Raw genomic sequence first — 56,125 nt, forward strand, 5'->3', positions numbered from 1 at the left:
GGCATCATCACCGACGCCGTGGACCTCGAGGCCGGCGCCGAGGGCCCGGTCGCGACGCAGTCCGCGTTCGCCGCCTCCTTCACCACCAAGTCCCGTGTCTCCAAGGGCACCCCGGTCATCACGGTCAAGCCGAACTCGGCCCCCGTGGAGGCCGCCCCGGCCGCCGGCACGGTCGAGGCCCTCGCCGTCTCCTTCTCGGAGAAGGCGCACGGCACCAAGGTCACCTCCCGCACCCCGCGCGAGTCGACCGGCCGCCCGGAGCTGACCGAGGCCGCGATCGTGGTCTCCGGCGGCCGTGGCGTCAACGGCGCCGAGAACTTCGGCATCATCGAGGCGCTCGCCGACTCGCTCGGTGCCGCCGTCGGCGCCTCCCGCGCCGCCGTCGACGCCGGCTGGTACCCGCACTCCAACCAGGTCGGCCAGACCGGCAAGTCGGTCTCGCCGCAGCTGTACATCGCCTCCGGCATCTCCGGTGCGATCCAGCACCGCGCGGGTATGCAGACCTCGAAGACCATCGTCGCGATCAACAAGGACGCCGAGGCGCCGATCTTCGACCTGGTCGACTACGGCGTGGTCGGCGACCTGTTCGACGTCGTGCCGCAGCTGACCCAGGAGATCCAGTCCCGCAAGGGCTGACCTGCGCACTCGTACCGGTCCGGGGGCCGCGTGGTGATCTTCACCGCGCGGCCCCCGGCCGTTTCGGACACCCATTGACGCGGCTCCGGACCGGCGGCTAACTTCGCCATACGGATTGTTGATTCCGTGCAGCGGAAAACAGGAGGATGTGGGATGGGTCAGCAGGAGAAGGTGTCGACGAGCCTCGCGGGCGCGGTCAGCGAGGGCATCAGCGCCTCCCTCGCCACCGTGGACGCCGAGCTGGACCGTCGCTACCCGGGAGACCCCGGCACCCGCCAGCCCGTCCACACCGTCTACGTCCCCGGCGACGTCTTCGACGCCGGCACCATCCGCTCCTGGGGCGACCAGGCCCTCGCGGCCCTCGACGAGCACGCCCCGGACGCCGCCACCTTCGCCCGCGTCCTCGGCCTCGCCGACGAGCTCGCCGAGGACGTCTACGGCCGGGTCCGCGCGAAGCTGGAGCGCGAGCCCATCGAGGACCTCCGCGTCGACTTCGAGGACGGCTACGGGGGCATGGAGGAGGACCACGACGCCGCCCGCGCCGCCCGGATCGTCACCGAGGCCTACGCGGACCTCAGCGCCGCCCCGTACATGGGCATCCGGATGAAGTGCATGGAGTCCGCCGTACGCGACCGCGGCATCCGCACCACCGACGTCTTCCTCACCGGCCTCATGGAGCACGGCGGCCTGCCCGACGGCCTCGTCCTCACCCTCCCCAAGGTCACCTACCCCGAGCAGGTCACCGCCTTCGTCCGCCTCCTGGAGGCCTTCGAGAAGGCCCACGGCCTCGACGAGGGCCGACTGGGCTTCGAGATCCAGATCGAGACCAGCCAGGCCATCCTCGCCGCCGACGGCACCGCCACCGTCGCCCGCATGATCGACGCCGCCGAGGGCCGCGCCACCGGCCTGCACTACGGCACCTTCGACTACAGCGCCTGCCTCGGCGTCTCCGCCGCCTACCAGGCCAGCGACCACCCGGCCGCCGACCACGCCAAGGCGATCATGCAGGTCGCGGCGGCCGGCACCGGCGTCCGCGTCTCCGACGGCTCCACCAACGTCCTCCCGGTCGGCTCCACCGCCCACGTCCACGAGGCCTGGAAGCTCCACTACGGCCTCACCCGCCGAGCCCTGGCCCGCGCCTACTACCAGGGCTGGGACATGCACCCGGGGCACATCCCCACGCGCTACGCCGCCGTCTTCGCCTTCTACCGCGAGGGCTACGAGACCGCCGCCAAGCGCCTCTCCGCCTACGCCAACCACGCCGGCGGCGACGTCATGGACGAGCCCGCCACGGCCAAGGCGCTCTCCTCCTACCTGCTCCGCGGCCTGCAGTGCGGCGCCCTCGACACCGCCGAGGTCGACGCCCTCACCGGCCTGACCCGCGCCGACCTGGAGCGCTTCGCGGCCCCGCGCCGCGGCGACCTGACGGCGACCGCCCAGTAACCCTCGGCCCGCGCGGGGCCACGGTCCGTGCCCCGTGCCCCGTACTCTGTACGCGTTCATCGCAGCCGACAGAGGAACGGGGCACGGGTGTCTTCGGGGGAGTACGAGCGGCTGGCCGGCCGCTACCGTCTGGTGAGCCGACTGGGGCGCGGCGGCATGGGGGTCGTCTGGCGCGCGGTCGACGAGGTCCTCGGCCGCGAGGTGGCCGTCAAGGAACTGCGCACCTACCACGACGCGTCGGGGCCGGAGCTGGAAGACCTGCGGCTGCGCATGCAGCGCGAGGCACGGGCGGCGGCCCGGGTCCGCCACCCCGGAGTGGTCGCCGTCCACGACGTGACCGAGCATCAGGGCCGGCCCGTCATCGTCATGGAGCTCGTCGAAGGACCCTCCCTCGACGGCGTGCTCGGCGAACGCGGTGTCCTCGACCCGCGGGAGGCGGCCGGCATCGGCGCCGCCGTCCTGGAGGCGCTCGCCGCCGCGCACGAGGCGGGCGTGCTGCACCGCGACGTCAAGCCGGGCAACGTGCTCCTCGACCGCGGCGGGCGGGTCGTCCTGACGGACTTCGGCATCGCCGCGATGGACGACCCCGGCGACGGCTCCGCCACCCACCTCACCCGCAGCGGCGAGATCGTCGGCTCCCTCGACTACCTGGCCCCCGAACGCGCCCAGGGCCACCAGCCGGGCCCGCCCTCCGACGTCTGGGCCCTCGGCGCCACCCTCTACGCGGCGGTGGAGGGCGCCTCCCCCTTCCGCCGCACCTCCACCTGGTCCACCCTCAACGCCATCGTCGTCGACCCCCTCCCCACCCCCCACCACGCCGGCCCCCTGACCCCGGTCCTGCTACGCCTCCTGGACAAGGACCCGACCCGCCGCCCGGACGCGAGGACGGCGGCGGCGCTGCTGCGGGCGGTGGCGGAGGCGACCGAGGGGCCGGCCTCGACGGTCCCGGGTGCGGCGCCGCCTCCGGCGGCGGGGGCTCCCGCTCTGGCGGGCCCGGCAGGCTCGGTCCCGGGCGCGCCCGGCGCCGTACCGGCAGAGGCGACGCAGCCGTGGGTGCCGGCGGGGCAGGAGCCGGTGCCGCCTCGGCCGGAGGCCGGGCGTCCGGTGGCATCGCCTGCCGCGCCCGCGCAGGCGTGGCCGCAGGCCGGGCAGGGAGCTGTACCGCTCCGGCCGGAGGCCGGCGGCCCGGTGGGGCCGCTCGGGGAGGAACTCGGATCGCCTTGGGCAGCGGGCGGCGGCTCGGCGGTGCCGCCCACCGCGGCCGCACGGGAGTGGACGCCGACCGGCCCGGGCGTCGTGTCGCCTCGGCCCGCGGGCGGCAGCCCTGCGTCCCCGTTCGTGCAGGAGCCTGCACCGACCGGGCCGGAGGCCGGGCGTCCGGTGGCGGGGGCTCGCGTTCCGGCGGGCCCGGCAGGGTCGGTCCCGGTCGCGCCCGGCGTCGTACCGCGCCCGCCCCAGGGCTTCGGCCCGGCGGTCGCGCCGGCGACGAGCCCCGTGGCGTACGGAGGGCAGGGCGGCCCCGCCGGGCCGCCCGCGCGGAAGCGGTCCGGGGCGGCGCTGGTCGCCGCAGCCGTCGCCGGTGTGCTGCTTGTCGGCGGCGGGGTGACGTACGCGTTGCTCGACCGCGACGGCGGTCAGGGGAGCGGGCGTGAGCCGGTCGCCGGCGGGGCGGAGTCGGCGCGGCCCACCGGCGATGCCGGACGGGTTCTCGACCCGGGGGCGCCCGGCGGGCGGCCGTCCGTGTCCGTGACGCCCTCGCGGGAGGGGGAGAAGCCGTCGGCCTCCCCGTCCGCGCCCTCGTCGGCCCGGCCCGGCACCCGGCCGACCACCGCACCCACGCCCGCGCGCACCGGCGGCACGCAGACCGCGCCCGCACCCACGCCCGCACCCACGCCGTCGAGCGGCGGCGGCTGCACCGCGAAGGGCGGCGGGAAGTACGACTGCCAGGTGTGGCGCACGGAGAAGACGTACCGTCACGACGGCGGCGAGATGGGCGTCCTGAACGCCGGTACGAACTACTTCTACTGCCAGGTCGACCTCGGCCGACGCGAGACCTACGGCCGGTGGACCAACATCTGGTGGGCCAGGACCGACGACGACAGCGGCAACACCAACGTGTACTTCAGCGTCGTCTACATCAAGGGCGGCAACAACGACCAGCCGGTGCCGGGCCTCCCGATCTGCTGAACCCGGCCTGCACGCGCGTCAGGCCGGCGGCGCGATCTCGCCCGAGCCCCGGGCGATCAGCCGCGTCGCGAGGACCGTCGTCTCCGGCGCCCCGGCCACCCCGTCGAGGCGCCGGAACAGCCGCTGCGCCGCCGTGCGGCCGAGCGCCGCCGCGTCCTGCGCGATCACCGTGATGCCCAGCAGATCGGCCAGCTCGATGTCGTCGAACCCGACGAGCGCGACCGGCCGTTCCCGCCCGGCGAGCACCCGGACCGCCGTCACCGTCACCCGGTTGTTGCCCGCGAACAGCGCCGTCACCGGCTCCGGCCCGGACAGCATCGTCCCGACCGCCGCCGCGACCCGCTCCGGATCCGTCGGCCCGAGCGACACCCACCCCTCGGCGACGTCCAGCCCCGCGTCCTCCATCGCCGCCCGGTAGCCGCGCAGCCGCTCCGTCGCGGTGTGGATGCGCGGGCTGTCGCCGATGAAGCCGATCCGTCGGTGCCCGTGCGCGATCAGGTGCGCCACGCCCGCGCGGGCACCGCCGAAGCTGTCCGAGAGCACCGTGTCCGCCTCGATCCGGCCCGCCGGCCGGTCCACGAAGACCGTGGCCACGCCCGCCCGCATCTCCGGCTCCAGATAGCGGTGGTCGCCGCCCGCCGGGATGACGATGAGCCCGTCCACCCGGCGCGCGCACAGCGCGAGCGCCAACTCCTGCTCGCGCTCCGGGTCCTCGGCGCTGGAGCCGTTGATGAGCAGTGCCCCGTGCGCCCGCGCCACCTCCTCGACGGCGCGGCTCAGCGGCCCGTAGAACGGGTCGGCGAGGTCCTCCAGGACCAGTCCGACCGACGCCGTGCGCCCCTTGCGCAGCACCCGCGCGCTGTCGTTGCGGCGGAAGCCGAGCGACTCGATGGCCTCCTGCACCCGCCGCTCGGTGTCGGGCGTGACGCCCGGCTCGCCGTTGACGACCCGCGAGACGGTCTTCAGGCCCACGCCCGCCCGGGCGGCGACGTCCTTCATGGTGGGCCGATTGCCGTAACGGTGCTCGGGGCGGCGGGCGATGTCGGCCACGGTGGGGGGTTCCTCCGTCGGGTGTGCGATCGGGCGCTCAGATGCGTATCGATCTCGTTGCTGTCGAGCATAGGCCCTGGACAACGTTGTCAGAGGCGGGAAGACTGTAGGTCACACCCACCGTCCCCACGGAAACCCGGAGCCCATGAGCACAGACCTCGTCGTCGCCCTCGACATCGGCGGCACCAAGATCGCCGGAGCGCTGGTCGACGCCGGGGGCCGCATCCACGTGCGCGCCCAGCGGCCGACGCCCGCGCGCGAGGACGGCGAGACGGTGATGAAGGCCGTGACGGCGGTGCTCGACGAACTCGCCGGCTCCCCGCTGTGGGCCTCCGCCGGAGCCGTCGGCATCGGCAGCGCGGGCCCGGTGGACGCCTCCGCCGGCACCGTCAGCCCGGTCAACGTGCCCGGCTGGCGCGACTTCCCGATCGTCGAACGGGTGCACCGGGCCACCGACGGACGGCCCGTCACGCTGGTCGGCGACGGCGTCGCGATGACCGCCGCCGAGCACTGGCAGGGCGCGGCGCGCGGCCACGACAACGCGCTCTGTCTCGTCGTCTCTACCGGCGTCGGCGGCGGCCTCGTCCTGGGCGGGCGGCTCCACCCCGGCCCCACCGGCAACGCCGGTCACATCGGCCACATCAGCGTCGACCTGGACGGCGACCCCTGCGCCTGCGGCGGACGCGGCTGCGTCGAACGCATCGCCAGCGGCCCGCACATCGCCCGCCGCGCCCTGGAGGCCGGCTGGCGGCCGGGCCCGGACGGCGACGCCTCGGCCGCCGCGGTGGCCGCCGCCGCCCGGGCCGGCGACCCGGTGGCCGCCGCCTCCTTCGAGCGCGCCGCCCAGGCCCTGGCCGCCGGGATCGCCGCCACCGCCTCCCTGGTCGAGATCGACATCGCGGTCGTCGGCGGGGGAGTGGCCGGCGCGGGCGAGGTGCTCTTCGCGCCGCTGCGCCGCAGCCTCCGCTCGTACGCCACGCTCTCCTTCGTCCGCGGCCTCACGGTCGTGCCCGCCCTCACCGGCACCGACGCCGGCCTGCTCGGCGCCGCCGCGGCCGCCGCCCCGGGTCCGGACGCGGGTTCGGGTCCGACTCCGGTACGGGGCTGAGCGCACCCGGCGGCGCAGGACTGGCCGAAGGGCGTACGCGGGGCGCACGCAGGGCGCGCGGAGGCGCCGTACGGCCGGCGGGGCCGCGCCCTCCGCGCCGTACCGCCACCGTGCCCGACGTGTCCGGCGGCTTCCGGTCGGGTCCGGTACGGTCCGGCGCGCACCGCTCCGCACCGCCCCGGCACGTACCGGGCGGGCGCCGGACCCCCGCCGCAGACCGGCGGACGGCCGCGCGCGGGGGCGTGCGCCGGACCGCCGCCGCCCGGTGGTTTCCGTGGCAGGGTGGTGCGGGCAAGCCACCTGGGGCCGACGATGAGGGGGAATCGTGATCATCTGGATCAACGGGGCGTTCGGCGCGGGGAAGTCCAGCACCGCGCGCGAACTGGTCGAGCTGATCCCGGACAGCACGCTGTACGACCCCGAGGCCACCGGTGGCGCGCTGAGCCGGCTGCTCCCGCGGAAACGTCTCGCGGAGGTCACCGACTTCCAGGACCTGCCGATCTGGCGCCGCCTCGTCGTGGACACCGCCGCCGCGCTGCTCGCCGAGCTCGGCGGGGTGCTCGTGGTCCCGATGACCCTGCTGCGGCAGGAGTACCGGGACGAGATCTTCGGCGGCCTCGCCGCCCGCCGGATCGAGGTCCGGCATGTGGTGCTCGCACCCGACGAAACGATCCTGCGGGAGCGGATAGAGGGCCGTGCCGCGCTCGTGGGCGCCGTCGACGCCGCCGAGGCGGCCGTCACCGCCCGGGCCACCGGCGAGGCCCCGGCCGCGGCCGCGGCCCGCGCGGGCCGCTGGTGCCTCGGCCAGCTCGACCGCTACCGCAGCGCCCTCGACGGCTGGCTCGCCGCCGACGCGTACGCCGTCGACAACTCCATGCTGACCGCGGCCGAGACGGCCCGGGCCGTCGCCGACGCCGTCACCACCGGCCGCGCCGCCCCCTGCGGCATCGTCCAGACCCCGGAACCGACCGGCGAGACCCTGGCCGCCGGGGTGCTCCTCTTCGACGAGAACGACCGGTTCCTCCTCGTCGACCCCACCTACAAGCCCGGCTGGGAGTTCCCCGGCGGCGTCGTCGAACCCGGCGAGGCACCCGCCCGGGCCGGCATGCGCGAGGTCGCCGAGGAGATCGGGCTCCGGCTCGACACCGTGCCCCGGCTGCTCCTCGTCGACTGGGAACGCCCCCAGCCCCCCGGCTACGGCGGCCTCCGCCTCCTCTTCGACGGCGGCCGCCTCTGCTCCGCCGACGCCGAACGCCTCCTCCTGCCCGGCGCCGAACTCCGCGCCTGGCGCTTCGTCACCGAAGCCGAAGCCGCCGACCTCCTCCCCCCGGTCCGCTACACCCGCCTCCACTGGGCCCTGCGCGCCCGCGAACGCGGCACGGTCCTGAACCTGGAGGCGGGCGTCCCGGTGGGCTGAGGACGTCGGCCCACCGGGACGCGCCTTCCGGATCTTGCCGGCGCCCCGACGCCCCCGAGCTTCGCTCGGGTGGGGGACCCCCGGCGGAGCCAGGGGCGTGCCCCCCCCGCGTCGACTCCGCGCCCTCGGCCCTCGGTCTGATCCGGCCTGAGCGGAAAGACTGCCTGGCGCAGCCGCCCGTCAGCGCCGCCCGTAGCCGCGGGCGGCGATCCGGGAGGCGACGAGCCGGACCGTCTCCGGCATCTCGGGATGGCCCGAGGTCTCCAGGAGGGTGATCGCCACGCCCCCGTGCAGGACGCGCAACCGCGACCCGTCCGCTTCCAGGGCCACGCCGTGATACGGGTGCTCCCACAGCAGGGTCGAGCCTTCCCAGAGCTGCATCCGGCGGGTGGTCGTGCGCAGCTGGTACGGGGCGTGTTCGGGCTGAGTGGTGCGGCTCCGCGGCGGGGCGGGGGCGTGCCAGACCCCGAACTCGTTGAGGACGGTCTCGCCCGGATCCAGCGAATCCTTCCGCACACGGAACTCACGGCCGAGCCGCACACCGCCCCACGCGGCGGCGGCAGTGGCCGCGACCGCGAACGGGTCCACGACCCACCAGGGGAAACCCCCGGCCACGGCGTTGAGCGACTCGACGCCCATGACCACGCCGCCGACCGCGGCACCGATCACCCCGCCCAGGATCCCGGCCCGGCGGATCCGCCGGGACCGCTCCTCGTCCATCGGCTCCTCTGACATGCTTCCCCCTGTTCGACAAGGAGGAGACGATCAGTCAGACCTCGCCGGTTCCCGGGGCGAAGTCAGCGACGGGCGGGGCCGGTTCCGCCGCCTTCGTGAACGCCTGCGCGAAGCGCTCCGCCGTGTCCTCGGTCACCGGCTCGCCGTGCCCGCAGCACAGCACCGACGGGCGCAGCTCCGCGAGGCGGCCCATCGAGGCGAGTGCCTCCGCCCGGTCCACATGGAGGACGCCGAACATCACGTCCGGCACCGAGGCCACCGTGTCACCGGTGAACAGCACGCCGTGGTACGGGAGATGAACGGCGATCGAGCCGGGCGTGTGGCCCGGGCCGTGCACGACGACCGCGCCGTCGCCGAAGTCGAGCAGCTCGCCGCCCGAGAGCTCGCGGTCCACCCGGGTCGGCGGCGCCTCCGGGCTGGTCAGCCCGTGTTCGTGGATCGGGCGCTCCCAGTCGAGCAGATCGGGCTCGGGGACGGGGAGTTCACCCCGGACGTACGGGGCGTCGAGAGCGTGTGCCAGGATCTCGGCGCCGAAGCGGTCCGCCAACTCCCCGGCCGCGCCCACGTGGTCGCGGTGGCCGTGGGTGAGCACGATCCGGCGGATGCCGGACGGGTCCAGGCCGGCGCCGCGCAGCGCCGCCCCGATCTGGTCCGCCGTACCGGCCCAGCCGGCGTCGATCAGGGTCAACTCCGCGCCGTCGCACCAGAGATAGGCCTGGCCGATGGGGAAGCGGAGCATGTGCAGCCGGGGAGTGATCTCCACGAGTGCCACGTCTGTGAGGTCCATGCCGCGAACGTACGCGCGGCACCCACCCGGCGGGCCGGTCTACGCTCTGGGCGAGTTCCGCCCAGAGCGTGAGCCCGGCGGACCGCTTACGCCTTCGAGCGGGCGTAGTTGACCAGGAAGTGCGCCTCCGCCACCGACAGGCGCTCCAGCTCCTCCGGCGACACCGACTCGTTCACCGCGTGGATCTGCGCGTCCGGCTCGCTCAGGCCGATCAGCAGGATCTCCGACTCCGGGTAGAGCGTGGCCAGCGTGTTGCACAGCGGGATCGAGCCGCCCATGCCGGCCGTCTGCATCTCCAGACCCGGGTACGCGACCTTCATCGCCTCCGCCATCGACGCGTACGCCGGGCTGGAGGTGTCCGCCTGGAACGCCTGGCCCTGGCCGACCTGCTCGACGGCGACCCGCGCGTTCCACGGCGTGTGCTTCTCGATGTGCGCGATCAGCAGCTCCGTCGCCTTCGCCGCGTCCTGGCCGGGCGGCACCCGCAGGCTGATCTGCGCACGGGCGCTCGCCGGGATGGACGGGGTGGCGCCGGCCACCGGGTGGGCGTCGATGCCGATGACGGTCACGGCCGGACGGGCCCAAATGCGGTCGGCCACCGTGCCGTTGCCCGGCAGGTCCACCCCGTCGAGCACCTTCGCGTCCTGGCGGAAGTCCGCCTCCGGGTACTGCAGGCCCTCCCACGCCGCGTCCGCCGGCAGCCCGTCGATCACGGTCGAACCGTCCTCGGCGCGCAGCGAGTCCAGGATGCGGATGAGCGCCGCGAGCGCGTCCGGCGCGGCACCGCCGAACTGGCCCGAGTGCAGATTGCCCTGCAGCGTGTCGACGCTGACCCGGACCATCGTCATACCGCGCAGCGTCGCCGTCACCGTCGGCAGCCCCACCCGGAAGTTGCCCGCGTCGCCGATCACGATCGCGTCCGCCGTCAGCAGCTCGGGGTGCGCCTCCGCGTACCGCTCCAGACCGCCGGTGCCCTGCTCCTCCGAGCCCTCCACGATCACCTTGACCGTGACCGGTACGCCGCCGTTGGCCTTCAGCGCGCGCAGCGCGAGCAGGTGCATGACGAAGCCGCCCTTGCAGTCGGCCGCGCCGCGCCCGTACCAGCGCCCGTCCGCGCGCTCGGTCAGCTCGAACGGCGGGGTCAGCCACGCCGCCTCCACCAGCATCGGCTGCACGTCGTAGTGCGCGTACAGCAGCACGGTCGGCGCGCCCGCCGGGCCGGGCAGCACGCCGTACACCGACTGCGAACCGTCCGGCGTGTCGAGCAGCGCCACGTCCTGGAAGTCCTCGGCGCGCAGCGCGTCGGCCACCCAGTTCGCGGCGGCCTCGCACTCGCTGCGCGGGGCGACGGCCTCGTCCGCGACCGACTGGAAGGCCACCAGCTCCGTCAGCTCCGCCTTGGCGCGGGGCATCAGGGATGCGACGGTCTCGGCGATCGGATTCGCGGTCATGGGCACGCTCCTGGTGGGTGCGACGTTGTGAGGACGACGCCGTGTTCGGTTGTACGGCGAACGCACCGTCGATCCTACGCGCGGGGCGGCCCGGCCCGGCCGGGCCCCGCTACCGGGCCGTAGGATGCGGCACAGCAGGAACCACCGGTCGGATCAGGAGCAGAAGCACATCGTGAGCAGCGAGAACGCAGACGCCGGAGCGGACGAGGGCGCGGCGGAAGGCGTGGCGGAGACCGGCTCCGGGCCGGTTGATCCGGACGCCGGGCAGCACGACGGACAGCAGGTCTGGGACGTGGTCGTCGTCGGCGCCGGCCCCGCCGGGGCCTCGGCGGCCTACGCGGCGGCGGTGTCCGGCCGCCGGGTGCTGCTCCTGGAGAAGGCCGAGCTGCCCCGCTACAAGACCTGCGGCGGCGGCATCATCGGCCCGTCGCGCGACGCGCTGCCGCCCGGTTTCGAACTGCCCCTGCAGGACCGCGTCCACGCCGTCACCTTCCAGCTCGGCGGGCGCTTCGCCCGTACCCGCCGCTCCCGGAAGATGCTCTTCGGCCTGATCAACCGGCCCGAGTTCGACGCCCAGCTGGTGGAGCACGCCCAGAAGGCGGGCGCCGAGCTGCGCACCGGAGTGACCGTCAGCCGGGTGGAGCAGCACGGCCCGTCCGTGCCGGACCGCCGCACGGTCGCCGTGGTCCTCGCCGACGGCGAGACCGTGCTCGCCCGCGCGGTCGTCGGCGCCGACGGCAGCGCCAGCCGCATAGGGGCGCACGTCGGGGTCAAGCTCGGCCAGGTCGATCTCGGCCTGGAGGCCGAGATCCCGGTGCCCGCGTCGGTCGCGGAGGACTGGAAGGGCCGGGTCCTCATCGACTGGGGCCCGCTGCCGGGCAGTTACGGCTGGGTGTTCCCCAAGGGCGACACGCTCACTGTCGGCGTCATCTCGGCCCGCGGCGAGGGCGCGGCCACCAAGCGCTATCTGGAGGACTTCGTCGCGGGCCTCGGGCTCGCGGGCTTCGAACCGGCCGTCTCCTCCGGCCATCTGACCCGCTGCCGCACCGACGACTCGCCGCTCTCCCGCGGCCGGGTCCTGGTGTGCGGCGACGCGGCGGGCCTGCTTGAGCCGTGGACCCGCGAGGGGATCTCCTTCGCGCTGCGCTCGGGGCGGCTCGCGGGGGAGTGGGCGGTCCGGATCGCGGAGGCGGGCGACGCCGTGGACGCGCGCCGGCAGGCGCTCAACTACGCGTTCGCCATCAAGGCCGGTCTGGGCGTCGAGATGGCCGTGGGACGGCGGATGCTCGCGGTCTTCGAACGCCGTCCGGGTCTGCTGCACGCTGCGATCACCGGTGTGCGGCCGGCCTGGAAGGCCTTCGCGGACATCACCCGCGGCGTGACGACCCTGGCGGGCATGGTGCGGGGCAACGGCCTGGCGCGCCGTGCGCTCGACCTGCTCGACCGGTCGATGGACACCTCGGTGGGCGTGGGCCCGGCGGGGCGCGGTGTGACGCCGGCGAAGGACGAGCCCGCCACCGACGCGCCGTAGGGCTTACGGGAACGTGAGGGCGGGGCCCGGCCACTGGCCGGACCCCGCCCCCTTTTTTCGTCCTCCCGCCGGGCCGCTCAGGCACTGGCGATGTCGGCGATCCGGAAGACCGGGTGCCTGGGCGCGATGGCGCGCAGCTCCTCGTCCGTCGAGTCCGGGCCGACGCCCTCGAAGAACACACCGACCTCGGCCTTCCAGCGCTTGAGGTAGGCGCGGAGCAGCACCGGCTTGTCGTCGTCGCCGACCTCGACCGCGGTGAACGCCTGCACGTGCTTGCCGAGGTGCAGCTCGCCGCCGCCCGCCGCGCGCATGTTGTGGGTCCACTGGACGTGTCCGCGCGGGGCGACCAGGTACTGGGCGCCGTCCACCGTCAGCAGGTTGACCGGAGTGCGCCGCCACTCGCCGCTCTTGCGGCCGCGCACCGCGAGCACCCGGGAGCCCCAGACGCTGATGCCGCGCCGGGTGATCCAGGCGACGAAGCGGTTCATCACGTGGACGGTGAACCAGCCGGGCTTGATGACGTGGGCGGGGGTGTGGGCGGACATCGGAGCCTCCAGGCGGCGGGCACGAGCTATGGGGTGAGCGCCGCTCCAAAGTGTGAGCAGTGCTCTCCCTTAAGACCAGTATGCACGGACCGGCGCTCTCAAGCAAGAGCACTGCTCTCGTTTCAGTGCGGTGCTCCGAAACATGGCAGACTGCTCTCCATGACCACCGTTCAAGGAGCCCGCGCCCGCGCCCGGATCGAGATCACCGCCGCCATCAAGGACGAGGCCCGCCGGCAGCTCGCCGCCGAGGGAGCGGCCAAGCTCTCGCTGCGCGCCGTCGCACGCGAGCTCGGCATGGTCTCCTCCGCGCTCTACCGCTACTTCCCGAGCCGCGACGACCTGCTGACCGCGCTGATCATCGACGCGTACGACTCCGTCGGCGCATCCGCCGAACAGGCCCGCGCCGCCGCCGCGACCGCCGCCCCCGGCGACCACCTCGCCCACTGGACCGCCGCCTGCCGCGCCGTCCGCGCCTGGGCGGTGGCGCACCCCCACGAGTACGCCCTGATCTACGGCTCCCCGGTCCCCGGCTACTCCGCCCCCCAGGACACCATCGCGCCCGCCTCCCGCGTCGGCCTGCTGCTCGTGTCCACCGCCCGGGCCGCGTACGACGACAAGGCCGTCGCCCCGCCGCCGCTCCCGGCCACCCTCCACCCCGAGGCCGAGCGGCTGGCCGCCGACCTCGCCCCCGACCTGCCACCGCCGCTCGCGGTCGCCCTCGTCTTCGCCTGGGCCCAGCTCTTCGGCCTGATCTCCTTCGAGGTGTTCGGCCAGTTCAACAACGTCGTGGAGGACCGCGACGCCTTCTTCGCGGCGGCGGCGGAACGGCTCGGCCGCGACGTGGGGCTCCTGCCGAAGCCGTGACCGGGGCGGCCGGCCGGGCGGGCCGAGACCGCGCCCCCACCCACGACCCGCGCCCCCCACCCACGCCCCGACCCGTACTCCCCCGGGAGTACGGGTGACCACCCCGCCCGGCGGACGCCCCCGCAGGCCAGGCGCGTCTAGCGTGGGGCGCATGGACGAAGAGCCGAGCAGCAGGCGGGGTCCCCGGCCCGGCGGGCCCTGGGGCGGCGGGGAGCGCCACGGGCTGCCCTGGCGGTCGACGCTGGCCGTCGGGGTGTTCGTGCTGGTCGGGTCGGGCTTCGCCGCCCGCAACCAGCCCGAGCGCGTCGCGCTCGACGGACTCGCCCGCACCCTCCTCGTCCTCGCCGTCGTGCCGCTGCTCCTCCGCCACCGCCGCCCCGTGCCCGTCGTGTCCGCCGTGGCGGCGGTGACCCTCGCGTACCTGGCCGCGGGATTCGCGTACGGTCCGGTCTTCCTCCCCGTCGCGCTCGCTTGCTTCGCCGCCGTCGTGCACGGCCACCGCCGCGCCGCGTGGTGGGCGCTCGGTTCGCTCTGGGCCGGACACCTGCTGATCGCGCACTGGCTGTACCGGTATCTGCCGCCCGCCGGCGACGGCCCGGCGCCCTGGGGGCAGGAACTCCCGACCGCCGCCTTCGTCGTGGCGATCCTCGCCGCCTCCGAACTCGTCCGGGTGCGCCGCGAGCAGTGGGCCAAGGAGCGCGCCGAACGGGCCGCCGCCGAGCGGCGCCGGGCCGACGAGGAGCGCCTGCGGATCGCCCGCGAGCTGCACGACGTCCTCGCCCACTCCCTCTCCGTGATCAACGTCCAGGCCGGCGTCGGCCTCGCGCTGCTCGACTCGGACCCGACCCAGGCCCGCACCGCGCTCACCACCATCAAGGCCGCCAGCAAGGAGGCCCTCGGCGAGGTACGGCAGGTCCTCGACACCCTGCGGGCTCCCGGCGACGCACCCCGCGCGCCCGCCCCCGGCCTTGACCGGCTCCCGGAGCTGGTCGAGCAGGCCGCCGCGGCCGGCCTCACCGTACGCACCGAGACCGAGGGGCGGCCCAGACGGCTGCCGCCGGGGACGGAACTCGCCGCGTTCCGGATCGTGCAGGAGGCGCTCACCAACGTGGTCCGCCACTCCGGCTCCCGCACCGCCACGGTCGTCCTCGGCTACCACCCCGGCGCCCTGGAGGTCAGCGTCGACGACGCGGGACCGGCCACCGGTGGTGACGCGGGCGGCAGCGGCAACGGACTCGCCGGAATGCGGGAGCGGGCCGCCGCGCTGGGTGGCACCATCGAGGCGGGCACCCGGCCGGACGGCGGCTTCCGGGTGCGCGCCAGCCTCCCCGTCCGCCCCGAGGAGCCGACCCGGTGAGCCCCGAGACGCCCGACACGCCCGAGACCCCCAACACACCACCGAAGCCGCCCGAGCCGCCCAACACCCCCAACACGCCCGGCACACCGGCACCACCCATCCGCGTCCTGCTCGCCGACGACCAGTCCCTGGTCCGGGCCGGCTTCCACGCCCTCCTGTCGGCGCAGCCGGACATCGAGGTCGCCGGCGAGGCCGCGGACGGCGCGGAGGCCGTCGAGCGGGTCCGCGCCCTGCGCCCCGACGTGGTCCTGATGGACATCCGGATGCCCCGGCTCGACGGCCTCGCCGCCACCCGCGAGATCACCGCCGACCCGGAACTCGCCGCGGTGAAGGTGGTCATGCTGACCACCTTCGAGCTCGACGAGTACGTCTTCGAGGCCATCCGCTCCGGCGCCTCGGGCTTCCTGGTCAAGGACACCGAGCCCGAAGAACTGCTACGGGCCGTGCGCGCGGTCATGGACGGCGACGCGCTGCTCTCGCCCGGCGTGACCCGCCGCCTCATCGAGGAGTTCGCGGCCCGCTCCAAGGCGCCCGCCCGGACCGTCGGCCTCGGTGAACTCACCGAGCGGGAGCGGGAGGTGATGGCCCTGGTCGGCCTCGGCCTGTCCAACGAGGAGATCGCCCGCCGCCTCGTCGTCAGCCCGCTGACCGCCAAGACCCACGTCAGCCGCACGATGGTGAAGCTCGGCGCCCGCGACCGGGCCCAACTCGTCGTCCTCGCCTACGAGTCGGGCCTGGTGCGCCCCGGCTGGCTCGGCTGAACCGCCGCCCTGCGGCTACGACCAGGTGATGGCGGAGTTCTCCCGCCACAGCCGGGCGAGCCCCGCGTCCCCGGACATCCGCACCGCATCGAGCGGCAGCCGGTTCCACAGCGTCAGATACAACCGGTCGGCGGGCCCGCTCAGTTCGCAGTCGGCGGGGCGGGTGCCGTCCGTGTCGCGCTCGGTCCGGGGAGCCTCCGGGGACAGGTGTACGTCCCAGAGGTCGCCGGTGTCCGTGGCCCGGACCCGCAGCAGGGCGGGCCGCTCCGTACGCACCCGGCTCTTGTCCCGACCGTGCATCGCGCGCAGCAGCTCGTCCACGCCGTCGGCGGCGAGCGCCGGGTCCACCGGGCCGGGGCCGGCCGGGAGCGCCGACTCGGCGTCCGCCCGGTGAACCGTGGTCTCGTGGGCCTGGCGGCGCGCCCAGAAGGCGAGCGGCGACGGCGCCGGCAGGAAGGTCCAGCACTCCAGGTCGGCGGGGGCGGTGCGCAGCGCGACCACGAGCCGCTCGTGCCCTTCGCGTACGTACGCGAGGAGCGCGTCGCCGTCCAGATCGGGTTCGCCGCCGTCCGGGTGGTAGGAGGTGTGGCCCTCGGCGACGAAGGCGGTGGCCCAGCGGTGCACCATCGTGGTGTGCCGCAGCAGGTCGCGCACCCGCCAGCCGGGGCAGGTGACGACCTCGGCGTCGGTCCCGGCCGCCGCCGCGGCGGTCAGGAGGGCCTTGCCCGCGGTGTCGAGCGCGTCGATGTGCGTGTCGATGCTCAGGGTGTCCATGACACGGATTATGACGAGGCGACGGAGGCCGACGGGGCGGGGGAGACGAGAGGACCGCAGGGGACGGCCCCCAAGGCGCACCCGCCCCGCCGGGCCCGCCCCGCCCCCACCGCTCAACCCCTCCCGCTCACCCGCCTCTCCCGCGCCGCCCACCCCATCGCCGCCGCCCCCGCCGCGAGCACCGCGACCGTCGTCAGGGCGACCGGCAGCGAGAACCAGTCGGCGAGGAAGCCGATGGACGGCGGGCCGAGGAGCATGCCGCCGTAGCCGAGGGTGGACGCGGTGGCGACGCCGCTCGGTCCGGCGAGGGCGCCGGCGCGGGCCACGGCGACCGGGAAGATGTTGGCCAGGCCGAGGCCGGTCACGGCGAAGCCGAGCAGGGCGGCCCACACGGTCGGCGCGAGCGCGCCGAGCAGCATGCCCGCGGCGGCGGTGAGCCCGCCCGCGACCAGGGTGCGGGTCTGGCCGAGGCGTTCGAGCAGGGCGGTGCCGGAGAGCCGGCCGGCGGTCATGGTGAGGGCGAACAGCGAGTAGCCGGCCGCCGCCACACCGGGGTGCGCGGCCAGGTCCTGCGCGAGGTGCAGGGCGCCCCAGTCGGCGAGCGCGCCCTCTCCGTACGCCGTGCAGAGCGCGATCACGCCGAAGACGACCACGGCCCGGCGGGCCCCGGGGGTACGGGCCGGCCCGCCGTCGGCCTTCGGGCGTGCGGGCAGCGCCTCGTGCGGGGCGGGGGAGGGGTGCTGCAGGAGTACGGGACCGGCGGCGGCCGTCAGGAGCAGGCCGGCCACCGTGAGGCCGAGCAGATGGGCGGTGGGGGAGAGGGCGCCCGCCACGAGTCCGCCGAGTCCGGCGCCGAGCATGCCGCCGAGGCTGAAGGCGGCGTGGAAGCTCGGCATCACCGGGCGGCGCAGCGCGGCGACCAGGTCGACGGCGGCGCTGTTCATGGCGACGTTGATCCCGCCGTACGCGGCGCCGAAGACCAGCAGCACCAGGCCGAGCGCGAGCGGGGAGCGGGTCAGCGGCGGCAGGGCGAGGGAGAGCGAGAGGAGCACGGCCGTGACGACGGTGACGGGGTGGCTGCCGTAACGGCGGCACAGGCGCCCGGTGAGCGTCATGGTGACGACCGCGCCCGCGGACACGCCGAGCAGGGCGAGGCCGAGGTCGCCGGCCGAGGCGCCGGTCTGCTGCTTGATGGCCGGGATGCGGACCACCCAGCCGGCGAAGAGGAATCCGTCGAGGGCGAAGAACAGGGTGAGGGCGGTGCGGAGGCGGGTCAGGGAGAGGGTGGCGGTGTCTCCGCGGGTTCCCCCCGATACGGCCGTCCGTACTTTGTTTAGTAGCGGCACAAACTCAGGATAGGGGTGACCGCCGCCCGGATTCAACCCGCCGGACCCGCCCGCCCCGGCCGTCGGACCCGCCCGCCCCCGCCGCGCCCCGGAGGCTGCCGCCGCCTCCCCCGAGGGTCCGGACCCGGCCAAAGAGGGACGGCAGGGGATTCCGGGCGGGCGATCATGGGACACTCGGGGCCATGAACGGCAAGGCGACGACGACCCGGACACGGCTGGACAGGGGGCGCAGCGCGCTCGGACCCGCGCTCGAACTCGTGCACACGGGCCGGGCCCCGACCCGCGCCGTGCTCACCGCCGAGCTCGGGGTCACCCGCGCCACCGCCGGCGCCGTCGCCGCCGAGCTGGAGGCCCTCGGCCTCATCCGCGTCGACTCCAACCCGGGCGCCGCCGCAGGCTCCCAGGGCCGGCCCTCGCACCGACTCACCATCGACGAGAAGGGCCCCGTCGCCCTCGCCGCCCAGGTGCACGCCGACGGCTTCCGGGCCGCCCTGGTCGGCCTCGGCGGCACCATCGAGGCCACCGCCCCCGGCTGTGTGACCGTCTCCGCCGACCCCGCCCAGGTGCTCGGCGCCGTCGTCGAGGCCGGGGCCGCGCTGCTCCGCGCCACCGGCCGGCGCTGTGTCGGTGCCGGACTGGCCGCGCCCTCCGCGGTCGCCGAGCCGGAGGGCACGGCGCTCAACCCGCTGCACCTCGCCTGGCCGGCCGGTGCGCCGGTCCGCGAGATCTTCGCCGAGCAGATCCGCGCCGCCGGCATCGAGGGCCCCGCCTTCACCGGCAACGACGTCAACCTCGCCGCCCTCGCCGAGCACCGGCACGGCGCCGGCCGCGGCGCCAAGGACCTGCTGTGTGTGGCCACCGGCCACCGCGGCGTCGGCGGCGCGCTCGTCCTCGACGGGCGCCTGCACACCGGGAGTTCGGGCCTCGCCCTGGAGGTCGGCCATCTCACCGTCAACCCCGAGGGCCGTCCCTGTCACTGCGGTTCGCGCGGCTGCCTCGACGTCGAGACCGACCCGCTGGCCTTCCTCACCGCCGCGGGCCGCGACCCCGGCCCCGAGGTCTCGCTGCTCCAGCAGGCCCGCGACCTGCTGCGCGACCACGCCGACGACCCCGGAGTCCGGGTCGCCACCGGGGAGTTGATCGACCGGCTCGGCCTCGGCCTGGCCGGGCTGGTCAACATCCTCAACCCCGACCGGATCATCCTCGGCGGCCTGCACCGCGAGCTCCTGGACGCCGACCCGGGACGGCTCCGCGCCGTGGTCGCCGACCGCAGCCTGTGGGGCCGCAGCGGCGGCGTACCGATCCTGCCCTGCACCCTCGACCACAACAGCCTGGTCGGCGCCGCCGAACTCGCCTGGCAGCCGGTCCTCGACGACCCGCTAAATGCCTTGGGCGGTACGGCCGACGCCAGCTAGGGTCGCGCCCCATGACCGAAACCCCCGGCACAGACGCCATAGCCACAGACGACGTAGCCACCGACGACTCCGCCGGCGGACCGCCGGCCTTCGGCACCGGACTCACCTTCCACGGCCCGCTGTCCGAGGCCCGGGCCGACGCCATGATCGCGCGGCTCGCCGCCGCCTCGCCCGCCACGGTGCTCGACATCGGCTGCGGCTGGGGCGAGTTGCTGCTCCGGGTGCTCACCGCCGTCCCCGGCGCCAAGGGCCTGGGGATCGACATCAACGGCGCCGACCTCGCCCTCGGGCGACAGCTCGCCGCCGAGCGCCGCCTCTCGGAACGTGTCGAGTACGTCGAGGAGTCCGGTCACGGCACGCCCCGCGGCCCCGCCGACACCGTGCTGTGCCTCGGCTCCGGCCAGGCGCTGTGCGACCCCGACGGCCCGTACGACCTCGCCACCATCCTGCGCGAACTGCGCCGTCTGGTACGGCCCGGCGGCCGGGTTCTGCTCGGCGAGGGCTTCTGGCAGCGCATCCCCACGGACGCCGAGCTGGCCCGGATGTGGCCCGGCGCCCGCGTCGAGGATCACACCACCCTCGACGTCCTCGTGGACCTCGCGATCGAGGCGGGCTTCCGGCCGGCCTGGATCGAGACGGCGAGCCCGGAGGAGTGGGAGGCCTTCGAGTCCGGCTACCGCCAGGCCACCGAACTCTGGCTCGCCGCCCACCCCGAGCACCCGCTCGCCGCCGAGACCCGCGCCAGGGTCGACCGGCAGCGCGGCCACTGGCTCGGCTACCGCGACCTGCTCGGCATCGCCTACCTCACCCTGGTGCCGGTGGGCTGAGAGCCCGCCGCGCGAGCACGAGCCTGCCGGGCGCCGGCCGAAAACCACTCGGGGCGGAGCGCGGGAAACCCCTAGGGTGACCGGGTGACGACCCGGATGATCATCCTCAACGGCGGTTCCAGCTCCGGCAAGACCGGCATGGTCCGCTGCCTCCAGGCCGTGCTGCCCGAACCCTGGCTGGCCTTCGGCGTCGACGACTTCGTCGACGCCCTGCCCGCGAAGCTCGAAGGCACGCCGGGCGGCATCGAGTTCGACACGGACGGCGCGGTGCGCGTCGGACCGGAGTTCCGTGCCCTGGAGGCGGCCTGGACGCAGGGCATCGTGGCGATGGCCCGGGCGGGCGCCCGGATCGTCGTCGACGACGTCTTCCTCGGCGGCGCCGCCTCCCAGGACCGCTGGCGCGCGGCCACCGCCGGACTCGACGTGCTGTGGGTCGGCGTCCGCTGCGCCCCCGAGGTGGCCGCCGCGCGCGAGATCGCCCGCGGCGACCGGACCAGCGGCATGGCGGCCCAGCAGGCCGAACTCGTTCATCAGGGCGTCACGTACGACCTGGAGGTCGACACCACCCGTACCGAGTCGCTCGACTGCGCCCGGACGATCGCGGCGCACGTGCGCCGCTGACCCCGGTCCGTCGTCCCCACCGGGCGGCTACCAGGTGCGTCCCGGGCCGAGACCCGCGCGCCCCGGGGCGGACAGGTGCAGCACCTGGAAACGGTCGGCGTCCGGCTCCGCGGCACGGGGATCGGGATCGGGGTCGGCCCACAGCGTGAAGGTGAGCAGCTCCCAGTGGCGCGGATCCACGGCGACGGCCCGCGCCACCACGCCGTCGGCCTTGACCTCGGCGGCCTGCCGCTCCAGGGCGCTCTCGACCGCCTCGGCCGGGGTGAGGCGCTCCGGAATCGGCCGGCGGCGGCGCGTCGCGGTGCGCGGTGGCTCGGCGGACGCCGGGCCCTCGTCGTACGCGAGGCCGGTCCAGTGCTGGACCACCGGCCGCCCGAAGTCGGTGACGATGCCCTGGAATCCGGGCCCCCACAGGAAGGCGTTCATCCCCGCCGGGTCGGCCCACAGATAGAACGGCGCGTACTGGTTCACCGGCGAGCCGTCCGCCCGCTCACGTATCAGATAGGCCTTCAGGCCGAGGCCCGGGAAGGCGTCGAGCAGATGCCCGCGGGTCGCCACCCGCTCGCGGATGATCCCCATGTCGTAGTCCGCGGGCAGGGTGATCTCGTACTGCAGGGCGTGCATGAACCGTGCTCCTCACATCGTCGTCAGCGGGTGGTACGGGGCGCGAGCAGCGCGAGCAGACCGCGTACGGCCGTGTCGAAGGCGGCGGGGGAGCCGGTGGCGCGGGCGAGCACATAGCCGCCCTGCACGGTCGCGACGATCGCCGAGGCGAGCTCCCCGGCGTCCAGCGAACGGCCGGACTCGCCGCCGAACTCCCCGCCGTCCAGGCCCTCCTGGACGATCCCGGTGAGCCGGCCGCGCAGCCAGTCCAGCGTCTCGTCGACCGGCGCGCGCAGCGCCGCGCTCGCGACGACCTCGGGGTCCATCGTCAGCCGCCCCACCGGACAGCCGCGCAGCACGTCGCGCTCGCGCAGCAGATACGCCTCGATCCGCGCGTACGCCGTGCCCTCGCCGCCGAGCACCCGCTCGGCGGCGGCCCGCAGCTCGGCCGCGCTCCGCCTGATCGCGGCGAGCGCGAGGTCCTGCTTGCCGTCGAAGTGGTGGTACATGCTGCCCTGGCCCGCCCCGGCGGCCTGCTGGATCGCCTTCGGGCTGGTGCCGACGTAACCGCGCTCCCACAGCAGTTCGCGGGTGGCCTCGATCAGTCGTTCCGGCGCGTCGGCAGTCCTGGCAGCACTCATGATCCTCACTGTACATACCAGTAGGTACAGAGTCGAGGAGCAGCCGCCCGACCCGCCCGTACTCCCTGGGTGGTACGCGAGAAGCCGCTGGCCGTACGACGACTCGGGGGCCGGTCCGGAGCGAGTCTCAAGGTATCGACCACCGGAGGAGCTGACCGACGATGAACACCCTCGCTTACGCGGGCCCCGGCCCGTGGATCCTCTTCTTCCCGCTCGTCTGGGCGGCCGTGATCTTCACCGTGATCACCCTGGTACGCCGCTTCGGCCGGTTCCGCCGGTACGGCTGGGGCGGCCCGGGCGGCCCCGGCACCCCGCGCGTCGACGAGCAGTCGCCGATCGCCCTGCTCGGCCACCGCTTCGCCGCCGGCGAGATCGACGAGGACGAGTACTGGCGCCGGCTGACCGTCCTGGAGGAGCAGTTCGGGCGGCGTACGACCGATGACAAGGGGCGCCGCCGATGACCACCACCACGCTCCCCGCGGCCGCCGCGCGGGTCGTCGACGCCGTGAAGGTCTACGGCGCCGGCGACACCGAGGTCCGGGCCCTGGACGGGGTGAGCGTCGCCTTCCCGGCCGGCCGCTTCACCGCGATCATGGGCCCCTCGGGCTCCGGCAAGTCCACCCTGATGCACTGCGCCGCCGGGCTCGACACCCTCACCTCCGGCTCCGCGCTGATCGGCGACACCGATCTCTCCGCCCTCGACGACCGCGGGCTCACCCTGCTGCGCCGCGAGCGGATCGGCTTCGTCTTCCAGGCCTTCAACCTGCTGCCGACGCTGACCGTCGCGGAGAACATCACCCTGCCCCTGGACCTGGCCGGGATCGCCCCCGACCGGGCGCGGCTCGACGCCCTGATCGACGCCGTCGGCCTGCGTGACCGGCTGCACCACCGCCCGAGCGAGCTGTCCGGTGGCCAGCAGCAGCGGGTCGCCGTCGCCCGGGCCTTCGCCGGCGCCCCCGACGTGGTCTTCGCCGACGAACCCACCGGCAATCTCGACTCCCGTTCCGGCGAGGAGGTGCTGCGGCTGCTCGGCGACACCGTGCGCGGGACCGGCCGCACGGTCGTCATGGTCACCCACGACCCGGTGGCCGCCGCCCACGCCGACGAGGTGGTCTTCCTCGCCGACGGACGCCTCGTCGACCGGATGCAGGCGCCGACCGCCGAGCGGGTCCTCGACCGGATGAAGTCCCTCGACGGGCCCCGCGACTCCCTGACGGGGAGGAGGGCGCTGACATGACCGCCACCGGCCGTACCACCCGGCCCACCCCACGGCCCACCACCCGCACCGCCCTCCGCCTCGGCCTCGCCGCCCTCCGCACCCACCGGCGCCGCTTCCTCGGCACCTTCGCCGCCGTGCTGCTCGGCGTCGCCTTCCTCACCGGCACCCTCGTCATGGGCGACACCCTCCGGGCCGGCTTCGACACCCTGTTCGCCGACGCCAACCGCGGCACCGACGCCGTCGTCCGCAGTACGGACGTGGTGACCGCGGCCGGCGAGACCCAGGGCACCCGCGGCCCGGTCGACGCCGCACTGGCCGCCCGGATCGCCCAGGTCCCGGGCGTCACGGCGGCCGTCCCGCGCGTCCAGGGCGCGGGCCAGCTCGTCGGCGGCAACGGCAAGCCCGTCGGCGGCCAGGGCCCGCCCACCCTGGCCGGCACCTGGATCCAGGACCCCGAGCTCAACCCGTACGCCCTCGCCGAGGGCCGCGCCCCGCAGAAGTCCGGCGAGGTCGTCGTCAACCGCGGCGCCGCCGAGGCCGGCGGGCTCGCGCTCGGCTCCACCACCGTGCTCCGCACCCCGGACCCGGTACGCGTCACCGTCGTCGGCCTCGCCACCTTCGGCGGCGCGGACGGCATGGGCCAGGTCACCTACACCGGACTGACCGCCGCCGACGCCGAGAAGTACCTGGCGCCGAAGGCCGGCGAGGCCACCGACATCCTCGTCCGGGCCGGCCCCGGCACCTCCCAGGAGGAACTGGTCGACGCCCTGGCACCCGTACTCCCGCAGGACGTCGAGGCGATCACCGGACAGCAGGCCACCGACGAGAGCAACGAGATGATCTCCGGCCGCTTCCTCGGCCTGTTCACCACCCTGCTCCTGGTCTTCAGCGGCATCGCCCTGCTGGTCTCGGTGTTCTCCATCCACAACACCTTCGCCATCGTCGTCGCCCAGCGCACCCGCGAGAACGCGCTGCTGCGCGCCCTCGGCGCCGAGCGCCGCCAGGTCGTCGGCATGACCCTGGCCGAGGCGGTCGCCGTCGCGGTGCTCGCCTCCGCGGCCGGACTCCTCGGCGGCATCGGCATCGCCGCCGGTCTGCAGGCCCTCTTCCCGGCGATCGGCTTCCCCTTCCCGGACGGCTCCCTGGTGATCGGCGCGGTGTCGCTCGTGCTGCCGTTCGCCGTCGGCCTCGCCGTCTGCGTCGGCTCGGCCCTGCTGCCCGCCGTACGGGCCGGGCGCACCGCCCCGCTCGCCGCGCTGCGCGAGACCGCCGTCGACGACTCCGCCGCCTCGCACCGCCGCACCGCGCTCGGCGCCGGACTGCTGCTGCTCGCCGTCGGCCTGGTGCTCGCCGGGGTGCTCGCGGTGCCCTCGCTGTGGCTGGCCGGCTCCGGCGCGGTGCTCGCCCTCGCCGCGTTCGTCGTCCTCGGCCCGGTGGCCTCCTCGTACGCGGTACGGATCCTGGGCGGCCCGCTGCGCGGCACCAACCGGGGGCTCGCCCGCCGCAACGCGCTGCGCAGCCCGCGCCGTACCGCCGCGACGGCCACCGCGCTGATGATCGGCGTGGCCGTCGTCTCCCTCTTCACCGTCTTCGGCGCCTCCCTCAAGGCGACCATGGACGACACGGTGTCCCGCTCCTTCGCGGGCGACGTGGCCGTCAGCACGCCCTCGTTCGGCGCGGGCGGCAGCGGCCTGAGCCCGGGCCTCGCGCCCGCCGTCGCCGCGCTGCCCGAGGTGGACACGGCCGTCGGCCTGGGGCAGGGGATCGCCGAGGTGGACGGCCGCGGCCGGGCCCTGACCGTCACGGACCCGGCGGCGCTCTCCCGGGTGCTCGACCTCGGGGACGTACGCGGCTCGCTGACCGGGCTCGGCGCGGACGGGATCGCGGTGGCGGACGACGAGGCCGAGCGGTACGGGCTCGTGCCCGGCCGCACCGCGGAGCTGGCCTTCACCGACGGCACCCGGCAGACCTTCACCGTACGGGCCGTGTACGCGCGATCCGATCTGGCCGGCGACTATCTGGTCACCCGTCAGGCCTGGGCCCCGCACCGGATCCAGGACGCCGACCGGCTGGTCGCGGTGACCTTCGAGGAGGGCGTCTCGACGGGTACGGGCGAGGCGGCGGTGCAGAACGTCGCGGAGCGCTTCGGCAACCCCGAGGTGCAGACCCGCGAGGAGTACGCGGAGTCCTCGGCCGCCGGCATCGACATGATGCTGACCCTGGTCTACGCGCTGCTCGCGCTCGCCGTCCTGATCGCCCTGCTCGGCATCGCCAACACATTGACCCTCGCCGTGCACGAACGCACCCGCGAACTGGGCCTGCTGCGGGCGGTGGGCCAGACCCGGGCGCAGCTGCGGGCCATGGTCCGCTGGGAGTCCGTCCTGGTCGCGGCCTTCGGCACGGTCGGCGGGCTGCTGCTCGGCGGCTTCCTCGGCTGGGTCCTGGTGGCGGCCTCCGACGGCGCCTCGGACAGCGCGTTCAGCTTCGCGCTGCCGCCGCTGCGGCTCGCGGTGGTCGCCCTGATCGGACTCGCCGCCGGCGTCGTCGCGGCCTGGCGGCCGGCCCGCCGGGCGGCCCGCCTGGACGTGCTGCGGGCCATCGCGACGGAGTGAACCGGCGTCAGAGGAGGGCGAGACACCGTCTAGGGGCGGGGGTTCCGGGAGACCGGGCCCCCGCTCGGCGCGTCGTCGACGCGGCGCGCTCCGGTCCCGTGCCGTTTGCTCCGGTCAGCGCGCCGCCGACTCCACCAGGCCCGGCGCGCCGAGCGGTACGGCGTCGACCAGCGGGCCGTCGGTGGTGGCGCCGTGCACGGCGCGCAGCTCCGGGAGGACGGCGACCGGGGAGGACGGTGCCTGGAGGGTGAACCAGACGCACTTGCCGGACTCGCCGTGCGGGCGCACGCCCCAGCTCTCGCTCATCGCCTCGATGATGGCGAGGCCGCGGCCCGAGGTCGCGAACTCGTCCTCGTCGGCGGCCGGTTCGGCGACGCCCGGTATCCGGGGGTCGTTGTCGCGGACGGAGACGGTGAGGCGGTCGAGCAGCAGCGCGATCTCGACGGTGCACGTCTTGTCGGGCTGCGCGTGCCGGTGGACATTGGTCAGAAGCTCGGTGACACCGAGCGCGGCAAGGTCGATCAAGGAATCGAGATGCCAGTGGCGCAGCTGCGCCGTAACGATTCTGCGGACCTGACCGATCCGCGCCGGCAGAGCCTGGAGCTCCACCGTGCAGTACCTGCTGGGCTCGCTGATCACGGCTGCGACTCCCCGAAGTAGGTCCGGAAGAAGACGAAGATTCGGATCTGTCATGCGGTATAGCAGGGCGGTGGGCTGGATCGCAGCGTCACCGCTCGGAAACCCTCAGTGAGGTGGTTCCAGCCTGAACCAGTGGTGACCGGGTCGCAACTCGCGGCGATCCGCCGCAGGTCAGAGATGGTGGAGCGGGCTCTTGGGCGTCCGCGTCAGTGGTGTCGGCCGTGGCCGGTGGCCTTCTTCAGGGCCTCCAGGAGGCGTCCGGAGCCCGAGAGCCGGTAGCGCGTGCCGTTGACCGTCGCCACCGCCTCGTCGTCCTTGGCGAACCACGGGCGGCCCGCCCGGACCGTACCGAGCGGCGCGCTGTCGATCTCGCTGCCGTAACTCGTGAGCAGCGAAAGGCGCCCGTCCTCGATCCGCACCTCGCCCGCGCGGGTCAGCGAGCGGGGCCAGCGGTCGATGCGTACCCCCGTGGCCGTGAACTCCGGCTCCGATCCGGGCCCGGACCCGTGCTTCGATTCGGGCATCGACTCGCGCTCCGACATGGTGCTCCGCCCCCTTCGCGCAGGCTGTCCTTCCCCAGTGTGCCGGGCGGCGCCGCCGTGCACCAGCAGGCCGTCCACAAGGGACTCCTATGGACCCTCAAAGGGAACGTTTGCCCAGGTGAGAGCGGTATTGTCGGTGGGTGGGGAACACCCGTGGACACCCGCCACGACCCGCCACGAGCCTTCCCGCCGGACACCCCCGCGGGCACCGTGAGAAGAGGCAGACGCGCATGACCAGCACCATTGGCCCCATGGCCACCGTCGATGTCGACCGCAGCGACCCCGGCTACCGGTCCTGGCTCAAGGAGGCCGTGCGCAAGGTGCACGCCGACGCGAACCGCTCGGCCGACACCCATCTGCTGCGCTTCCCGCTGCCGGAGAGCTGGGGCATCGACCTCTATCTGAAGGACGAGTCGACCCACCCCACCGGCAGCCTCAAGCACCGGCTCGCCCGCTCGCTCTTCCTCTACGGCCTGTGCAACGGCTGGATCCGCCCCGGCGCGCCCGTCATCGAGGCCTCCAGCGGCTCGACCGCCGTCTCCGAGGCCTACTTCGCCAAGCTGATCGGCGTCCCCTTCATCGCCGTCATGCCGCGGACCACCAGCCCGGAGAAGTGCCGGCTCATCGAGTTCCACGGCGGCCGCTGCCACTTCGTCGACGACTCGCGCACCATGTACGAGGAGGCCGCCGCCCTCGCCGAGCGCACCGGCGGCCACTACATGGACCAGTTCACCTATGCCGAGCGGGCCACCGACTGGCGCGGCAACAACAACATCGCCGAGTCCATGTACCAGCAGCTGAAACTGGAGCGCTATCCGGAACCCGCGTGGATCGTCGCCACCGCCGGCACCGGCGGCACCTCGGCCACCATCGCCCGCTATGTGCACTACATGCAGTACGACACCCGGATCTGTGTGGCCGACCCGGAGAACTCCTGTTTCTTCGACGGCTGGGTGCACGAGGACCCCGACGCCACCGCCGACTGCGGCTCGCGCATCGAGGGCATCGGCCGGCCCCGCATGGAGCCGAGCTTCGTGCCGGGTGCCGTCGACCGCATGATGAAGGTGCCGGACGCGGCCAGCGTGGCGGCGGTCCGCGCCCTGGAGGACGCCATCGGCCGCAAGGCGGGCGGCTCCACCGGCACCGGCCTGTGGAGCGCGCTGAAGATCGTCGCCGAGATGGTCGCCGAGCAGCGCACCGGCAGCGTCGTCACCCTGATCTGCGACCCGGGCGAGCGCTACCTCGACAAGTACTACTCGGACGACTGGCTGGCCGCCCAGGGCCTCGACATCGCGCCGTACAGCGCCGCTATCGACCGGTTCCTGGCGACGGGTGCCTGGCCGGAGTGAGCCGCCGGTCCAGGTTGCGCATCGCGTCCCGGAAGGACTTGCCGACGCCGGGCCGGGCGAGCCGCAGGGCCAGCCGGCACGGTCCGTTGCCGTCCACGGCCATCGTCCAGCGCACCCGGGTGCCGTCCGCCGCGGGGGAGAGCAGCCACTCCTCCAGGAGCGCGGTCAGACCCGGGGCGTTGGTCCGGTCGATCCGGTACGCGTAGCGCGCGGCCGGGTCGCTCGCCAGGATCGTCTCGCGGAACTCGATCCCGCCGCGCAGCCGGATCGTCCGCCCGGCGCCGCCGTCGGTCGGCGTCGCGGCGGCCACCGCGGTGAACCACGCGGGGGTGCTGCCGAGTTCCACCGCGAGCGAGCGGTACACCGCCGCGGGCGGGGCGGCGAGGTCGGCGGAGAAGACCAGGCGCAGGGGCGCGGACTCGGCGAAGTCGAGCTCCACCGGCCGGAGTCGGCGCTGCATGGCCGAACCTCCCGTCTCGGGGTCGTGGGCCCACCACCGTAACTGACAACCCGTCAGTGACGCAGCAGTCCGTCGAGCGCCCGTCCGAACACCCACCGGCCGACCACAGCGAACACCGGGTCGAGAACCGGGTCGCACACCGACGGCACGCCCCGCAGACGCAGCTCCTCGGTCCACACCACCCGGCTGCCGCCCGCCGCCGTCCCGGTCACCTCGAACGCGGCCCGGCCGAGCACCACCCGGCCCCGCTTCTCCAGCCGGCACACGCCCGTACGACCCGGCGCGGGCGGGGCGAACACCACGACCTCCATCGGGTCGTCGAAGCCGAACCGGCCGATTCCGGTCCGCGCCGTGAAGCGGGTGCCCACCCGGTTCGGGCCGGGCGTCAGGACGATCGTCCGGGTGAGCGGCACCCGCGCGCCGTGCGCCGGCCAGTCCGTGAGCCGCCGCCACACCTCGTCCGGCGCCGCCGCCACGGTCCGCTCGATCCGGAACCGGCTCACTCCGGCGCGCCCCCGTACGCCCCGCCGTCGCCCTCGTGTTGCCCGGAGTGCTCCTCCGCCTCCGGGTCCTCGCCGTCCGGGTGGTCCGCCTCGGGGTCCTCCTCGCCCGCCACCACGAGCCCCGGCAGATGCTCCGCCATCTCGGCCCGCACCCGCGGCGACACCCCCCGATCCGTCACCAGCGCGTCCACCTCGTCCAGCGCGGCGAAGGAACTCAGGCCCACCGTCCCCCACTTGGTGTGGTCCGCGACCACCACCACCCGCCGCGCGGCCTGTACGAGACGCCGATTGGTCTCCGCCTCCGCAAGATTGGGCGTGGACAGACCGGCCTCCACCGAGATGCCGTGCACCCCGAGGAACAGCGCGTCGAAGTGCAGCGAGCGGATCGCCTGGTCGGCCACCGGGCCCACCAGCGCGTCCGACGGCGTGCGCACCCCGCCGGTCAGCACCACCGTCGCCGCGCCCGGCCGCGCCTCGCCGCCCGCGCCCGCCTGCTGCGCCTCGTGGAACACGTCCGCGACCCGCACCGAGTTCGTCACCACGGTCAGCTCCGGCACGTCGAGCAGCTGCCGGGCCAGCGCGTAGGTCGTCGTACCACCCGAAAGAGCGATGGCCGTGCCGGGCCGCACCATCCGCGCCGCCGCCCGCGCGATCTCCTCCTTCGCGCTCAGTTCGAGCACCGACTTCGCCTCGAAGCCCGGCTCGTGGACGCTCGCCTCGACCACCGGGACCGCGCCGCCGTGCACCTTGGCGACCATGCCCTGCCGGGCCAGGGCGTCCAGGTCCCGGCGGACGGTCATGTCGGAGACGTTCAGCCGGCGGGTCAGCTCGTTCACCCGTACACCGCCGCGCCGGCGCACCTCGTCGAGGATCAGCGCGCGTCGCTGTTCCGCCAACAGGTTCTGATGGTCACTCACCGCCGGGGCCGGTCCTTTCCGAAGGAATGGGGGAACAGAGGAGGAAGGGCGTCGGATTCGGTGAGGACGGCCCCGTCGTGGGCGGCCGTCCGCGATCCTGGGAACCGCCGGACCCTCCGGCCCGGTCCTCCACGGCAGATCCTCCCATCAAGAGAGCGAGTCACCGAAGTGTCCCCTGCCACACCCGACCCGGAGAACGGGGGTGCGGCGCTCGAACTCCTCGTCCACGGCGTGGGCGGAGCCACCCCGGCCGACATGCTGGACGACCCGCGCACGGTGCGGGTCACCGGTGACCGGACGGCCGCCGTGTTCCGCCGCAGGGACGACGTCGACGCCGAGGAGCACCCCGAACGCCACGCCGAAGGACCCGTGCCCGAGGCCTACTGCTGGTCCAACCTGACCTCCGGCAACGGCACCCGCGCCCTGTGGCTGCTGCTCCTGCCGTTCATGGTCGCCAACCTCGCCCACTGGATGCGCCCGCCCACCGAGGGCCGCCCCCGGCTGCTGCGCCTCTACGGCGTCCTCGTCCGGCTCGTCGCCCTCACCCTCACCGTGCTGCTCACCGCCGCCGCCTGCGAGGTCGCCCTCGATCTGACGGCCTGGCAGTGCGCGGGCTCCGCGGGCTGCGCCGGGCAGCGCTCCTGGCTCGGCTTCCTGTCCGCCGAGCGGGCCGGCTGGTGGTCCCAGCCCGGCCGCCGGCTCGCGCTCGCCGCGCTCGTGCCCGCCGCCCTCGTCGGCCTGCTCTGGTACCTGTCCAACCGCACCTGGAGCGCGTACGAGGCCCAGCGCCCGCCCACCGGTTACGACGCCGACCCGGACGCCGAGCCGGCCCCGGCCCCCTCCGCCGACGGCGACACCGAGGCCGCCGACACCACGACCCCCGCCCCCGCCACCCCGGTCGAACTCCGGCCCGCCCTCGGACGCCCCGGCTTCTGGTACGGCCGGAGGCTCGTCGCCCGGCTGCGTGCCGCGCACACCGCCGCCGGGTTCCTCACCGTCGCCACCGTCCTCGCCGCCGCCGCGGCGGCCCACGACCACCGGTCCGGCGCCGGCGGCGCGCAGGAACTCCTCGGCCGGCTGCTCCACATCGCCCTCGGCGTCCTCGCGTGCGTCGTCCTGTGGGTGGTCTGCCGCCGCGGCCGCAGCGAGCACCGGCTCGACCTGCGCATCGAACGCGCCCTGGTCTCCTGGCTGCCCGCCACCGCGCTCCTGCTGCTCGCCCTCACCGCCGTCCACACCGGCTGGTCCCGCCCCGACTGGACCTCCACCGGCACCCTGCCCGGCACCGGCCTCTTCGGCGGCCTCACCCTCGCCCAGGGCGGCCTGGTCGTCGCCCTCGCCGCGGTCGCCCTGCTGCTCCACAGCCCCCGCCGCGACCCCCGCACCGCCCTGTACGGGCTCGGCGGCCCCGCCACCGCCATGCTGGCCTGCGCCCTCGGCGGCGTCATGTCCGGCGGGGTCGCCCAGCGCGTCGCCGACTGGCTCGACGGCGCGGGCACCCCCGGCACCGGCGACGGCCCGATCACCGGACCGCCCGTGCTCCTCAGCTGGCAGGCCTCCGTCATCCCGGTGCTGCTCCTGCTGCTCCTCGCGCCCAGCGCGCTGCTCGTCGCCCGCACCGTGCTCGCCGGCCGCCGGCTCCGCCCGGTCGTCGACGCCGCCTACCGGCAGACCAACCCCGACCGGCTGCGCACCGACCAGATCGCGGCGAGCCGGGCACGCGCCGCGCTCACTGACTCCGCGCCCGTGCTGATCGGCGTGGTCTCCGGTGCCACCCTGCTGCTCGGCGCCGCCTCCGTGGCCGGAGCCTGGGCCAGCGGAAACGTCCCCGGACGGGCCTTCGACGGCGCCCACCCGGCCGTCGCCTCGGTCGCCACCGCCGCCCAGTCCCTCGGCTCCTGGATGATCGGCTTCGGCTTCCTGCTCTTCGTCACCCTGGGCCGCCGCGCCTACAAGGACCGCTCCGCGCGCCGCACCATCGGCATCCTCTGGGACGTCGGCACCTTCTGGCCGCGCGCCGCCCACCCCTTCGCCCCGCCCTGCTACGCCGAGCGGGCCGTCCCCGACCTCAGCTGGCGGATGAGCTCCTGGACCCGGCAGACCGGCGGCCGCCTGGTCATCTCCGGCCACTCCCAGGGCAGCGTCCTCGCCGCCGCCGCGGTCTGGCAGCTGCCGCCCGCCACCCGCGGCCGGGTCGCCCTGCTCACCTACGGCTCGCCGCTCGAACGCCTCTACGGGCGCTGGTTCCCGGCCTACTTCGGCCCCGAGGCGCTGCGCGGCCTGCACCGCACCGTGCACGGCTGGAGCAACCTCTACCGGGCCACCGACCCCATCGGCGGCCCCGTCCGGGTCCCGGCCGAGGGCGACCGGCCGGACGTCGACCGGCCCGAACTCCTCGACCCCGTCGCGTACGGCCGCACCCGCGAACACCCGCTGCCCGAACCGATCCTGGGCCACTCCGACTACCAGGCCGACCCGGCCTTCGCCGCCGCCCGCGCCGCCCTCCTCGACCGGCTGCCGCCCGCGCTGCCCCGGCAGCGCCACAACACCAGGCCCGCTCAGGGGAGTTCGGGAAGATCCTCGGGATAGAGCAGGGTCAGGTCGTCCGTGCTCGGCTCCGCGAGCGCGGCGACCCGGCCCGCGTGCCGCTCCACCATCGCTTCGAAGGTCTGGCGCGCGGTGCGCCCGTTGCCGAAGGTGGGGCCCTTGGGCAGCTCGGCGAAGTACTTCACCAGGGCCTCGCCGCTGCCCTCCGCCAGCCGGTACTCGTGGTCCTCGGCCTGCTGCTCCACGATCCGCAGCAGCTCCTCCGGAACGTAGTCCGAGAAACTGATGGTCCGTGAGAAACGCGAGGCCACACCGGGGTTGACGGTGAGGAAGCGCTCCATCTCCGCCGTGTAGCCGGCGACGATCACCACCACCGCGTCCCGGTGGTCCTCCATCAGCTTCACCAGCGTGTCGATCGCCTCGCGCCCGAAGTCCCGCCCCGAGTCCTCCGGCGCGAGCGCGTACGCCTCGTCCACGAACAGCACGCCGCCGCGTGCCCGGTCGAAGGCCTCCTGGGTGCGGATCGCCGTCGAGCCGATGTGCTCGCCCACCAGGTCGACCCGGGACACCTCGACCAGATGGCCCCGCTCCAGCACCCCGAGGGCGGCGAGCACCTCGCCGTAGAGCCGCGCCACCGTCGTCTTGCCGGTGCCCGGGTTGCCGGTGAAGACCAGATGGCGGCGCGCGGACACGGCCTTGAGCCCCGCCTCCTGCCGCCGCCGCCCCACCTCGATCATGTTGGTCAGCGTCCGCACCTCGTGCTTGACGCTCTCCAGGCCCACCAGCGCGTCCAGTTCGCCCAGCACCTCCTGCGAGGACCGCGAGGCCGCCGGCTCCGGGACGGCCGGTGCCGGGACCGGCGCCACGGCGGGGGAGCGCGGCGCGGGCACCGTGCCGAGCAGCCCGCCCGTCGACTGGGTGGCGGTGAGCACCCCGCCCGGCTCCGCCGCCGCCGGGCCGCGCACCTGGCTCCCGTCGCTGGTGCACTCCTCCGCGACCGGGCCCTCCTCGGGGAACTCGTAACCCCCGCGCGAGCAGCGCTCCGTACGGCACTTGCGCAGCGTCGTACGGCAGCCGTCCATCACATGGAAGCCGTAGCCGCCGCTGCCGGTCACCCGGCAGCCCAGGAAGGAGCCGCGGCCCTCCGCCGACACGTAGAAACCGGCCTCGGCGGGCGAGGTGACCGTGCACCGCTCGATCGTCGGGTCCGCGCCCTTGGTGACGATGACCCCGGTCTGCACCGCGTCGATCGTGCAGCCGCCGAGCGTGCCGCCGCTGCCGTGGTCCCGGAACCAGGCGCCCGTGGACGCCTCCCGGATCCGGCAGTCGTCCAGCTGCGCCGTGGCGCCGTCGCTCACCGACACGGCGGTGTTCCGCACCTGCGACAGATCGCTGTCGACGACGTCCGCGCGCGAACCCCGGTCGAGGACGAACAGCGCGTCCGGCACGTCGTGCACCCGGCAGGCGTCGAGCACCGCCGCCGCGCCGTCGCTCACCCACACCGCCGGATAGTCGCCCGTACTGTCGTGGATCTCGCACTGGTTGGCGTCCACCCGGGTCCCCGGGTCCCACACCGAGAGCCCGTTGCGCCCGAACCGCCGCACCGTGGACCGCGTCAGCGTCAGGACCGAACGGGACCGCAGGTCCACCGCGTTCTCCGGCACGTCGTGGATGTCGCAGTCGGACAGCGTCAGTACGGCGTCGGTGTCCAGGGTGATGCCGTCGGCCGAGGTCCGGTGCACCGTCGAGTCCGTGAGGTGCGCGGTCGCCCGGGACGCGATCTGCAGCCCGGCGCCCTTGATCTCGTACACCTCGCAGCCGATCCCCTCCAGGCCGCTGCCCTCGCCGGTCACCGCGATCCCGGCGCCCGAGGCGTGGTGCACCCGGCAGCGCTCGAGCCGCGGATGCCCGCCGCCGCGCACCGAGACCCCCGACTGCCCGGCGGAGACGATCTCGCACTCCTCGAACACCCCGCCCGCGCCGTCGAGTACGGCGAGCCCGACCCCGGCCGGATTGTCGACGGTGCAGCGCCGCACCGTCGGGCGGGCCGCGCCCCGCACCTCGATCCCGGCCGCCGACCTGGTCACGATCCGCAGGTCGAGCAGCTCCGGCGTGCCGTCCTCGACGAGCAGCGCCGGCGCCGCCGCGTCCTGCCCCTCGATGTGCAGCTCCTGGAGCGTGGCCGAGGCCCGTACGGTCAGCGGCACGCCGTCGGCGGGCGCGATCCGCACCGAGCCGGCCGACCCGTCGCCGCCCCGCAGGGTGACGGCCCGCCGGATGACGAGGTTCTCCCGGTAGGTGCCCGGGGCCACGGTGAGGACGTCCCCGTCGCCCGCGGCCTCCAGGGCGGCGGCGAGGGAGGGATACTCGCCCGTGCGGCGCCGCCACCGCGACGTACCGGTGTGCGTCACCTGGACCGTGCCCTGTGCCATGGGTGTGCTCTGCCCCCACCTCGTGCGTCGACGCTGTGCCTGCTGCTCTGCTGCTCTGCTGCTGCTCGGACTGCCGGAGCGGGCCGGTGCGAAGACCGGGGCCGGGATCCGATGCCCCACCGTAGCGCGCGCGGCGCCGCCGGGTTGACGGGTCGCCCGGCTCCCCGTCGCCGGGTTCCGTCGCCGGGTTCTGCCGCCAGGTCAGCTGCCCGTCCCCGTACGCCCCCAGTCCGGACCGACCTGGGCCCAGGCGCGGTCGAGACGCGCGTACCGCCGCCGCATCAGCCGGTGTACGACGAGGCGCCGGGCGGACTCGACCAGGAAGGCGGAGAGCAGCGCCACCGTCAGTCCGGCGATCAGCGCGTGCGCGCGGGCGGTGTCCGGGTGCATCGGCGGGGTGACCGCCCGGCCCGTGCGGTCCGTCCACAGCGGGAAGACGGCGCCCGCGTGCGCGTGGTCCCGGGACGTGGTCACCGTCCCGGTGCGCGCGCTGCCGTCGGGCGCCGTCCAGCGCGCCACCACGGCGGGCCGCAGCGGCTCCTCGGCGCCCGGCTCCGCGTTCCGGTCGGCCGCGGATTCGGCTTCGGCGGGGGTGTCGGCGGTGCGCACCACCTGGGCCACGGTCGGCACCCGTTCCCGCTGCTGCAGGCGTACGGAGTGCTGCAGCGAGGTGTTGGCGGAGACCCCGGCGGCCCAGCCGGCCGCCGGCACGGCGAGGAAGAGCAGGAACGCGGCCATGACCGCGACCCAGGCCTCGACCAGGTCGGTGGTCCGGCGCAGCGGATTGTGCCGCCAGCGCCAGAGTCCCGTGGCTGCACGCACGCTCCGCACCCCCTCGTCTCGTCGGCCGCCCGCGAAGGGACACTCGGCGGTTGCCGCTCTTCCAACGAGTGTCCCCCCGGGGTGGGTTCCGCGCCTCTCGGGAGGAGTTTCGGCCGATGTCGGGGCGGCGGAGGGTGTGGGACCGCTGGGCTCAGTCGAGGATCTTGACCGGGTCGCCGACCCGGACCACGCCCCGGTGCTCGGGGACCAGGTTCTGGCCGAAGAGCAGCTGGTTGTTCCGCGCGCGGTGCCGGGCCAGGGTGCGCAGCGGCTCCTTGCCGCGCCGGCCGGTGCCCTGGTCGGTGGTGGTCACCACGCAGCGGGCGCACTCGCGGGCGACCCGGAAGACGACGTCGCCGACGGCGATGCGCCGCCAGCCGTCCTCGGCCCAGGGCGCGGTGCCGTCGACGACCAGGTTCGGCCGGAACCGGTTCATCGGCAGCGGGCCCTCGTCGGCGTGGTCGCCCTGTGCGATCAGGGAGTTGAGGGCGTCGAGCGAGGAGGTGGTGGTGACCAGGAGCGGATAGCCGTCGGCGAAGCTGACGGTCTCGCCGGGCAGCGCGAAGTCGGGGTCGACGGGCCGGCGGCGGGCCGGGTCGTCCATGTGGACGAGCCGCACCGGGCTGTCCAGATAGGCGGTGAACCAGGCGTCGGCGGCCGGATCGGCGGGCACGGCCCGGACCGTGGTGCCGAAGACGTCCACCGGGATCGTCCCGGTCTCGTCGTCGGCCGTCTCCACCGGTGCCGGTGCGCGTACGGTCAGCGGCTCGAGGCCGGGTCCGGAGAGGGTGATGGAGCCGTCGGGCAGCAGTTCGGCGGAGGCCAACGCCAGCCGTGCGTGCTGGCGTTGGGTCACGACCTTCCCCGCGGCGTCGACCGTGGCCCAGCGGCGGTCACCGGCCAGTCCCCATGGCTGGACCTCCGCCTCCGCGGGGGCGAACCCGCGCAGTGCCTTGACCGGGTGGACATGGACGGAGCGCAAGACAGGATTCGGCATGCCCTCATCCTGCCAGTTGCTCCGCCGGGTCCGGAGGTCAGTATCCGCGGCCCTGGTAGGGGCGGTTGTACGGGTCGTCGTACGGCGCGGGGGCCGGTGCCGGCGCGGGGCGCGGCGCCGCCGGGCGCATCGCCTCGTATCCGCCGGCCATCGGGCGCGGCTGCTGCGGCGCCTGCGGGCCCGGGTAGCCGCGCGGGGCGGTGGGCTGCTGCGGGATGTAGGGGGTGGGCGCGGGCTGCAGTGGCACCGGGGCCATCAGCTGGGTGGCCGGGGCGGGCGCCATGTGCTGCGCGGGCTGCGGGTAGCCGTAGCCGCCGGCGTGGCCGTGACCATGGCCGTAGGCCGGGGCGGGGGGCTGCGGGGAGGGCGCCGCCGGGAGGGCGGGCAGGGCCGCGGGCAGCGCCGGCAGATAGCTGCCGCCGCCGGCGTAGCCGTGGCCGGTGTCGTACGCGGAGGGCACTCGGATCGGGGCGATCTGAGGCGTGCCCCGTTCTGCGACGAGGGAGTCGTAGATCGGGGTGTCGGGGAACGACGGCGCGGTGTAGTAACCGCCTCCGTAGGTGGAGCGCGGGGAGGTCATGGCCATAAGTTAAGCCCACGATGTGCTGGATGGGGAGACCGATAAGCGGGTTGTTTGACGGGTTCGTTGAGACCGCCGATCGGCAATGTGAGCGAACCTGGCAAAAACGGTCGCCCGGCGCGTCCAAGATCTTGAAAAACCCGAGATGGGGAGGGGTTACCCGCGGGTCGGGAAGGGTAGCGGGGGCTCTCGTTCCGGGGTGCGCGTCAAGGAATCCTGACGCGTGCGGCGCCGGAAGTTCACGGAAGCTACATGTCCGGCGCGCGGAATTGGCGGGGTGTTCGGTAACTCCGGAGACGGGAATGTCGTGAACCCGTCACCGTGTCGTCGCTGCGCGTGTCGGAAAAGGCGGGCGGTGGTGCGGAGTTCACCCGCTCGTTTATGTGCATGGGGCAGTGATTCCCCCGGGGGGGCGGGTGTGCCGGGGGGAGGTCAGCGGTCCGGGGCCGCCTCGGGGCGCGCGTAGGTGCGTCCCTTCCAGGCGGCGCCCCGGCCCCGGTAGTGCTGGACGGCCGAGTCCACCGTCATCAGCAGATAGAGCAGCGCGGTGAAGGGGAGCAGCGGCGCGAGCCACGGCGGCTGCCGGTAGTAGCGGAGCATCGGCAGATACGTGCCCGCCATCACCGCCCACGCGAGCCCGCCCGCCCAGGCCGCCGCGGCGTCCCCGGAGAGCAGCCCGGCGACCAGCGTGCCCGGCGGCGCCAGATAGACCAGGGCCAGACCCGCGACCGTCCCCGCGAGCAGCAGCGGGTTGTGCCGCAGCTGCGCGTAGGCGCTGCGCGACACCATCCGCCACAGATCGGCGAGCCGCGGATACGGACGGATGCTGTCCACCCGCTCGGCGAGCCCCAGCCACACCCGGCCGCCCGCCCGGCGCACCGCCCGGGCCAGCGACACGTCGTCGATCACCGCCTGCCGGATCGCCGTCGGCACCCCGGCCCGCTCCGCCGTCTCCGCCCGCAGCAGCACACAGCCGCCGGCCGCCGCCGTCGCCAGCGGCCGGCGCCGGTTGATCCAGCGGAAGGGATAGAGCTGGCAGAAGAAGTAGACGAAGGCCGGCACGACCAGCCGCTCCCAGCCGCTCGCCACCCGCAGCCGCGCCATCTGCGACACCAGGTCGAGCCGGTGCCCGGTCGCCGCCTCCACCAGGAGCCGGAGACTGTCCGGCTCGTGCGCGATGTCCGCGTCCGTAAGGAGCAGGAATTCGGGTCCACGCGCGCGTGCCAGCGCCATGCCGTGCCGCAGCGCCCACAGCTTGCCCGTCCAGCCCGGCTCCGGTTCGCCCGGCGAGACCACCGTCAGCGGCAGCCCGCCGTGACAGGCGCCCAGCTCGGCCGCGAGCCGCCCGGTGCCGTCCGAGCTGCCGTCGTCCACCAGGATCACCTCGGCCCGCCCCGGATAGTCCTGGGCGAGCAGCGACGGCAGGCTCAGCGGCAGCACCTCGGCCTCGTCCCGGGCCGGCACCACCACCACGACCCCCGGCCACCGCGCCGGGGCCCCGGCGGGAGCGGGCAGCCGCTGGTCGGTGCGCCAGAAGAAGCCCTGGCCCAGGAGCAGCCACCCCCAGACGGCCAGAGCGGCGATCGCGATCCACGCAAGCGGGCTCATTCGCCGCAGTCTGCCCCAGATCGCCGGGGAAACAAGGGCGGTCGGCTAGGGTGACCGGGTGAAGATCGCACTGATGGACTCCGGAATCGGCCTGCTCCCGGCAGCGGCGGCGGTCCGCCGCATGCGGCCCGACGCGGACCTCGTGCTGTCCTCCGACCCCGACGGCATGCCCTGGGGCCCGCACACCCCCGAGGAGATCACCGAGCTCGCCCTCGCCGTCGCCCGGGCCGCAGCCGCGCACGAGCCCGACGCCCTGATCGTCGGCTGCAACACCGCCACCGTGCACGCCCTGCCCGCGCTGCGCGCCGCGCTCGAGCCCCGTATCCCGGTGATCGGCACCGTGCCCGCGATCAAGCCCGCCGCGGTCGGCGGCGGCAAGGTCGCCATCTGGGCCACCCCCGCCACCACCGGCAGCCCGTACCAGCGCGGACTGATCCAGGAGTTCGCCGGCGGCGCCCACGTCACCGAGGTGCCCTGCCCCGGTCTCGCCGACGCCGTCGAGCACGACGACGCCGATGCGGTACGCCGGGCCGTCGCCGCGGCGGCCGCGCTGACGCCCCCGGACGTCCGGGCCCTCGTCCTCGGCTGCACCCACTACGAGCTCGTCGAGGAGCAGATCCGGGCGGCCCTGCCGCGGGCCGAGGGGCAGCCGGAGCTCGTTTTCCACGGCTCCGCCGGGGCAGTCGCCGCACAGGCGCTGCGGCGGATCGGTGCCGAGGCCGACCCCGCGGCGGCCCCCACGGGCGGCCTGACCGTGCTGCACAGCGGCCGGCCGGGCGCGCTCACCCCGGCCGCGCTCGCCTACGCGCAGGGTCGCGTCCTCGCGGCGGCGGCCGTCGCGCACTGAACGTGTCCGGACGGCTCCGCCGAGGCGCCGCGACTGCGGAACGTGCGTAGGCTGTCACCATGAGGGACCACTCCCAGAACCCGGGTCCCGAGGGACCCGCAACCCCGGTCTGGACCGGTCGCGCGACCAACCGGCTGCAATGGCTGCCGGCCGTCGGCGGGGGCGCCTGCCTCGCGCTCGGCGTGCTGCTCGCCGTCCAGTCGCCCTGGGCATCGGGCGACGCCCCGCTCCTGATGGCCGTCATCGGCTGCATCGCCGCCGGTCTCCTCGTCCTCTTCGGCACCCTCGCCTTCGTCCACGTCGCCGTCCGGGTCGACCACCGGGCGATGGAGGTGCGCTGCGGCCACATCGGCGTCCCGCGCCGCCGCATCCCCCTCTCCCACGTGGTCGGCGCCGACTTCGCCCCCTCCGTCACCCCGCGCCAGTGGGGCGGCTGGGGCTACCGCTGGCGCCCCGAGAAGGGCACCGCCGTCGTCGTCCGCCGGGGCGAGGGCCTGGTCCTGCGCCTCGGCGACGGCCGCACCTTCACCGTCACGGTCGACGACGCCGAATCCGCCGTCCGCGCCATCCGCACCCTCCTCCACCGCGCCTCCCCGCCGACCCCGACGGCTCCGACGGGCCCGGCGGGCGCCTGAGCGGGCGGGGGCGCCCGTGGGGGACGCGTTGCCGGGTGCCGAGCCGGTCGGCGGGTGTGCTGTACGGCGTGCCGGTCCCGTACCGTCCGTATGGCGTGCGATGCGCCGCAGGGGCGCGGGGGGCGGGCCGCGCTCCTGGTGAGGGCGCTTCGCGCCGTAGACTCCGGCACGTGAGCACCGCCATCGCACCCGCCGACGCGCCCGAGTCCACCCCCGCCCCGGAGCGGGCCCGCGGTCTGCGGCGGCTGCTGCGGCCCGGCGCGGCCGTCGTGGCCGGGCTGATGCTCTTTCTGAGCTTCCCGCCCCGGCCCCTGTGGTGGCTGGCGCTGCCCGCGTTCGCGCTGCTCGGCTGGACGCTGCGGGGCCGCCGGCCGCGGGCCGGGTTCGGTCTCGGCTATCTGGCCGGCCTCGGCTTCCTGCTGCCGCTGCTCGTGTGGACCGGCGAGGAGGTCGGGCCCCTGCCGTGGGTCGCCCTCGCCGCCGTGTCGGCCCTCTTCGTCGGTGCCGTCGGCCTCGGCATCGCCCTGGTCTCCCGGCTGCCCGCCTGGCCGGTGTTCGCCGCCGCCGTGTGGGTGCTCGGGGAGGCGGCACGCGCGCGCGTGCCGTTCGGCGGCTTCCCCTGGGGCAAGATCGCCTTCGGCCAGGCGGACGGCGTCTTCCTGCCGCTCGCCGCCGTCGGCGGCACCCCGGTGCTCGGCTTCGCGGTCGCCCTGTGCGGCTTCGGCCTGTACGAGGTGCTGCGCCTGGTCCTCGCCCGGCGCGCCGCGGCCCGTACCCGTACCGAAGAGCAGGAGGCCGCTCCGGCCCCGACCACCGCGCGCGGGCCGCTGCTCGCCGCCGCGCTCGCCGTCCTGGTGCCGGTCACCGGCGCGCTCGCGGCGCTCCCGCTGGTGTCCGACGCCCCGGAGGACGGCACCGCCACCGTCGCCGCCGTGCAGGGCAACGTGCCCCGCCTCGGCCTGGACTTCAACTCCCAGCGGCGCGCCGTCCTCGACAACCACGCCAACCGCACCCGCGAGCTCGCCGCCGCGGTGAAGGCCGGCAAGGAGCCGCAGCCCGACTTCGTGCTGTGGCCGGAGAACTCCTCCGACATCGACCCGTACGCCAACGCCGACGCCTACCAGGTGATCGACGAGGCGGTCCGGGAGGTGAACGCGCCGACCGTGATCGGCGCCGTCATCGCCCCCGAGACCGGCAAGCTGCGCAACACCCTCATCCAGTGGAACCCCGGCAAGGGCCCGGTCGCCGAGTACGACAAGCGGCATGTGCAGCCCTTCGGCGAGTACATCCCCATGCGCTCCTTCGTCCGCCTCTTCAGCAGCGACGTCGACCGGGTGCGCCGCGACTTCGGGGCGGGCGGCAAGGTCGGCGTCTTCGACCTGGCCGGTACGAAGGTGGGCCTCGCCACCTGCTACGAGGCGGCCTTCGACTGGGCGGTCCGGGACACCGTGACCCACGGCGCCCAGCTGATCACCGTGCCCAGCAACAACGCCACCTTCGGGCGCAGCGAGATGACCTACCAGCAGCTCGCCATGTCCCGGGTGCGCGCCGTCGAGCACAGCCGCAGCGTGGTCGTCCCGGTCACCAGCGGCGTCAGCGCGATCATCCGGCCCGACGGCACCGTCGTCGCGAAGACCGAGATGTTCACCCCGGACGTGCTCGTCGAGAAGGTGCCGCTGCGCTCCTCGCTGACCCCGGCGACCCGGATGGGCACCCTGCCCGAGGCGCTGCTCGTCGCGGTCGCCGTGGCCGGTCTCGGTTGGTCGGTGACCCGCTCGGTGCGCGCCCGGCGTGCCCGTACCGCCTGAGCACCGCGGACCGGAGCGAGCCGCAGCGGACCGGTCCCGGCCGTAGATGATCTAGGGTCGAACCATGGGCACCCCTGACTTCATCCGCGACATCCGGGCCTCGGCCGGCCACCAGCTGCTGTTCCTGCCGGGCGTCTCCGCCGTCGTCTTCGACGACCGGGGGCGCGTGCTGCTCGGGCGCCGGGCGGACACCGGGATGTGGGCGATCGTCGGCGGCATCGTCGAGCCCGGCGAGCAGCCCGCCGCCTGCGCCGTGCGCGAGGTGTACGAGGAGACCGGCGTGCACTGCGAGGTGGAGCGGGTCGTGCTCGTGCAGACCCTGCGCAAGCCGGTCGTCTACCCCAACGGCGACCAGTGCCAGTTCCTGGACGTGTCCTTCCGCTGCCGGGCCGTCGGCGGCGAGGCCCGGGTCAACGACGAGGAGTCGACCGAGGTCGGCTGGTTCGAGCTGGACGCCCTGCCCGAGATGAAGCGCTTCTCCCACTTCCGTATCGAGCAGGCCCTGAAGGACGAACCCACATGGTTCGACCCCAGCCACCAGGGCTGAACTATGTGTGCGGCGCACATCGGTCGGGGGTGGGGCGCTTCATAAGGTGCGGAGCATGAACGCCCCCATCGCCACGGGACCCGTTCCCGACCGGGCCGTCGCGCCCCGGCCCGCCCCCGGGTCCGTCACCCTCGACCTCTCCGGGCGCACCGCGCTCGTCACCGGCGCCGCCGGCGGCATCGGGCGCGCCTGCGCGCTGCGGCTCGCCGCCGCCGGAGCCCGGGTCAGAGCCGTCGACCGGGCCGCCGAAGGCCTCGACGCCCTCACCGAGGCGGCCCGGGGCCTGCCCGGCGCCGTCGAGGCGCGGCTGCTCGACCTCACCGACCTCGACGCCGCCGAGGCCGCCGCCGCGGGCGCCGACATCCTGGTGAACAACGCCGGGCTCCAGCTCGTCCGGCCCCTCCACGAGTTCCCGCCGGAGGTCTTCCACACGGTCCTCACCGTGATGCTGGAGGCCCCGTTCCGGCTGATCAGGGGCGCCCTGCCGGAGATGTACGCACGGGGCTGGGGCCGGATCGTGAACATCTCCTCCGTCCACGGCCTGCGCGCCTCCGCCTACAAGTCCGCCTACGTGGCCGCCAAGCACGGCCTGGAGGGCCTGTCCAAGACCGCTGCCCTCGAAGGCGCCCCGCACGGCGTGACCTCCAACTGCGTCAGCCCCGGCTATGTGCGCACCCCGCTCGTCGAGCGGCAGATCGCCGACCAGGCCGCCGTCCACGGCATCCCCGCCGAGCGGGTGCTGACCGAGGTGCTCCTGAAGGACTCGGCACTGAAGCGGCTGATCGAGCCCGACGAGGTCGCGGAGGCCGTGCTGTACCTGTGCACCCCGCAGGCCTCCTTCGTCACGGGCGCCTCGCTCGCCCTCGACGGGGGCTGGACTGCCCACTAGGCTCCGCCGGCCGGAGGCCTCGCCCCGCCGGGCACCGCCGCGTTGTCCACAGGGGGTTGTCCACAGGGCTGGTGCGACCCCCGGTACGGCAGGTATCCCTGTGACCATGACCCACGAACAGGCCGTCTACCTGGAGCTCCTCGCCCGCGGCGCCGCCACCGAGGCGTACGACCGCCCCGTGCTGCTCGCCCGCGCGAGCGGCACGGGACCGGACGAGCTGGCCGAGCTGGAGCGGACCAAACAGCTCGCCCTGCGGGTCCGCGCCGAGCTGGAGGGCCGGCGCCGCCGCGAGGCCGAGCTGTCCGCGCTCTTCGAGACCGCCCACGACCTGGCCGGCCTGCGCGACCTCGACGACGTGCTGCGCGCCATCGTGCAGCGCGCCCGCTCCCTGCTCGGCACCGAGGTCGCCTACCTCAGCCTCAACGACCCGGTGCGCGGCGACACCTACATGCGGGTCACCGAGGGTTCCGTCTCCGCCCGGTTCCAGCAGGTCAGACTCGGCATGGGGGAGGGGCTCGGCGGCCTCGTGGCGCAGACCGCCCGGCCCTACGTCACCGACGACTACTTCCGGGACGAGCGCTTCCAGCACACGGAGGCCATCGACAGCGCCGTCGGCGACGAGGGCCTGGTCGCCATCCTCGGCGTGCCGCTCACCCTCGGCAGCCAGGTCATCGGCGTGCTCTTCGCCGCCGACCGGCGCGCCCGGGTCTTCGAGCGCGAGCAGGTCGCCCTGCTCGGCTCCTTCGCGGCGCACGCCGCCGTCGCCATCGACACCGCCAACCTGCTCGCCGAGACCCGCTCCGCGCTCGCCGAGCTGGAGCGGGCCAACGACATCATCCGCGAGCACAGCGGCGTCATCGAGCGGGCCTCCGAGGTCCACGACCGGCTCACCGAACTCGTCGTGCGCGGCGGCGGCGTCCACGACGTGACCGCCGCCGTCTCCGAAGTCCTCGGCGGCACCGTCGAGTTCGTCGAGGAGCGGCCAGGCCCCGCCGCCCACACCGAGGGGCACGCCACCCGGGACGGCGACGACTGGATCGCCGCCGTCTCCGCCGGAGGCGAGAGCTTCGGCGCCCTCGTCCTGTACGACCGGCCCGGCCTCGACCCGGTCGACCTGCGCACCCTGGAGCGGGCCGCCCTCGTCACCTCCCTGCTGCTGCTCGCCCGCCGCTCCGCCGGCGAGGCCGAGCAGCGGGTCCGCGGCGAGCTCCTGGACGACCTGCTCGACGCCCCCGACCGCGACCGGCGCCTGCTGCGCGAGCGCGCCGCCCGGCTGTACACCGACACCGACGCCCCGCACGTCGTCCTCGCCGCCCGCGTCGACGGGGCCGGCGCCGGCGGGGAGAGCGACAGCGGCGGACGGGAGAGCGCCGACCGGCAGCGCCTGCGCTCCGCCGCCTCTCACCTGGCCGCCACCCGCCACGGCCTGGCCTCCGCACGCGACGGCGGCACCGTCCTGCTGCTGCCGCTGGGCCCCGGCGAGACCGCCGCCGAGCTCGCTCGGCAGACCGCCAGGCACCTCGGCGGCGCGCTCCACGAACCCGTCACCGTCGGCGCCTCCGCCCCCGTCACGGCGCCCCTCGCCCACCCCGACCGGGTCGCCCCCGCCTACGAGGAGGCCCGCCGCTGCCTCGACGCCCTGCGCCTGCTGCACCGGCCGGGCGAGGGCGCCGCCGCCGAGGACCTCGGCTTCCTCGGGCTGCTGCTCGCCGACACCCGGGACATCGAGGGCTTCGTCGAGCGGACCGTCGGGCAGGTCGTCGCCTACGACCGGCGCCGCGGCACCGACCTGGTGCGCACCCTGGACGCCTACTTCGCCAGCGGCATGAGCCCCGCCCGCACCAAGGACGACCTCCACGTGCACGTCAACACCGTGGCCCAGCGCCTGGAGCGGATCGGCCGGCTCCTCGGACCCGACTGGCAGGCACCCGCCCGCGCCCTGGAGATACAGCTGGCCCTCCGGCTGCACGCCCTCTCCTCGGCCGTCATACGCTGACGGCGCCCCGCCCGACCCCCGACCCGCCCCCGCTCAGCGCACCCAGGAGACCGCCCGATGCCCGGACGTCCCGCAGACCTGCCGCTCACCGGCATCACCGTCGTCAGCCTCGAACAGGCGGTGGCCGCCCCCTTCGCCACCCGCCAGCTGGCCGACCTCGGCGCCCGCGTGATCAAGGTCGAGCGGCCCGGCGACGGCGACTTCGCCCGGCGCTACGACACCACCGTGCACGGCGAGTCCAGCTATTTCGTCTGGCTCAACCGCTCCAAGGAGTCGCTCACCCTCGATCTGAAGACGGACGCGGGGCGCGAGGTGCTGGAGCGGCTGCTCGCCCGCGCCGACGTCTTCGTGCAGAACCTCGCCCCGGGCGCCGCCGACCGCCTCGGGCTCGCCCCCGACGCCCTCGCCGAGCGCTTCCCCTCCCTCATCCCGGCCGGCCTCTCCGGCTGGGGCACCAGCGGCCCGTGGTCCGAGCGCAAGGCCTACGACCTGCTCGTGCAGTGCCAGACCGGCCTGGTCTCGCTCACCGGCAACGAGCACGGCACCGCCCGCGCCGGGATCTCCGTCGCCGACATCGCCGGCGGCATGTATCTGTACAGCGGCATCCTCACCGCCCTCTTCACCCGCGCCACCACCGGCCGGGCCCGGGCCGTCGAGGTCTCCCTGTTCGAGGCGCTCGCCGAGTGGATGCACCAGCCCGCCTACTACACCCGCTTCGGCGGCACCCAGCCGCCGCGCATCGGCACCCGGCACGCCACCATCGCCCCCTACGGCGCCTTCACCGCCGCCGACGGCAAGGACGTGCTGTTCTCCATCCAGAACGAGCGCGAATGGGCCGCCCTGTGCGAGCGGTTCCTCCAGCGGCCGGAACTCACCGACGACCCGCGCTTCGCCACCGGCTCCGAGCGGGTCGCCCACCGCGAGGAGCTGGACGCCCTGGTCGCCCGGCGGTTCACAGAGCTGGACAGCGCCGCCGCGGGCCGGATCCTCGACGAGGCCGGCATCGCCAACGCCGGCGTCAACGACATGGCCGCGTTCCTCGACCACCCGGTGCTCGAAGCGCGCGAGCGCTGGCACGACGTACGGATACCCGGCGGCACGCCCGTACCCGCGCTCCTGCCGCCCGTCGACCTGGCCGGCACCGCACCGCGCATGGACCCCGTCCCCGGCATCGGCGAACACACCGACGCACTGCTCGCCGAACTCGGTTACGGGGCCGCCGACATCGCGGCGATGCGCGCCGCCCACGCCGTCTGACCTCCCGCCTCACCTCTACTCCCGGAGGGCCCGTTCGGCCGCCCGGGCCTCGCGCAGGGAGGTGTGCACCGACCAGACCACCGAGACCAGGGGGACGGCGACGACCGCGCCCACCATGCCGGCCGCGATCGAGCCGGCGATGACGGAGATGGCGACGACCAGGGGGTGGAGGCGCACCGCCCAGCTCATCACCAGGGGATGCAGCAGATGGCCCTCGATCTGGCCGATCACCACGATCAGGGCGATCACGATCGCCGCCACCAGCGGGCCCTTCGACGCGAGGGCCACGACGGCGGCGATCGCGAGGGCGATGGGCGAGCCGATCAGCGGGATGAAGGCCGCCGCGAACTCGAGGAGGGCGAGCGGTACTGCGAGCGGCACGCCGAGCAGCCAGAGGGCGAGGCCGACGAGGACGGCGTTGATCGCCGCGACGAGGACGATCCCGTGGGTGTAGCCGGTGAAGGTGCGCCAGGCCGCGCGCCCGCCGATCTCCGTGTGGGACCGCACCGACGCCGGCAGCTGCTCGCGGAACCAGGACCACTGGCGGTCGCCCGAGTGGATGAAGAAGACCGAGCTGAACAGCGCGAGCGCGAGGGTGGTCAGCACCTCGACCAGCCGGCCGGCCCCGCTCAGCGCCTGGCTGAGCAGGGTGGAGCGGTGGCTCGACAGGTACTGCCCGACGCGTTCCTGCACATCGGTGAGCGCCTGGGGGTTCAGCCGGAACGGCGGCTGCTCCAGCCAGTGCTCGATCCGCCCGACGCCGTCCCGGAACTCCCGCACCAGGGTCGTCCGCTCGCCCGCGACCGCCTCGCCGACCAGCGCCAGGATCCCCAGGACGAGCGCGATGCTGCCCAGGAGCGTCAGGGTCACCGCCAGCGGGCGCGGCAGCCCGCGGGCCACGAGGTCCGCCACCGGCCGCAGCAGCGCGGTGATCACCAGGCCGAGGAATACCGCCACCCCGATCTCGTGGAACCGCCCGAGCACCGCGAAGAGCCCGTAGACGAGCGTGCCGACGACCAGCAGCCGCCACGCATAGGCGGCGGCCGTTCGGAGAAAGGGGGCGACCGCGGGTGGCGAGCCTGGCTGCATGGGCTCGACGTACCACCCCCGCGCCGGCCGGCAACCCCCCGGCCCGCACATTCCCCCGACCGGACCCGGAGCCAACCCGGACCCGACCGGCCGGCCCCGGACCGGGCCGGACCCGACCGCGACCGGCGTCGGACCGTCCGTCACACCACCAGGTCCGAGGGGTCCGTGTTGGCCCCGCACAGGACCACGCAGACCTTCTCGCCGCGCTCCGGCCGGTAGCCGCCGCCCGTCAGCGCGGCGAGGGCCGTGGAGGCGGCGTGCTCGACGACGAGGCGCCGTTCGTCCCACAGCGCCCGCCGCGCCCGGACGATCTCCGCGTCCGGAACGAGCAGGGTGCGCACCCCGTCGTGCCGGGCCGCCGCCAGAGCAGCCCCCGAGATCCGCCGGGCCCCGAGCGAGTCCGCCGCGACCGAGTCCACCGGCACGTCGACCGGGGTCCCCGCGGCGAGCGCCGCGTCAAGGGCCCGGCAGTTCTCCGGCTCCACCGCCACCGTCCGGATGCCGTGCTCGCGCGCCGCCGTCGCCACGCCCGCGAACAGCCCGCCCCCGCCGACCGACACGACCACCGTGTCCAGGCCGGGGATCCGGTCCCGGATCTCCTCCAGGAGGGTGCCCGCGCCCGCCGCGATCAGCGGATGATCGTACGCGTGCGAGGCCAGCGCCCCGCTCTCCGCCGCGTACGCCTCGCAGGCCGCCAGCGCCTCCGCGTACTCCGTACCGACCAGCCGCACCTCCGCCCCGTACCCGCGCAGCCGCTCGACCTTCACCCGCGGCGCCGTCTCCGGCAGGAACACCGTCGCCCGCACGCCCGCCTGCCGGGCCGCCCAGGCGCAGGCGAGCCCGGCGTTCCCGCCGGACGCGATCGTCACGCCCGCCCCGGGGAGGGTGCCGGACTCGCGGTGCGCCTGGAGGAAGTTGCGGGCGCCGCGCGCCTTGAACGAGCCGGTGTGCTGGAGGAATTCGAGGGCGAGGAAGAGCTCGTGGCCCGCCTCCTCGTCTCCTGCGGGGGCGATCGCGACGGGGCGGACCCGGTCCGCGACCCGCTCGACGGCCGCCTTCACGTCTCCGTAACTGAGGGTCTGCACGGTGCTGCTCCTGGGACGGTGGGTCGGGAACGTTTCGGTACGGCACGGACGATCATCGCACCCGCCGGCCTCCCGGACCCGGCCATTCCGTGCGGACCCGCAGGTCCCGATGGTCCATCTGCCCGCCACAGCAGGGCAGTTGCACTATCTTTCTCCCTCGTGGACCAGTTGACAGCCGAAGACCCCCGTCACATCGGCCCCTATCGGCTCATCGCCCGCCTCGGCGCGGGCGGCATGGGCCTCGTCTATCTGGGGCGTTCCGAGGGCGGGCGGACCGTGGCCGTGAAGGTCGTACAGGCCGAGTACGCGGGGAACGCCGAATTCCGGCGCCGGTTCGCGCGCGAGGTGGCCGCCGCACGGCGGGTCGGCGGGAACTGGACGGCGGCGGTGCTCGACGCCGACCACGAGGCCGCCGTGCCCTGGGTGGCGACCCAGTACATCCCCGGCCCCGATCTGCACTCCGTCGTCGCCGAGGACTTCGGCCCGCTGCCCGAGCACTCCGTGCGCGCCCTCGCCAACCGGCTCGCGCTCGCGCTCGGCGCGGTCCACCAGGCCGGGCTGATCCACCGCGACCTCAAGCCGTCCAACGTCCTCGTGACCGTGGACGGCCCGCGCGTCATCGACTTCGGCATCGCCCGGGCCATGGACAGCCTCGCCGGCGACAGCCTGCACACCCGCACCGGCATGCTCATCGGCTCGCCCGGCTTCATGTCCCCCGAGCAGGTCCGCGGCCTCGAACTCACCCCGGCCAGCGACGTGTTCTGCCTCGGCGCGGTGCTCGTGTACGCGGCGACCGGACGGATGCTGTTCGGCGCCACGGACACCGGACTCAACGCCCACCTCTTCCGCATCGCCGAGGAGGAGGCCGATCTCACCGGCGTGCCCGATTCGCTCGTCGACCTCGTCCGCGCCTGCCTGGAGAAGGACCCGGCCCGCCGGCCCACCCCGCGGGAGATCGCCGAGCGCACGGCCACGGACGACACCGAGGAATGGCTGCCGGGCTCCGTGCTCGCCCAACTCGGTCGCCACGCCGCCCAGTTGCTCGACTTCGCCCCGCCCACCCCCGTCGTGCCCGCCCAGCCGGACCCCCGGGTCGCCCTCGCGCACCAGGCCGCCGCGCCCGGCGCGTACACCCCGACGACACCCGCGCACGCCGCGCCGTACGTGTACGGCGGCGCGGGCGCGGTGCCCATGGGCGTGGGCCCCACCGCGCCCCGGGACGCGACACCCGGCGGCGGCCGGCACCGGTGGGTGCTCGCCCTGGCCGCGCTCCTGCAGCTGCTCGTCGTGATCGACGCGACCGTGTCCGCCCTCTCCGCCTGGATCTTCCAGCGGGATCTGGGCCTGCCCCACTCGCTCATGGGCGGGCTTCCCATGGCGTACGCGGCCGGGCTCGGCGCCGTCCTGCCCCTCGGCGGACACCTCGCCGACCGGGCCGGCCGCAAGGCCGTCGTGGTCGGCGGGCTCGTGGCCTTCGTGGTGGCCGCCCTCCTGGAGGGGCTCGCGCCCGGCGCCCCCATGCTGCTCGCCGCCCGCGCGCTGCACGGCATCGCCGCGGCACTCCTCATGCCCGCCGCGCTCTCGATGGTGGCCCGGAGCCGTACGGAGCCCTCGGAGCGCCGCGCCGCCTTCGCCGTGTACGCGGTGGTGGCCGTCGGCGGCGGCGCCGTGGGCGCGGGCGTCGCCGGGGCCTTCACCGAGTTCCTCAGCTGGCGCCTGGTCGGCTACGTCGGGATCCTCCTCGCCGTCCTCGCGGTGATCGGCGCGGCGCGCATGCCCGACGGGCCGACGGCCGAGCCCCGTGGCCCCTTCGACCTGCCCGGTGTGCTGCTCGGCGGCCTCGCTCTCGGCGCCCTCGGCTACGGACTCGCCGGCGTCCGCGGCCTCTACGACGGGGAGGCGAACCCCACCGCCGGGGCGGTGGGCCTGGCCGGACTGGTGCTGCTCGCCGTCTTCCTGGCGCAGCAGCGCTCCGCGCCCGCCGCGCTGCTCGGCCCGGACGCCCTGAAGGACCGCGCCCGCGTCGGCGCGTACGGCGGTCTCGCCCTCCTCGGGGTCGCGCTCTTCGGCCTGTACGACGGGGCGAGCATGCGACTCGTCCACGTCCTGGGCCTGGGCCCGTTCCTGGGCGGCCTGATGCTCCTTCCCGCGCTCCTGGCCGCCCTGCTGGGCGTCCGCCTCGCCTCCGCACGGCTCGCGCGCGACGGCCGGGCCCGCTCCTCGATCGTGCTCGGCACGCTCCTCACGGCTGCGGGCCTCGGCCTGCTCGGGGGCCTCCCCGTCTCGGCCACCTACCTCGCCGCCGGCCTGCCCGCCCTCCTCCTCGCCGGCTTCGGCGCCGGCCTCGCCGCCCTCCCGCTCTACTCCCTCGCCACCCCGGACGAGCCCGGCGTCCGCACCGGCGGCGCGGCCTCCCTCGCCACCTACGGCGCCCCGCTGGGCACCCTCCTCGGCACCCTGGCGGCCGGCGGCTCCCTGCTCTTCGGCGCCCTCGTGGGCGCCGTCGCCGCGCTCCTCGCCGCCCTGGTCGGCGGACTGACGGCGGGCCGGACCGGAGGAACCCCCGCGCAGCGGTGAGGCGGCAGGGTGGCCGAACGCACGCCGTTCCCCTGGCGTGATCGGATGGAACGAGACGAACACAAGCTCCACGCCACGTCGTTCGGCGCCGCGGCCGTCGCCTATGCCGCGCACCGCCCCGACTACGCGCAGGCCGCGGTGCGTTGGGCCCTGGAGGCCGCCCCCGGTCCGCGGGTGCTCGACCTGGGTGCCGGCACCGGCAAGCTGACCGCCACGCTCCTCGCGGCGGGCGTGGGCGCGGATGCCGTGGCGGTGGAACCCGATGGCGCGATGCTGGCCGAACTGCGCCGTGCGCTGCCGGAGGTGCGGGCCCTGCAGGGAAGCGCCGAGTCGATTCCGCTGCCCGACGGGTCGGTCGACGCGGTGGTGGCCGGCAACGCCATGCACTGGTTCGACATGGCGGTCGCCGGGCCCGAGATCGCGCGGGTCCTCGCACCCGGCGGTGTCCTGGCCGGCCTGTGGAACGTCATGGACGACTCCGTCGCCTGGGTCGACGGGCTCGCCCGGGTCAGCGGTCCCGCGGCCGTCGGCCCCCGTGACACCCCTGCGAGCTGGCGCGCCGCGACGGAGAGGATGCACCTGCTGGCCACCGGCTCGCCCCGTTTCGGCTCGCCGCAACAGGCCGGCTTCGACCACGGTCAGCTCCGCACCGCCGACTCACTCCTCGCGACCCTCGCGACCCGCGCGGGCATGATCGTCATGCCGGAGGAGGACCGTACGGCCGTCCTCGCACGCGTCCGCGCGTACCTGGCGAGCCGCCCGGAGACCTCCGCGGGCGAGTTCACCCTGCCGATGCAGACCAGTGTGCTCCGCGTCCGCCGCCTCTGACCGGACCTGGCAGGCCCGACCGCGTCGGACGCCCGCTCGGTGTTCAGCCCTCGGCCCGCCGCTCGGCCGCGCGCAACGCCGAGCGCAGGGCGGCGAGTTCGTGGGCGTCGAGGTTCCCGACGAAGGCGGCGAGCGCGGCGGGCCGGTCCTCGCTGGCGTCGAGGCCGTCCTCCATCAGCGCCGCGGCGTAGGCCTCGCGGGTGGCGGCGGCCCGGTAGACCCAGATCCGGCCCTCACGGGCGCGGGTGAGATAGGCCTTGTGGAAGAGGATCGTGGTCACCGTGGTGACGGTGGTGTAGGCGATGTCCCGGTGCCGGTTGATGTCGTCGACGATCTCGCGCACCGTGGCCGGGCGGTTCCACCTCCAGAAGCGGTCCATGATCTCCGCCTCCAGGTCCCCCAGCCGACGCATCGATTCCGTGTCCTCTCCGCTCCGCCCACTCCGGCGGGGTTCATAGTAGACGCGCAGCTCACGGCCCCGGCCGGGCCGGCGGGAGTGGCGCGATCGCGCCAGAGCGTGTTCACGCAGCCCGGCAACCCTGGCCGGGACGGCGGGTGTTGGCCAGGATGGGAGCACGACGCGAGCCCCCGCGGCACGGGGACACCCTCGCGTCCCACGGCACGGACCGGGCGGCGCCCTGGAGGAGTCGCCCCGACGGGAAACCTCCCCCGTCCCCGTCGAGGTCGCGGCACCGCCCGGTCCTGCCGTCCGGCGCCTCAGCTCGCTCGGCCACGGTTCGCCCGGTAGCGGGCGAGGAGTTGGGGCAGATAGTCCGCGTACGGCTCCGGCGCGGCGTCCGGCGGTACGGCGCCGGGCGCGGCGAAGGCCAGGGCGTCGAGCTCGGGGACCAGGCCCCGGGCCCGCTCGGCCGCGACGACCGCGGCGTGACACCGGCGTACCCGCGCGGCCGCGACGGCCGGGGCCAGGAAGTGGAAACCGAGGCTGCCGTACCGCGCCCCGCGGCTCACTCCCCACAACCGCAGCTCCGACTCCGGCACGGCGAGGCCGACTTCCTCGGCCAGTTCGACGGCCGCGTGCCGCCGGAGCGCCGCGAGGTCCAACGGGCTTCCGGGCGGCGGCGGTTCGGCGCCGCCGCCCGGCAGGCTCCAGCGGCCGGGCGCCGCCGTCGTGCGCGAGCCCCGCCCGAGCACCAGCCCCTCGTCGGTGGGCTGCAGCACGGTCACGAAGACGGAACCCGGGACCGCCGCGGCCGGCCGTAACGCCCGCAGCGCGCGGTGCCGGTACGTCATCCGGGCCCACCGCACCGCCGTGCGGCCGGGCGCGGGGCGGCCGAGGCCCAGGACGGCGACGACCGGGCCGTCGAAGGACGCCGGGTTGGCGGCCGTGGTCGCCGCCCAGCAGCGGTCGACCTCGCGGTGCTCGTCGGCGGAGAGCGGGGGCGGCGGGCACTCGACGAAGTCGATCCGGTGGGCGTCACCGGCCGGTGCGCCGGCATCGGTGCCGAGGAAGTCGACGGGCGGTGTGCCGTGCGGCGGCCCGGGGGTCATGCGGGGAGGCTGCCGGCGGTGGCCGCCGCCGCTTCCCAGGCCCGGGTCAGCCCGTCGAGCCAGGCCGGCGGCAGCTCGGCCGCGTCCCACTCGACGCGCAGCTCCTCCGGCGTCGTCAGCAGGCGTTCCAGGACGGCGATGCTGGTGGGGGAGTGCAGCAGGGAGTAGCGGCCGTGGATGGCGATGGTGCTGCCCGGGCCGTACTCCGCGTACATCCGGGCCACGCGCTCGCGTCCGTCCTCCGCGAAGCGCGTCAACCTACCCGCGTACGCGGCCCGCTGACGTGCCGTCATCGTGCCGAGCACGGCCGTGAGGACCTGCTCCGAGACCTCCGGGTCGAGGTCGGACACCTCGGTGAAGGAGAGGTAGAACGGCAGCACGACCACCTTGGCCCGCTCCAGCTCCATCCGGCCCACCGGCGTGCGAGGCTCCATGCCTGCGCCTCCCTCGCCCCCCGGGCCGCCCTCCCCGTGTTCGGCGCCGCGGCCGACGGCCTGTCGCAGGGTCAGCTCCGCGCGGGCGCCGAGCCCTTCGGCGACGGCCCGGGCGCCGTCCAGCCACCCCTCCGCGTAAGGAGCCTCTCCGGCCGGAGCCTCGGCGGCGAGCGCGTCCAGCTCCCGCTGCGCCAGCGCGAGGGCCCCCGCCTCGACGAGCCCGATCAGCTCCTCGGCGTCCCCGGAGTAGACCCCGGCCCGCGCGAGGAGCTGGACCAGCGTCGTCTTCGCGTTGCGGACGTCGGCCTCGTCCAGCCGGAGCCGGTCTTCCTCGGTGGCGTTCAATGGGTCCTCCTCGTCGCAAGGCCGCGCCGCCGTGAGCCTACGTGGCCGGGGCGCCGCGCCGCTGAGGGGCACACGGACGAGTGGTCTGGACAGCCCGCACCGCTCACCGTACTCTCCGAGGTGCATATTCAATTTGTTGAGTATCAAGTGTCGATGGACGAGTCGGTCGACCGAGGAGAGGCTGGACCATGCACCCGTTCCGCAAGGCCGTGGAGGACCGCGACACCGCCGCCGTCGAGGCGCTGCTCGCCGAGGACGTCGTCTTCACCAGCCCCGTCGCCTTCAAGCCGTACCCGGGCAAGGCGATCACCGCGGCCATCCTCCGCGGAGTGCTGCGGGTCTTCGAGGACTTCACGTACGTGCGGGAGATCGCCGACCCCGGCGGCCGCGACCACGCCCTCGTCTTCACCGCCACCGTCGGCGGCAAGCGGATCCAGGGGTGCGACTTCCTCCACTTCGACGAGGACGGGAAGATCGACGACTTCACCGTCATGGTCCGGCCGCTCTCCGCCGCGCGGGCCCTGGCCGAGGCGATGGGCGCCCAGTTCGAGCGCGTCGCGCAGGAGGCCGGCGAGGCGGCCGGAGCCTAGGCCGTGTCGGGCCCCGGACGGCTCCACGGCACCGCGACGACCTGCACCTCGTCCTCGTACACGATCCGGCCCGGATCCGCCGACTCGATCCGCTCGCACGCCACCCCGTGCGCGGCGAGCAGCGCCAGGTAGCCCGGCACGCGGTCGAGGAGGTGGCCTGCGGTGCTCTTGAACCAGGCCACCGCGCCGGGGTTCACCGCGGGGTCGTAGACCTCCGGATCGGTCTGCGACGGATCGGGGTACGCGGCGTCGTACCAGTCGTTGGCCGCCCGCCAGAAGCGGTGCTCCGCCTCGCTCAGCAGGCCCTTGCGGGCAAGGCCGTTGGCCAGTGCGAAGACGCCCGGGAAGTGGCCGCGCGGGCTG

Annotated in this window: 52 protein-coding genes (1 of these 52 cut by a window edge); 27 read left to right on the forward strand and 25 right to left on the reverse strand. The window is 75.0% G+C overall.

What is annotated here, in order from left to right:
* The 3 genes from KV205_RS34055 to KV205_RS34065 all read left to right on the forward strand — a co-directional run.
* A partial coding sequence (locus tag KV205_RS34055; RefSeq protein WP_265868842.1) for an electron transfer flavoprotein subunit alpha/FixB family protein occupies positions 1 to 636 on the forward strand: 636 nt, incomplete at its 5' end.
* A gap of 153 nt (positions 637 to 789) precedes the next feature.
* A complete protein-coding gene (locus tag KV205_RS34060) occupies positions 790 to 2,079 on the forward strand; it encodes an aldolase/citrate lyase family protein (protein ID WP_265868843.1) in 1,290 nt (429 codons plus the stop codon).
* 87 nt (positions 2,080 to 2,166) lie between these two features.
* On the forward strand, positions 2,167 to 4,266 hold the full coding sequence (locus KV205_RS34065; protein WP_265868844.1) for a serine/threonine-protein kinase: 2,100 nt from the start codon (positions 2,167 to 2,169) through the stop codon (positions 4,264 to 4,266).
* An 18-nt stretch (positions 4,267 to 4,284) separates the two neighbouring features.
* On the opposite strand, the gene KV205_RS34070 is transcribed toward KV205_RS34065, so the two are convergent.
* Complete coding sequence (locus tag KV205_RS34070; RefSeq protein ID WP_265868845.1) at positions 4,285 to 5,316, reverse strand: LacI family DNA-binding transcriptional regulator; 1,032 nt, start codon at positions 5,314 to 5,316, stop codon at positions 4,285 to 4,287.
* A gap of 145 nt (positions 5,317 to 5,461) precedes the next feature.
* Here KV205_RS34070 and KV205_RS34075 point away from each other — a divergent pair, with 145 nt between their 5' ends.
* A complete protein-coding gene (locus KV205_RS34075; protein ID WP_265868846.1) occupies positions 5,462 to 6,424 on the forward strand; it encodes an ROK family protein in 963 nt (320 codons plus the stop codon).
* Between the two features lie 325 nt (positions 6,425 to 6,749).
* Entirely contained in the window at positions 6,750 to 7,841 is a 1,092-nt protein-coding gene (locus tag KV205_RS34080; RefSeq protein WP_265868847.1) for an NUDIX hydrolase, read from the forward strand.
* A gap of 180 nt (positions 7,842 to 8,021) precedes the next feature.
* Here the strand turns inward: KV205_RS34080 and KV205_RS34085 are convergent, their stop codons facing one another.
* The 3 genes from KV205_RS34085 to KV205_RS34095 all read right to left on the reverse strand — a co-directional run bounded on the left by KV205_RS34085 (position 8,022) and on the right by KV205_RS34095 (position 10,814).
* Entirely contained in the window at positions 8,022 to 8,576 is a 555-nt protein-coding gene (locus KV205_RS34085; protein WP_265868848.1) for a hypothetical protein, read from the reverse strand.
* Positions 8,577 to 8,610: 34 nt separating this feature from the next.
* Entirely contained in the window at positions 8,611 to 9,363 is a 753-nt protein-coding gene (locus KV205_RS34090) for an MBL fold metallo-hydrolase (protein ID WP_265868849.1), read from the reverse strand.
* 86 nt (positions 9,364 to 9,449) lie between these two features.
* Entirely contained in the window at positions 9,450 to 10,814 is a 1,365-nt protein-coding gene (locus KV205_RS34095; protein ID WP_265868851.1) for a dipeptidase, read from the reverse strand.
* A gap of 124 nt (positions 10,815 to 10,938) precedes the next feature.
* Here KV205_RS34095 and KV205_RS34100 point away from each other — a divergent pair, with 124 nt between their 5' ends.
* On the forward strand, positions 10,939 to 12,345 hold the full coding sequence (locus tag KV205_RS34100) for a geranylgeranyl reductase family protein (protein ID WP_265868853.1): 1,407 nt from the start codon (positions 10,939 to 10,941) through the stop codon (positions 12,343 to 12,345).
* Positions 12,346 to 12,422: 77 nt separating this feature from the next.
* Here KV205_RS34100 and KV205_RS34105 read toward each other — a convergent pair whose 3' ends face one another.
* Positions 12,423 to 12,890 (reverse strand): nitroreductase family deazaflavin-dependent oxidoreductase, encoded by a 468-nt coding sequence (locus KV205_RS34105; protein ID WP_265868854.1) that lies wholly within the window; start codon positions 12,888 to 12,890, stop codon positions 12,423 to 12,425.
* A gap of 159 nt (positions 12,891 to 13,049) precedes the next feature.
* Here KV205_RS34105 and KV205_RS34110 point away from each other — a divergent pair, with 159 nt between their 5' ends.
* The 3 genes from KV205_RS34110 to KV205_RS34120 all read left to right on the forward strand — a co-directional run bounded on the left by KV205_RS34110 (position 13,050) and on the right by KV205_RS34120 (position 15,872).
* The gene (locus KV205_RS34110) at positions 13,050 to 13,754 is read left to right on the forward strand and encodes a TetR/AcrR family transcriptional regulator (protein WP_265868855.1); all 705 of its coding nucleotides are present in this window, start codon (positions 13,050 to 13,052) and stop codon (positions 13,752 to 13,754) included.
* Positions 13,755 to 13,905: 151 nt separating this feature from the next.
* Positions 13,906 to 15,111, forward strand: coding sequence for a sensor histidine kinase (locus tag KV205_RS34115; RefSeq protein ID WP_265868856.1), 1,206 nt, complete (start codon positions 13,906 to 13,908; stop codon positions 15,109 to 15,111).
* A gap of 98 nt (positions 15,112 to 15,209) precedes the next feature.
* The gene (locus KV205_RS34120; RefSeq protein ID WP_265868903.1) at positions 15,210 to 15,872 is read left to right on the forward strand and encodes a response regulator transcription factor; all 663 of its coding nucleotides are present in this window, start codon (positions 15,210 to 15,212) and stop codon (positions 15,870 to 15,872) included.
* Positions 15,873 to 15,887: 15 nt separating this feature from the next.
* Here the strand turns inward: KV205_RS34120 and KV205_RS34125 are convergent, their stop codons facing one another.
* Both KV205_RS34125 and KV205_RS34130 read right to left on the reverse strand, forming a co-directional pair.
* Positions 15,888 to 16,637, reverse strand: coding sequence for a maleylpyruvate isomerase family mycothiol-dependent enzyme (locus tag KV205_RS34125; protein WP_265868904.1), 750 nt, complete (start codon positions 16,635 to 16,637; stop codon positions 15,888 to 15,890).
* A gap of 122 nt (positions 16,638 to 16,759) precedes the next feature.
* On the reverse strand, positions 16,760 to 17,992 hold the full coding sequence (locus tag KV205_RS34130; RefSeq protein ID WP_265868857.1) for an MFS transporter: 1,233 nt from the start codon (positions 17,990 to 17,992) through the stop codon (positions 16,760 to 16,762).
* 182 nt (positions 17,993 to 18,174) lie between these two features.
* On the opposite strand from KV205_RS34130, the gene KV205_RS34135 reads away from it, so the two are divergent.
* The 3 genes from KV205_RS34135 to cpt all read left to right on the forward strand — a co-directional run bounded on the left by KV205_RS34135 (position 18,175) and on the right by cpt (position 20,855).
* Positions 18,175 to 19,407, forward strand: a complete 1,233-nt coding sequence (locus KV205_RS34135; RefSeq protein ID WP_265868858.1) for an ROK family protein — start codon at positions 18,175 to 18,177, stop codon at positions 19,405 to 19,407.
* Positions 19,408 to 19,418: 11 nt separating this feature from the next.
* Entirely contained in the window at positions 19,419 to 20,234 is an 816-nt protein-coding gene (locus KV205_RS34140; protein WP_265868859.1) for a cyclopropane-fatty-acyl-phospholipid synthase family protein, read from the forward strand.
* 96 nt (positions 20,235 to 20,330) lie between these two features.
* Positions 20,331 to 20,855, forward strand: a complete 525-nt coding sequence (gene cpt, locus KV205_RS34145; RefSeq protein WP_265868905.1) for a chloramphenicol phosphotransferase CPT — start codon at positions 20,331 to 20,333, stop codon at positions 20,853 to 20,855.
* Positions 20,856 to 20,882: 27 nt separating this feature from the next.
* On the opposite strand, the gene KV205_RS34150 is transcribed toward cpt, so the two are convergent.
* Together KV205_RS34150 and KV205_RS34155 are read right to left on the reverse strand one after the other, a co-directional pair.
* Positions 20,883 to 21,479 (reverse strand): DUF4865 family protein, encoded by a 597-nt coding sequence (locus tag KV205_RS34150; protein ID WP_265868860.1) that lies wholly within the window; start codon positions 21,477 to 21,479, stop codon positions 20,883 to 20,885.
* Between the two features lie 23 nt (positions 21,480 to 21,502).
* A complete protein-coding gene (locus tag KV205_RS34155; protein WP_265868861.1) occupies positions 21,503 to 22,099 on the reverse strand; it encodes a TetR/AcrR family transcriptional regulator in 597 nt (198 codons plus the stop codon).
* Positions 22,100 to 22,260: 161 nt separating this feature from the next.
* Between KV205_RS34155 and KV205_RS34160 the strand changes: the two genes are divergently transcribed.
* Genes KV205_RS34160 through KV205_RS34170 form a run of 3 tightly spaced genes read left to right on the forward strand, consistent with a single transcriptional unit; the run spans position 22,261 to position 25,930 of the window.
* Positions 22,261 to 22,560: an SHOCT domain-containing protein gene (locus KV205_RS34160; protein WP_265868862.1), complete on the forward strand. Its 300-nt coding sequence runs from the start codon at positions 22,261 to 22,263 to the stop codon at positions 22,558 to 22,560.
* The gene (locus KV205_RS34165; RefSeq protein ID WP_265868863.1) at positions 22,557 to 23,336 is read left to right on the forward strand and encodes an ABC transporter ATP-binding protein; all 780 of its coding nucleotides are present in this window, start codon (positions 22,557 to 22,559) and stop codon (positions 23,334 to 23,336) included. Before KV205_RS34160 ends, KV205_RS34165 begins: the two co-directional genes overlap by 4 nt.
* A complete protein-coding gene (locus tag KV205_RS34170) occupies positions 23,333 to 25,930 on the forward strand; it encodes an ABC transporter permease (RefSeq protein ID WP_265868864.1) in 2,598 nt (865 codons plus the stop codon). The genes KV205_RS34165 and KV205_RS34170 overlap by 4 nt, the downstream gene beginning before the upstream one ends.
* Before the next feature lie 114 nt (positions 25,931 to 26,044).
* Here the strand turns inward: KV205_RS34170 and KV205_RS34175 are convergent, their stop codons facing one another.
* Positions 26,045 to 26,569 carry an ATP-binding protein gene (locus tag KV205_RS34175; protein ID WP_265868865.1) on the reverse strand — a complete coding sequence of 175 codons (525 nt, stop codon included), beginning with the start codon at positions 26,567 to 26,569 and terminating at the stop codon, positions 26,045 to 26,047.
* 206 nt (positions 26,570 to 26,775) lie between these two features.
* On the reverse strand, positions 26,776 to 27,111 hold the full coding sequence (locus KV205_RS34180; protein WP_265868867.1) for a hypothetical protein: 336 nt from the start codon (positions 27,109 to 27,111) through the stop codon (positions 26,776 to 26,778).
* Between the two features lie 230 nt (positions 27,112 to 27,341).
* On the opposite strand from KV205_RS34180, the gene KV205_RS34185 reads away from it, so the two are divergent.
* The gene (locus KV205_RS34185) at positions 27,342 to 28,460 is read left to right on the forward strand and encodes a PLP-dependent cysteine synthase family protein (protein WP_274711180.1); all 1,119 of its coding nucleotides are present in this window, start codon (positions 27,342 to 27,344) and stop codon (positions 28,458 to 28,460) included.
* On the opposite strand, the gene KV205_RS34190 is transcribed toward KV205_RS34185, so the two are convergent.
* From KV205_RS34190 to KV205_RS34200, 3 genes are read right to left on the reverse strand one after another with little or no spacing between them, the layout of a single operon-like run.
* Complete coding sequence (locus tag KV205_RS34190; RefSeq protein WP_265868869.1) at positions 28,420 to 28,920, reverse strand: SRPBCC family protein; 501 nt, start codon at positions 28,918 to 28,920, stop codon at positions 28,420 to 28,422. The genes KV205_RS34185 and KV205_RS34190 overlap by 41 nt on opposite strands.
* 53 nt (positions 28,921 to 28,973) lie before the next feature.
* Positions 28,974 to 29,423 carry an SRPBCC family protein gene (locus KV205_RS34195; protein ID WP_265868870.1) on the reverse strand — a complete coding sequence of 150 codons (450 nt, stop codon included), beginning with the start codon at positions 29,421 to 29,423 and terminating at the stop codon, positions 28,974 to 28,976.
* Complete coding sequence (locus KV205_RS34200) at positions 29,420 to 30,340, reverse strand: DeoR/GlpR family DNA-binding transcription regulator (protein ID WP_265868871.1); 921 nt, start codon at positions 30,338 to 30,340, stop codon at positions 29,420 to 29,422. Before KV205_RS34200 ends, KV205_RS34195 begins: the two co-directional genes overlap by 4 nt.
* A gap of 168 nt (positions 30,341 to 30,508) precedes the next feature.
* Here KV205_RS34200 and KV205_RS34205 point away from each other — a divergent pair, with 168 nt between their 5' ends.
* Positions 30,509 to 32,929, forward strand: coding sequence for a hypothetical protein (locus tag KV205_RS34205; protein WP_265868872.1), 2,421 nt, complete (start codon positions 30,509 to 30,511; stop codon positions 32,927 to 32,929).
* Here the strand turns inward: KV205_RS34205 and KV205_RS34210 are convergent.
* The 5 genes from KV205_RS34210 to KV205_RS34230 all read right to left on the reverse strand — a co-directional run bounded on the left by KV205_RS34210 (position 32,899) and on the right by KV205_RS34230 (position 39,326).
* Complete coding sequence (locus KV205_RS34210) at positions 32,899 to 35,319, reverse strand: right-handed parallel beta-helix repeat-containing protein (protein WP_265868873.1); 2,421 nt, start codon at positions 35,317 to 35,319, stop codon at positions 32,899 to 32,901. The genes KV205_RS34205 and KV205_RS34210 overlap by 31 nt on opposite strands.
* Positions 35,320 to 35,520: 201 nt before the next feature.
* On the reverse strand, positions 35,521 to 36,141 hold the full coding sequence (locus KV205_RS34215; RefSeq protein ID WP_265868874.1) for a hypothetical protein: 621 nt from the start codon (positions 36,139 to 36,141) through the stop codon (positions 35,521 to 35,523).
* 151 nt (positions 36,142 to 36,292) lie between these two features.
* Positions 36,293 to 37,138 (reverse strand): MOSC domain-containing protein, encoded by an 846-nt coding sequence (locus tag KV205_RS34220; protein WP_265868875.1) that lies wholly within the window; start codon positions 37,136 to 37,138, stop codon positions 36,293 to 36,295.
* Positions 37,139 to 37,175: 37 nt separating this feature from the next.
* On the reverse strand, positions 37,176 to 37,718 hold the full coding sequence (locus KV205_RS34225; protein ID WP_265868876.1) for a DUF6643 family protein: 543 nt from the start codon (positions 37,716 to 37,718) through the stop codon (positions 37,176 to 37,178).
* Positions 37,719 to 38,150: 432 nt separating this feature from the next.
* On the reverse strand, positions 38,151 to 39,326 hold the full coding sequence (locus tag KV205_RS34230) for a glycosyltransferase (protein ID WP_265868877.1): 1,176 nt from the start codon (positions 39,324 to 39,326) through the stop codon (positions 38,151 to 38,153).
* 58 nt (positions 39,327 to 39,384) lie between these two features.
* Here KV205_RS34230 and KV205_RS34235 point away from each other — a divergent pair, with 58 nt between their 5' ends.
* From KV205_RS34235 to KV205_RS34265, 7 genes are all read left to right on the forward strand, one after another.
* Positions 39,385 to 40,173 carry a glutamate racemase gene (locus tag KV205_RS34235; RefSeq protein ID WP_265868879.1) on the forward strand — a complete coding sequence of 263 codons (789 nt, stop codon included), beginning with the start codon at positions 39,385 to 39,387 and terminating at the stop codon, positions 40,171 to 40,173.
* Between the two features lie 59 nt (positions 40,174 to 40,232).
* Complete coding sequence (locus KV205_RS34240; RefSeq protein WP_265868880.1) at positions 40,233 to 40,808, forward strand: hypothetical protein; 576 nt, start codon at positions 40,233 to 40,235, stop codon at positions 40,806 to 40,808.
* Positions 40,809 to 40,978: 170 nt separating this feature from the next.
* Positions 40,979 to 42,616, forward strand: coding sequence for an apolipoprotein N-acyltransferase (gene lnt / locus KV205_RS34245; protein ID WP_374214767.1), 1,638 nt, complete (start codon positions 40,979 to 40,981; stop codon positions 42,614 to 42,616).
* A gap of 64 nt (positions 42,617 to 42,680) precedes the next feature.
* Positions 42,681 to 43,163, forward strand: coding sequence for an NUDIX domain-containing protein (locus KV205_RS34250; RefSeq protein ID WP_265868881.1), 483 nt, complete (start codon positions 42,681 to 42,683; stop codon positions 43,161 to 43,163).
* 55 nt (positions 43,164 to 43,218) lie between these two features.
* Positions 43,219 to 44,052: a 3-hydroxybutyrate dehydrogenase gene (locus tag KV205_RS34255; protein WP_265868882.1), complete on the forward strand. Its 834-nt coding sequence runs from the start codon at positions 43,219 to 43,221 to the stop codon at positions 44,050 to 44,052.
* A 106-nt stretch (positions 44,053 to 44,158) separates the two neighbouring features.
* Positions 44,159 to 46,048, forward strand: a complete 1,890-nt coding sequence (locus KV205_RS34260) for a GAF domain-containing protein (protein WP_265868883.1) — start codon at positions 44,159 to 44,161, stop codon at positions 46,046 to 46,048.
* A 57-nt stretch (positions 46,049 to 46,105) separates the two neighbouring features.
* Entirely contained in the window at positions 46,106 to 47,305 is a 1,200-nt protein-coding gene (locus tag KV205_RS34265; RefSeq protein WP_265868884.1) for a CaiB/BaiF CoA-transferase family protein, read from the forward strand.
* A gap of 15 nt (positions 47,306 to 47,320) precedes the next feature.
* On the opposite strand, the gene KV205_RS34270 is transcribed toward KV205_RS34265, so the two are convergent.
* Positions 47,321 to 48,394 carry an AI-2E family transporter gene (locus KV205_RS34270; protein ID WP_265868885.1) on the reverse strand — a complete coding sequence of 358 codons (1,074 nt, stop codon included), beginning with the start codon at positions 48,392 to 48,394 and terminating at the stop codon, positions 47,321 to 47,323.
* A 140-nt stretch (positions 48,395 to 48,534) separates the two neighbouring features.
* Positions 48,535 to 49,479, reverse strand: coding sequence for a serine/threonine dehydratase (locus tag KV205_RS34275; protein ID WP_265868886.1), 945 nt, complete (start codon positions 49,477 to 49,479; stop codon positions 48,535 to 48,537).
* Positions 49,480 to 49,638: 159 nt separating this feature from the next.
* Here KV205_RS34275 and KV205_RS34280 point away from each other — a divergent pair, with 159 nt between their 5' ends.
* Together KV205_RS34280 and KV205_RS34285 are read left to right on the forward strand one after the other, a co-directional pair.
* Positions 49,639 to 52,056, forward strand: coding sequence for an MFS transporter (locus KV205_RS34280; protein ID WP_265868887.1), 2,418 nt, complete (start codon positions 49,639 to 49,641; stop codon positions 52,054 to 52,056).
* A 45-nt stretch (positions 52,057 to 52,101) separates the two neighbouring features.
* The gene (locus tag KV205_RS34285) at positions 52,102 to 52,884 is read left to right on the forward strand and encodes a class I SAM-dependent methyltransferase (RefSeq protein WP_265868888.1); all 783 of its coding nucleotides are present in this window, start codon (positions 52,102 to 52,104) and stop codon (positions 52,882 to 52,884) included.
* Positions 52,885 to 52,927: 43 nt separating this feature from the next.
* Here KV205_RS34285 and KV205_RS34290 read toward each other — a convergent pair whose 3' ends face one another.
* From KV205_RS34290 to KV205_RS34300, 3 genes are all read right to left on the reverse strand, one after another.
* Positions 52,928 to 53,296 carry a BlaI/MecI/CopY family transcriptional regulator gene (locus KV205_RS34290; protein ID WP_265868889.1) on the reverse strand — a complete coding sequence of 123 codons (369 nt, stop codon included), beginning with the start codon at positions 53,294 to 53,296 and terminating at the stop codon, positions 52,928 to 52,930.
* A gap of 305 nt (positions 53,297 to 53,601) precedes the next feature.
* Entirely contained in the window at positions 53,602 to 54,393 is a 792-nt protein-coding gene (locus KV205_RS34295; protein WP_265868890.1) for an NUDIX domain-containing protein, read from the reverse strand.
* Positions 54,390 to 55,172 (reverse strand): hypothetical protein, encoded by a 783-nt coding sequence (locus tag KV205_RS34300; RefSeq protein ID WP_265868891.1) that lies wholly within the window; start codon positions 55,170 to 55,172, stop codon positions 54,390 to 54,392. Before KV205_RS34300 ends, KV205_RS34295 begins: the two co-directional genes overlap by 4 nt.
* Positions 55,173 to 55,360: 188 nt before the next feature.
* Between KV205_RS34300 and KV205_RS34305 the strand changes: the two genes are divergently transcribed.
* On the forward strand, positions 55,361 to 55,762 hold the full coding sequence (locus KV205_RS34305) for a nuclear transport factor 2 family protein (RefSeq protein ID WP_265868892.1): 402 nt from the start codon (positions 55,361 to 55,363) through the stop codon (positions 55,760 to 55,762).
* Here KV205_RS34305 and KV205_RS34310 read toward each other — a convergent pair.
* A protein-coding gene (locus KV205_RS34310) for a hypothetical protein (RefSeq protein ID WP_265868893.1) crosses the window boundary here: on the reverse strand, positions 55,759 to 56,125 show its 3' portion. It continues 59 nt past the right edge of the window; the window shows 367 of its 426 coding nt (coding positions 60-426); its start codon lies beyond the right edge, outside the window — the gene reads right to left on this strand; the stop codon is at positions 55,759 to 55,761. The genes KV205_RS34305 and KV205_RS34310 overlap by 4 nt on opposite strands.

The sequence above is a fragment of the Streptomyces sp. SKN60 genome (assembly GCF_026236535.1).
In the GTDB taxonomy this organism is placed as follows: Bacteria; Actinomycetota; Actinomycetes; order Streptomycetales; family Streptomycetaceae; genus Streptomyces.

What these genes read in the sequence shown, in the direction of transcription:
- KV205_RS34180 (WP_265868867.1), bottom strand. Translation starts at nt 27,111, where the DNA reads ATGTCGGAGCGCGAGTCGATGCCCGAATCGAAGCACGGGTCCGGGCCC.
- KV205_RS34225 (WP_265868876.1), bottom strand. Translation starts at nt 37,718, where the DNA reads ATGACCTCCCCGCGCTCCACCTACGGAGGCGGTTACTACACCGCGCCG.
- KV205_RS34075 (WP_265868846.1), top strand. Translation starts at nt 5,462, where the DNA reads ATGAGCACAGACCTCGTCGTCGCCCTCGACATCGGCGGCACCAAGATC.
- KV205_RS34060 (WP_265868843.1), top strand. Translation starts at nt 790, where the DNA reads ATGGGTCAGCAGGAGAAGGTGTCGACGAGCCTCGCGGGCGCGGTCAGC.
- KV205_RS34270 (WP_265868885.1), bottom strand. Translation starts at nt 48,394, where the DNA reads ATGCAGCCAGGCTCGCCACCCGCGGTCGCCCCCTTTCTCCGAACGGCC.
- KV205_RS34085 (WP_265868848.1), bottom strand. Translation starts at nt 8,576, where the DNA reads ATGTCAGAGGAGCCGATGGACGAGGAGCGGTCCCGGCGGATCCGCCGG.
- KV205_RS34110 (WP_265868855.1), top strand. Translation starts at nt 13,050, where the DNA reads ATGACCACCGTTCAAGGAGCCCGCGCCCGCGCCCGGATCGAGATCACC.
- KV205_RS34090 (WP_265868849.1), bottom strand. Translation starts at nt 9,363, where the DNA reads ATGGACCTCACAGACGTGGCACTCGTGGAGATCACTCCCCGGCTGCAC.
- KV205_RS34305 (WP_265868892.1), top strand. Translation starts at nt 55,361, where the DNA reads ATGCACCCGTTCCGCAAGGCCGTGGAGGACCGCGACACCGCCGCCGTC.
- KV205_RS34170 (WP_265868864.1), top strand. Translation starts at nt 23,333, where the DNA reads ATGACCGCCACCGGCCGTACCACCCGGCCCACCCCACGGCCCACCACC.
- KV205_RS34260 (WP_265868883.1), top strand. Translation starts at nt 44,159, where the DNA reads ATGACCCACGAACAGGCCGTCTACCTGGAGCTCCTCGCCCGCGGCGCC.
- KV205_RS34160 (WP_265868862.1), top strand. Translation starts at nt 22,261, where the DNA reads ATGAACACCCTCGCTTACGCGGGCCCCGGCCCGTGGATCCTCTTCTTC.
- KV205_RS34210 (WP_265868873.1), bottom strand. Translation starts at nt 35,319, where the DNA reads ATGGCACAGGGCACGGTCCAGGTGACGCACACCGGTACGTCGCGGTGG.
- KV205_RS34250 (WP_265868881.1), top strand. Translation starts at nt 42,681, where the DNA reads ATGGGCACCCCTGACTTCATCCGCGACATCCGGGCCTCGGCCGGCCAC.
- KV205_RS34295 (WP_265868890.1), bottom strand. Translation starts at nt 54,393, where the DNA reads ATGACCCCCGGGCCGCCGCACGGCACACCGCCCGTCGACTTCCTCGGC.
- KV205_RS34185 (WP_274711180.1), top strand. Translation starts at nt 27,342, where the DNA reads ATGACCAGCACCATTGGCCCCATGGCCACCGTCGATGTCGACCGCAGC.
- KV205_RS34165 (WP_265868863.1), top strand. Translation starts at nt 22,557, where the DNA reads ATGACCACCACCACGCTCCCCGCGGCCGCCGCGCGGGTCGTCGACGCC.
- cpt (WP_265868905.1), top strand. Translation starts at nt 20,331, where the DNA reads ATGATCATCCTCAACGGCGGTTCCAGCTCCGGCAAGACCGGCATGGTC.
- KV205_RS34240 (WP_265868880.1), top strand. Translation starts at nt 40,233, where the DNA reads ATGAGGGACCACTCCCAGAACCCGGGTCCCGAGGGACCCGCAACCCCG.
- KV205_RS34135 (WP_265868858.1), top strand. Translation starts at nt 18,175, where the DNA reads ATGAACGGCAAGGCGACGACGACCCGGACACGGCTGGACAGGGGGCGC.
- KV205_RS34265 (WP_265868884.1), top strand. Translation starts at nt 46,106, where the DNA reads ATGCCCGGACGTCCCGCAGACCTGCCGCTCACCGGCATCACCGTCGTC.
- KV205_RS34105 (WP_265868854.1), bottom strand. Translation starts at nt 12,890, where the DNA reads ATGTCCGCCCACACCCCCGCCCACGTCATCAAGCCCGGCTGGTTCACC.
- KV205_RS34230 (WP_265868877.1), bottom strand. Translation starts at nt 39,326, where the DNA reads ATGAGCCCGCTTGCGTGGATCGCGATCGCCGCTCTGGCCGTCTGGGGG.
- KV205_RS34140 (WP_265868859.1), top strand. Translation starts at nt 19,419, where the DNA reads ATGACCGAAACCCCCGGCACAGACGCCATAGCCACAGACGACGTAGCC.
- KV205_RS34115 (WP_265868856.1), top strand. Translation starts at nt 13,906, where the DNA reads ATGGACGAAGAGCCGAGCAGCAGGCGGGGTCCCCGGCCCGGCGGGCCC.
- KV205_RS34285 (WP_265868888.1), top strand. Translation starts at nt 52,102, where the DNA reads ATGGAACGAGACGAACACAAGCTCCACGCCACGTCGTTCGGCGCCGCG.
- KV205_RS34220 (WP_265868875.1), bottom strand. Translation starts at nt 37,138, where the DNA reads ATGCCGAATCCTGTCTTGCGCTCCGTCCATGTCCACCCGGTCAAGGCA.
- KV205_RS34155 (WP_265868861.1), bottom strand. Translation starts at nt 22,099, where the DNA reads ATGAGTGCTGCCAGGACTGCCGACGCGCCGGAACGACTGATCGAGGCC.
- KV205_RS34190 (WP_265868869.1), bottom strand. Translation starts at nt 28,920, where the DNA reads ATGCAGCGCCGACTCCGGCCGGTGGAGCTCGACTTCGCCGAGTCCGCG.
- KV205_RS34095 (WP_265868851.1), bottom strand. Translation starts at nt 10,814, where the DNA reads ATGACCGCGAATCCGATCGCCGAGACCGTCGCATCCCTGATGCCCCGC.
- KV205_RS34255 (WP_265868882.1), top strand. Translation starts at nt 43,219, where the DNA reads ATGAACGCCCCCATCGCCACGGGACCCGTTCCCGACCGGGCCGTCGCG.
- KV205_RS34290 (WP_265868889.1), bottom strand. Translation starts at nt 53,296, where the DNA reads ATGCGTCGGCTGGGGGACCTGGAGGCGGAGATCATGGACCGCTTCTGG.
- KV205_RS34100 (WP_265868853.1), top strand. Translation starts at nt 10,939, where the DNA reads ATGCGGCACAGCAGGAACCACCGGTCGGATCAGGAGCAGAAGCACATC.
- KV205_RS34150 (WP_265868860.1), bottom strand. Translation starts at nt 21,479, where the DNA reads ATGCACGCCCTGCAGTACGAGATCACCCTGCCCGCGGACTACGACATG.